Annotated in this window: 48 protein-coding genes and 1 rRNA gene (1 of these 49 running past the window's edge); 31 read left to right on the forward strand and 18 right to left on the reverse strand. The window is 37.6% G+C overall.

Annotated elements, in window-relative coordinates; genetic code table 11:
• Window positions 1–22 precede the first annotated feature (22 nt).
• Window positions 23–1,565 (reverse strand): 16S ribosomal RNA (locus AACV00_RS05735).
• Window positions 1,566–2,059: 494 nt separating this feature from the next.
• Here AACV00_RS05735 and AACV00_RS05740 point away from each other — a divergent pair.
• The gene (locus AACV00_RS05740; RefSeq protein WP_004249867.1) at window positions 2,060–2,746 is read left to right on the forward strand and encodes a FadR/GntR family transcriptional regulator; all 687 of its coding nucleotides are present in this window, start codon (window positions 2,060–2,062) and stop codon (window positions 2,744–2,746) included.
• 80 nt (window positions 2,747–2,826) lie between these two features.
• Entirely contained in the window at window positions 2,827–4,224 is a 1,398-nt protein-coding gene (gene mdtD, locus AACV00_RS05745; RefSeq protein ID WP_012368605.1) for a multidrug transporter subunit MdtD, read from the forward strand.
• 81 nt (window positions 4,225–4,305) lie between these two features.
• Here mdtD and rbsK read toward each other — a convergent pair whose 3' ends face one another.
• Complete coding sequence (gene rbsK, locus AACV00_RS05750; RefSeq protein WP_060555976.1) at window positions 4,306–5,232, reverse strand: ribokinase; 927 nt, start codon at window positions 5,230–5,232, stop codon at window positions 4,306–4,308.
• Window positions 5,233–5,512: 280 nt separating this feature from the next.
• Between rbsK and ravA the strand changes: the two genes are divergently transcribed.
• Both ravA and viaA read left to right on the forward strand, forming a co-directional pair.
• Window positions 5,513–7,012, forward strand: coding sequence for an ATPase RavA (ravA, locus tag AACV00_RS05755; protein ID WP_004249869.1), 1,500 nt, complete (start codon window positions 5,513–5,515; stop codon window positions 7,010–7,012).
• A gap of 7 nt (window positions 7,013–7,019) precedes the next feature.
• Window positions 7,020–8,477, forward strand: a complete 1,458-nt coding sequence (viaA, locus tag AACV00_RS05760) for an ATPase RavA stimulator ViaA (RefSeq protein ID WP_049199595.1) — start codon at window positions 7,020–7,022, stop codon at window positions 8,475–8,477.
• Here the strand turns inward: viaA and asnA are convergent, their stop codons facing one another.
• A complete protein-coding gene (gene asnA / locus AACV00_RS05765; protein WP_004246604.1) occupies window positions 8,478–9,470 on the reverse strand; it encodes an aspartate--ammonia ligase in 993 nt (330 codons plus the stop codon).
• 160 nt (window positions 9,471–9,630) lie between these two features.
• On the opposite strand from asnA, the gene asnC reads away from it, so the two are divergent.
• The 19 genes from asnC to AACV00_RS05860 all read left to right on the forward strand — a co-directional run bounded on the left by asnC (window position 9,631) and on the right by AACV00_RS05860 (window position 30,050).
• Window positions 9,631–10,092, forward strand: coding sequence for a transcriptional regulator AsnC (gene asnC, locus AACV00_RS05770; protein WP_004246603.1), 462 nt, complete (start codon window positions 9,631–9,633; stop codon window positions 10,090–10,092).
• Window positions 10,093–10,192: 100 nt separating this feature from the next.
• Window positions 10,193–10,633 carry an FMN-binding protein MioC gene (gene mioC / locus AACV00_RS05775; protein WP_004249871.1) on the forward strand — a complete coding sequence of 147 codons (441 nt, stop codon included), beginning with the start codon at window positions 10,193–10,195 and terminating at the stop codon, window positions 10,631–10,633.
• A gap of 379 nt (window positions 10,634–11,012) precedes the next feature.
• The gene (gene mnmG, locus AACV00_RS05780) at window positions 11,013–12,911 is read left to right on the forward strand and encodes a tRNA uridine-5-carboxymethylaminomethyl(34) synthesis enzyme MnmG (protein WP_004246600.1); all 1,899 of its coding nucleotides are present in this window, start codon (window positions 11,013–11,015) and stop codon (window positions 12,909–12,911) included.
• Window positions 12,908–13,534, forward strand: coding sequence for a 16S rRNA (guanine(527)-N(7))-methyltransferase RsmG (gene rsmG, locus AACV00_RS05785; RefSeq protein ID WP_036919382.1), 627 nt, complete (start codon window positions 12,908–12,910; stop codon window positions 13,532–13,534). The genes mnmG and rsmG overlap by 4 nt, the downstream gene beginning before the upstream one ends.
• A gap of 614 nt (window positions 13,535–14,148) precedes the next feature.
• On the forward strand, window positions 14,149–14,526 hold the full coding sequence (gene atpI / locus AACV00_RS05790) for a F0F1 ATP synthase subunit I (RefSeq protein ID WP_004249988.1): 378 nt from the start codon (window positions 14,149–14,151) through the stop codon (window positions 14,524–14,526).
• A 31-nt stretch (window positions 14,527–14,557) separates the two neighbouring features.
• Window positions 14,558–15,382, forward strand: a complete 825-nt coding sequence (gene atpB / locus AACV00_RS05795) for a F0F1 ATP synthase subunit A (protein ID WP_004246597.1) — start codon at window positions 14,558–14,560, stop codon at window positions 15,380–15,382.
• 45 nt (window positions 15,383–15,427) lie between these two features.
• Window positions 15,428–15,667, forward strand: coding sequence for a F0F1 ATP synthase subunit C (gene atpE, locus AACV00_RS05800; protein WP_004246596.1), 240 nt, complete (start codon window positions 15,428–15,430; stop codon window positions 15,665–15,667).
• Between the two features lie 61 nt (window positions 15,668–15,728).
• Complete coding sequence (atpF, locus tag AACV00_RS05805) at window positions 15,729–16,199, forward strand: F0F1 ATP synthase subunit B (RefSeq protein ID WP_004246595.1); 471 nt, start codon at window positions 15,729–15,731, stop codon at window positions 16,197–16,199.
• Window positions 16,200–16,211: 12 nt separating this feature from the next.
• Window positions 16,212–16,745: a F0F1 ATP synthase subunit delta gene (gene atpH / locus AACV00_RS05810; protein WP_004246594.1), complete on the forward strand. Its 534-nt coding sequence runs from the start codon at window positions 16,212–16,214 to the stop codon at window positions 16,743–16,745.
• Window positions 16,746–16,759: 14 nt separating this feature from the next.
• Window positions 16,760–18,301, forward strand: a complete 1,542-nt coding sequence (gene atpA / locus AACV00_RS05815; protein ID WP_004246592.1) for a F0F1 ATP synthase subunit alpha — start codon at window positions 16,760–16,762, stop codon at window positions 18,299–18,301.
• Window positions 18,302–18,358: 57 nt separating this feature from the next.
• On the forward strand, window positions 18,359–19,222 hold the full coding sequence (gene atpG / locus AACV00_RS05820) for a F0F1 ATP synthase subunit gamma (protein ID WP_004246591.1): 864 nt from the start codon (window positions 18,359–18,361) through the stop codon (window positions 19,220–19,222).
• Window positions 19,223–19,256: 34 nt separating this feature from the next.
• Window positions 19,257–20,639 carry a F0F1 ATP synthase subunit beta gene (gene atpD, locus AACV00_RS05825; protein ID WP_004246589.1) on the forward strand — a complete coding sequence of 461 codons (1,383 nt, stop codon included), beginning with the start codon at window positions 19,257–19,259 and terminating at the stop codon, window positions 20,637–20,639.
• Between the two features lie 21 nt (window positions 20,640–20,660).
• Entirely contained in the window at window positions 20,661–21,077 is a 417-nt protein-coding gene (locus AACV00_RS05830; RefSeq protein WP_004246588.1) for a F0F1 ATP synthase subunit epsilon, read from the forward strand.
• 150 nt (window positions 21,078–21,227) lie between these two features.
• A complete protein-coding gene (gene glmU, locus AACV00_RS05835; RefSeq protein WP_004246587.1) occupies window positions 21,228–22,601 on the forward strand; it encodes a bifunctional UDP-N-acetylglucosamine diphosphorylase/glucosamine-1-phosphate N-acetyltransferase GlmU in 1,374 nt (457 codons plus the stop codon).
• A gap of 157 nt (window positions 22,602–22,758) precedes the next feature.
• Window positions 22,759–24,585 carry a glutamine--fructose-6-phosphate transaminase (isomerizing) gene (glmS, locus tag AACV00_RS05840; protein WP_004246586.1) on the forward strand — a complete coding sequence of 609 codons (1,827 nt, stop codon included), beginning with the start codon at window positions 22,759–22,761 and terminating at the stop codon, window positions 24,583–24,585.
• A gap of 436 nt (window positions 24,586–25,021) precedes the next feature.
• Window positions 25,022–26,098 (forward strand): putative 2-aminoethylphosphonate ABC transporter ATP-binding protein, encoded by a 1,077-nt coding sequence (locus tag AACV00_RS05845; RefSeq protein ID WP_004249986.1) that lies wholly within the window; start codon window positions 25,022–25,024, stop codon window positions 26,096–26,098.
• A 12-nt stretch (window positions 26,099–26,110) separates the two neighbouring features.
• Window positions 26,111–27,802 (forward strand): putative 2-aminoethylphosphonate ABC transporter permease subunit, encoded by a 1,692-nt coding sequence (locus tag AACV00_RS05850; RefSeq protein WP_004246582.1) that lies wholly within the window; start codon window positions 26,111–26,113, stop codon window positions 27,800–27,802.
• 45 nt (window positions 27,803–27,847) lie between these two features.
• The gene (locus AACV00_RS05855; protein ID WP_199771204.1) at window positions 27,848–28,858 is read left to right on the forward strand and encodes a putative 2-aminoethylphosphonate ABC transporter substrate-binding protein; all 1,011 of its coding nucleotides are present in this window, start codon (window positions 27,848–27,850) and stop codon (window positions 28,856–28,858) included.
• Between the two features lie 64 nt (window positions 28,859–28,922).
• Complete coding sequence (locus tag AACV00_RS05860) at window positions 28,923–30,050, forward strand: TIGR03364 family FAD-dependent oxidoreductase (RefSeq protein ID WP_004249984.1); 1,128 nt, start codon at window positions 28,923–28,925, stop codon at window positions 30,048–30,050.
• Window positions 30,051–30,124: 74 nt separating this feature from the next.
• Here the strand turns inward: AACV00_RS05860 and AACV00_RS05865 are convergent, their stop codons facing one another.
• The 3 genes from AACV00_RS05865 to phnX form a co-directional block, all read right to left on the reverse strand.
• A complete protein-coding gene (locus AACV00_RS05865) occupies window positions 30,125–30,529 on the reverse strand; it encodes a DUF1240 domain-containing protein (RefSeq protein WP_161680108.1) in 405 nt (134 codons plus the stop codon).
• Window positions 30,530–30,584: 55 nt separating this feature from the next.
• Entirely contained in the window at window positions 30,585–30,872 is a 288-nt protein-coding gene (locus AACV00_RS05870) for a DUF2645 family protein (protein WP_017826967.1), read from the reverse strand.
• An 88-nt stretch (window positions 30,873–30,960) separates the two neighbouring features.
• The gene (gene phnX / locus AACV00_RS05875) at window positions 30,961–31,773 is read right to left on the reverse strand and encodes a phosphonoacetaldehyde hydrolase (protein ID WP_004249806.1); all 813 of its coding nucleotides are present in this window, start codon (window positions 31,771–31,773) and stop codon (window positions 30,961–30,963) included.
• A gap of 874 nt (window positions 31,774–32,647) precedes the next feature.
• Here phnX and AACV00_RS05880 point away from each other — a divergent pair.
• Both AACV00_RS05880 and AACV00_RS05885 read left to right on the forward strand, forming a co-directional pair.
• The gene (locus tag AACV00_RS05880) at window positions 32,648–33,781 is read left to right on the forward strand and encodes a M20 family metallopeptidase (protein WP_063215384.1); all 1,134 of its coding nucleotides are present in this window, start codon (window positions 32,648–32,650) and stop codon (window positions 33,779–33,781) included.
• Window positions 33,782–33,790: 9 nt separating this feature from the next.
• On the forward strand, window positions 33,791–35,197 hold the full coding sequence (locus tag AACV00_RS05885) for a YfcC family protein (protein WP_004246570.1): 1,407 nt from the start codon (window positions 33,791–33,793) through the stop codon (window positions 35,195–35,197).
• Window positions 35,198–35,289: 92 nt separating this feature from the next.
• On the opposite strand, the gene AACV00_RS05890 is transcribed toward AACV00_RS05885, so the two are convergent.
• The gene (locus AACV00_RS05890) at window positions 35,290–35,928 is read right to left on the reverse strand and encodes a TetR/AcrR family transcriptional regulator C-terminal domain-containing protein (RefSeq protein ID WP_012368614.1); all 639 of its coding nucleotides are present in this window, start codon (window positions 35,926–35,928) and stop codon (window positions 35,290–35,292) included.
• 121 nt (window positions 35,929–36,049) lie between these two features.
• Here AACV00_RS05890 and AACV00_RS05895 point away from each other — a divergent pair, with 121 nt between their 5' ends.
• Both AACV00_RS05895 and AACV00_RS05900 read left to right on the forward strand, forming a co-directional pair.
• Window positions 36,050–37,150 carry an HlyD family secretion protein gene (locus AACV00_RS05895; protein WP_088206955.1) on the forward strand — a complete coding sequence of 367 codons (1,101 nt, stop codon included), beginning with the start codon at window positions 36,050–36,052 and terminating at the stop codon, window positions 37,148–37,150.
• Window positions 37,143–38,663 carry an MFS transporter gene (locus AACV00_RS05900; protein WP_161680110.1) on the forward strand — a complete coding sequence of 507 codons (1,521 nt, stop codon included), beginning with the start codon at window positions 37,143–37,145 and terminating at the stop codon, window positions 38,661–38,663. Before AACV00_RS05895 ends, AACV00_RS05900 begins: the two co-directional genes overlap by 8 nt.
• A gap of 94 nt (window positions 38,664–38,757) precedes the next feature.
• On the opposite strand, the gene AACV00_RS05905 is transcribed toward AACV00_RS05900, so the two are convergent.
• The 11 genes from AACV00_RS05905 to nagK form a co-directional block, all read right to left on the reverse strand.
• Window positions 38,758–39,207, reverse strand: a complete 450-nt coding sequence (locus AACV00_RS05905) for a DUF411 domain-containing protein (RefSeq protein WP_004249975.1) — start codon at window positions 39,205–39,207, stop codon at window positions 38,758–38,760.
• Window positions 39,208–39,391: 184 nt separating this feature from the next.
• Complete coding sequence (locus AACV00_RS05910) at window positions 39,392–40,066, reverse strand: fimbria/pilus chaperone family protein (protein ID WP_004246565.1); 675 nt, start codon at window positions 40,064–40,066, stop codon at window positions 39,392–39,394.
• A gap of 21 nt (window positions 40,067–40,087) precedes the next feature.
• Window positions 40,088–42,001, reverse strand: a complete 1,914-nt coding sequence (locus AACV00_RS05915) for a fimbria/pilus outer membrane usher protein (RefSeq protein WP_004249974.1) — start codon at window positions 41,999–42,001, stop codon at window positions 40,088–40,090.
• Window positions 42,002–42,174: 173 nt separating this feature from the next.
• Window positions 42,175–42,477, reverse strand: a complete 303-nt coding sequence (locus AACV00_RS05920; protein ID WP_223232002.1) for a hypothetical protein — start codon at window positions 42,475–42,477, stop codon at window positions 42,175–42,177.
• A gap of 36 nt (window positions 42,478–42,513) precedes the next feature.
• Window positions 42,514–43,152 (reverse strand): hypothetical protein, encoded by a 639-nt coding sequence (locus tag AACV00_RS05925; protein ID WP_004246562.1) that lies wholly within the window; start codon window positions 43,150–43,152, stop codon window positions 42,514–42,516.
• Window positions 43,153–43,436: 284 nt separating this feature from the next.
• Entirely contained in the window at window positions 43,437–44,099 is a 663-nt protein-coding gene (locus AACV00_RS05930) for a hypothetical protein (protein WP_004246561.1), read from the reverse strand.
• Between the two features lie 413 nt (window positions 44,100–44,512).
• The gene (locus AACV00_RS05935; RefSeq protein ID WP_004246560.1) at window positions 44,513–45,169 is read right to left on the reverse strand and encodes a fimbrial protein; all 657 of its coding nucleotides are present in this window, start codon (window positions 45,167–45,169) and stop codon (window positions 44,513–44,515) included.
• A 396-nt stretch (window positions 45,170–45,565) separates the two neighbouring features.
• Window positions 45,566–46,231, reverse strand: a complete 666-nt coding sequence (locus AACV00_RS05940) for a fimbrial protein (RefSeq protein ID WP_004249973.1) — start codon at window positions 46,229–46,231, stop codon at window positions 45,566–45,568.
• 296 nt (window positions 46,232–46,527) lie between these two features.
• Window positions 46,528–46,932 (reverse strand): YgiW/YdeI family stress tolerance OB fold protein, encoded by a 405-nt coding sequence (locus tag AACV00_RS05945; RefSeq protein WP_004249797.1) that lies wholly within the window; start codon window positions 46,930–46,932, stop codon window positions 46,528–46,530.
• A 148-nt stretch (window positions 46,933–47,080) separates the two neighbouring features.
• On the reverse strand, window positions 47,081–47,665 hold the full coding sequence (locus AACV00_RS05950) for a rhomboid family intramembrane serine protease (RefSeq protein WP_017628739.1): 585 nt from the start codon (window positions 47,663–47,665) through the stop codon (window positions 47,081–47,083).
• A 94-nt stretch (window positions 47,666–47,759) separates the two neighbouring features.
• Complete coding sequence (gene nagK, locus AACV00_RS05955) at window positions 47,760–48,671, reverse strand: N-acetylglucosamine kinase (protein ID WP_004246555.1); 912 nt, start codon at window positions 48,669–48,671, stop codon at window positions 47,760–47,762.
• Window positions 48,672–50,113: 1,442 nt separating this feature from the next.
• Here nagK and AACV00_RS05960 point away from each other — a divergent pair.
• The 4 genes from AACV00_RS05960 to AACV00_RS05975 all read left to right on the forward strand — a co-directional run.
• Window positions 50,114–50,509, forward strand: a complete 396-nt coding sequence (locus AACV00_RS05960; protein ID WP_017628737.1) for a hypothetical protein — start codon at window positions 50,114–50,116, stop codon at window positions 50,507–50,509.
• Window positions 50,510–50,655: 146 nt separating this feature from the next.
• Window positions 50,656–52,770 (forward strand): UDP-forming cellulose synthase catalytic subunit, encoded by a 2,115-nt coding sequence (gene bcsA / locus AACV00_RS05965; protein WP_104459538.1) that lies wholly within the window; start codon window positions 50,656–50,658, stop codon window positions 52,768–52,770.
• Window positions 52,771–52,772: 2 nt separating this feature from the next.
• Window positions 52,773–55,121, forward strand: a complete 2,349-nt coding sequence (bcsB, locus tag AACV00_RS05970) for a cellulose biosynthesis cyclic di-GMP-binding regulatory protein BcsB (RefSeq protein ID WP_104459537.1) — start codon at window positions 52,773–52,775, stop codon at window positions 55,119–55,121.
• Between the two features lie 10 nt (window positions 55,122–55,131).
• Window positions 55,132–57,671, forward strand: partial view of a cellulose biosynthesis protein BcsC gene (locus AACV00_RS05975; RefSeq protein ID WP_104459536.1) — the 5' portion only. 1,147 nt of this gene lie beyond the right edge of the window; only the first 2,540 of its 3,687 coding nucleotides appear in the window; the start codon lies at window positions 55,132–55,134; its stop codon lies beyond the right edge, outside the window.

Below are 57,671 nucleotides of genomic sequence, written 5' to 3' on the forward strand. Positions count from 1 at the left end.
CACATAACACGTATCTCTTAGGTAAGGAGGTGATCCAACCGCAGGTTCCCCTACGGTTACCTTGTTACGACTTCACCCCAGTCATGAATCACAAAGTGGTAAGCGCCCTCCCGAAGGTTAAGCTACCTACTTCTTTTGCAACCCACTCCCATGGTGTGACGGGCGGTGTGTACAAGGCCCGGGAACGTATTCACCGTAGCATTCTGATCTACGATTACTAGCGATTCCGACTTCATGGAGTCGAGTTGCAGACTCCAATCCGGACTACGACAGACTTTATGAGTTCCGCTTGCTCTCGCGAGGTCGCTTCTCTTTGTATCTGCCATTGTAGCACGTGTGTAGCCCTACTCGTAAGGGCCATGATGACTTGACGTCATCCCCACCTTCCTCCGGTTTATCACCGGCAGTCTCCTTTGAGTTCCCACCATTACGTGCTGGCAACAAAGGATAAGGGTTGCGCTCGTTGCGGGACTTAACCCAACATTTCACAACACGAGCTGACGACAGCCATGCAGCACCTGTCTCAGCGTTCCCGAAGGCACTCCTCTATCTCTAAAGGATTCGCTGGATGTCAAGAGTAGGTAAGGTTCTTCGCGTTGCATCGAATTAAACCACATGCTCCACCGCTTGTGCGGGCCCCCGTCAATTCATTTGAGTTTTAACCTTGCGGCCGTACTCCCCAGGCGGTCGATTTAACGCGTTAGCTCCAGAAGCCACGGTTCAAGACCACAACCTCTAAATCGACATCGTTTACAGCGTGGACTACCAGGGTATCTAATCCTGTTTGCTCCCCACGCTTTCGCACCTGAGCGTCAGTCTTTGTCCAGGGGGCCGCCTTCGCCACCGGTATTCCTCCACATCTCTACGCATTTCACCGCTACACATGGAATTCTACCCCCCTCTACAAGACTCTAGCCAACCAGTTTCAGATGCAATTCCCAAGTTAAGCTCGGGGCTTTCACATCTGACTTAATTGACCGCCTGCGTGCGCTTTACGCCCAGTAATTCCGATTAACGCTTGCACCCTCCGTATTACCGCGGCTGCTGGCACGGAGTTAGCCGGTGCTTCTTCTGCGGGTAACGTCAATTGATAAGGGTATTAACCTTATCACCTTCCTCCCCGCTGAAAGTACTTTACAACCCTAAGGCCTTCTTCATACACGCGGCATGGCTGCATCAGGCTTGCGCCCATTGTGCAATATTCCCCACTGCTGCCTCCCGTAGGAGTCTGGGCCGTGTCTCAGTCCCAGTGTGGCTGATCATCCTCTCAGACCAGCTAGAGATCGTCGCCTAGGTGAGCCTTTACCCCACCTACTAGCTAATCCCATATGGGTTCATCCGATAGTGCAAGGTCCGAAGAGCCCCTGCTTTGGTCCGTAGACATTATGCGGTATTAGCCACCGTTTCCAGTAGTTATCCCCCTCTATCGGGCAGATCCCCATACATTACTCACCCGTCCGCCGCTCGTCAGCAAGAAAGCAAGCTTTCTCCTGTTACCGCTCGACTTGCATGTGTTAGGCCTGCCGCCAGCGTTCAATCTGAGCCATGATCAAACTCTTCAATTAAAAGTGTTTGATGCTCAAAGAAATCGAAAACTTAGCTTATTCATTATATGAATTAACTTGTTAGTCACTCTTCAAGACTTGATACATCTAATTTTTTAGAAGATATCGTCTCTGCGAGTGCCCACACAGATTGTCTGATAATTTGTTAAAGAGCAGTGCAACTGTCGCTGCCGTTTCCGGTCTTCTGCGTTGTTGCGAGGAGGCGTATATTACGCTATTCCTCTGAAGAGTCAAGAGTTTTTTCAAACTTTTTTCTTTTCTCTTCCCTTTCCGTCGTTGCTGTTGTCAGCTCATCGTCGGTCAGTGGGTGCGCATTATAGGGGCTTCTCAGATTAGCGCAAGTATTTATTTCATTTTTTTTTCTGTTCGCTCTATTTTTCAACAAAACGAATGAAAATGCTCTAATTTTACACTGATAGATTAAAATCCAAACAGCTTTATTGCTATTACTCACGTAATATAGAAAGCAAATTATGGTAAAGGTAACTATTATTATGCAACTAAGCGAACAACGCTCAGCATCCCAAAAAAATCTTTCTTATATTGTTGCTGAAAAACTAGGTAAACAAATACTTTCTGGATACTACGAACCTGAATCTTTATTACCTGGTGAAATAGAACTCGCTGAACTACTTTCAGTCAGTCGAACTGTTATTCGTGAAGCAATAAAAATGCTAGCTGGAAAAGGTATGTTACTACCTCGCCCAAGAATAGGTACTCGAGTTACTCCAATGCAAAATTGGAATCTATTAGATAATGATTTACTTAATTGGTGGATAGATAGCGGTGAATTTAATAAGGTGAGTCATTATTTCCATCATGTTCGTTTAGCAATAGAACCTCAAGCCTGTTATTTAGCTGCATTACATGCTTCAGAGACACAAAAAGAGTCGCTATTATTTCTAGCAACAGAAATGCAGCTACTCAAAGATAACTTTAACCGTCAGCATTGGTTAGATATTGATACACAATTTCACTATCTAATCTATCAAGCCAGTGGCAATCCATTTTTTGCCTCTTTTGGTTCTCTTTTTCTATCTGCCTACAAAAAATATTTTGATTTAATTGTTGGCAATGAAACAGTACAGCCTGAAACTCATAATCAAATTGTACAAGCGATTATAGAAGGAGATGGAAATAGAGCGCGTGATCTTTGTTTAATACTATTAATAAATGACTGAGTATTTTTAATACGATTTTATTGTCTTTTTGTTTATACTGGCTAATAAGCTAAATATAAAAGAAAGACGGTATCTGTTACATGTTAAAATCCGCCAAAAATATGTCAGGGTTGCCCTGGATCGCTGCAATGGCTTTTTTTATGCAGTCATTAGATGCGACTATATTAAATACGGCACTCCCTGATATAGCTAAAAGTCTTAATCACTCCCCTCTCGCCATGCAATCAGCCGTAATTAGCTATACTTTAACGGTAGCTTTATTAATTCCTGTAAGTGGATGGCTAGCTGATAGATTTGGGACTCGCAAGATTTTCATTATCGCCGTTTCACTCTTTTCTGGCGGTTCATTATTATGCGCACTTTCTCCTAACCTTGCTTTTTTGGTAATTTCGCGGGTTATACAAGGAATAGGTGGTGCAATGATGATGCCGGTTGCTCGTCTTGCTTTATTAAGAGCTTATCCTCGTAGCGAACTCCTTCCCATTCTTAACTTTGTCACCATGCCGGGGCTTGTGGGGCCAATTGCGGGTCCATTATTGGGAGGGATCCTTGTCACCTATGCTTCTTGGCATTGGATATTTATTATTAATATTCCTATTGGCTTACTTGGTATTTTTTACGCCATAAAACATATGCCTAATTTTACGATGCCAAAACGTAAATTTGACTTACTCGGCTTTATTTTCTTTGGTTTTGGTTTAGTCATGTTATCCGTCAGCCTCGATCTTTTTGGCGATAAAAACATCTCTCGATATATCCCTCTTGCGGTGATTTTAGGTGGCTTCTTTTTACTCGGTCTCTATATCAATCACGCTAAACGCCACCAGCAACCCTTAATACCATTAAATATATTCAAAACACGGACTTTCTCTGTCGGTATTGCGGGTAATATCGCAACGCGCTTAGGAACAGGATGCATTCCTTTCTTAATGCCACTGATGTTACAAGTAGGTTTTGGCTATCCTGCTATTATCTCAGGTATGATGATGGCACCAATGGCTTTGGGCTCTATACTCGCCAAATCCTTTGTGACAAAAGTCTTAGTGACATTTAGCTATCGCCGGACACTATTTGGAATAACCATTATTATAGGTCTGATGATTGCACAGTTTTCCTTACAATCACCTGATATGTCTATTTATTACCTAGTATTACCACTCTTTTTATTAGGTGTTGTCATGTCAATTCAGTTTACTTCGATGAATACTATTTCACTCGCTGACTTAACTGACAATAATGCCAGTTCAGGCAATAGTGTTTTAGCCGTCACTCAACAACTAGCGATTAGTTTTGGTATTGCAGTAAGTGCTTCTATCTTAAATTATTTTGATGCAGAAAATGCCGGCTCTACGGTAGATAACTTCCATTATACTTTTATTACTGTCGGCGCTATTACACTACTCTCTTCATTTGTCTTCTTATTACTTAATAAGCATGATGGTGATAACCTTACTAATAAGAAGAAAAATGAAAACTAATTAGTTGAGATATAAAAATAAAAGAGAGCCTATAGCTCTCTTTTATACGCCACTCTAAATAGCGATAATCTTATTTTTACGCTAGTCATGCTGCGACAAAAAAGCTTCAATTTCATGGCGCCAAGGTACTGACGGTTGTGCTCCTGCACGAGTAACAGCGATAGCGGCGGCTGCGTGCGCAAATTTAATCGCCTTCATCATTGGTAAACCTTCTAATAAAGCCGTTATAAAAGCGCCATTAAATGTATCTCCTGCAGCAATAGTATCTATTGCGGTCACTTTAAATGCCGGAACCATCGTTCCTTGATTGTTTTGACTAACCCAAACACCACGGCTACCCAAAGTAATTAAAACGGTTTCTATCCCTTTATCATGTAATATATTAGATGCACGTTGAGCACTTTCATCATCAATAACTTTTACCCCCGTGAGGTATTCAGTTTCTGTTTCATTAGGTGTAATGATATCAACGAGAGATAATAATTCATCTGGTAAAGCCTGTGCTGGTGCAGGGTTTAATATAACTTGCACACTTTCTTGTTTAGCGACTTGAGCCGCTTTTAATACAGAATCTAGAGGTGATTCTAATTGCATAAGTAAAGCATCTGCTTTTTTAATCACCGAGTTATAACGTTCAACATATTCTCTGTTTAACCTTCCATTGGCTCCAGCGTGTATACCAATAACGTTTTCACCTTGCTGATTAACAAAAATCAACGCAACACCCGTGGCTTCATCATCAATTAATTCAATACAATCTGTATCTATTTTATCTGTGATCAGCTGAGTTTTAGCACTTTGACCAATATCGTCATTTCCAAGACAAGCTAAAAAGGTAATATTAGCACCACAACGCCCTGCAGCGACGGCTTGATTTGCACCTTTACCCCCAAAAACCATCTGATACTGATTACCGGAAATAGTTTCACCAGGATGCGGAAAATGAGCAACATTAAGAATATGATCGACATTAACACTACCTAAAATCACTAATTTCTTCGCTTCCATGATATTTCCTTACTATCAAGTGATAATGTTTTAATGCCATTAATTGATGACATGTCGTATTTTAAATCGATCATCTCAGCAACATTAATGAAAAAACGTGATCACCATCGAAACGTTTCGCCAGCAAAACAAAAAAGAACCAAAAGAAGCAGTAGGAAGCTGAATCGATTTTTGTTATAAACGAATTGTGTACTAATTGAATAATTGACTATATGTCATTACTCATTTTTTGATAGTTTCATCTCTATAACGAAAATAAGTACCCTAATTAGGAGCCTTTATGCAACTTGCAGAACGGATCTCACAACTTAGCCAATACCTTGAAACTGGGCTTTATGAACGTCAATCAGCGATACGGCTTTGCTTACTCGCGGCTTTAAGTGGAGAGAGCGTTTTTTTGCTAGGTCCTCCAGGTATTGCTAAAAGCTTAATTGCGAGAAGAATGAAAGAGGCATTTAAACACGCTAAAGCGTTTGAATATTTAATGACCCGTTTTTCAACACCTGAAGAAATTTTTGGTCCACTATCCATTCAAGCATTAAAAGATGAAGGAAAATACCAACGTTTAACCGAAGGTTATTTACCTGACGCCGAAATTGTTTTTCTTGATGAAATATGGAAAGCCGGTCCCGCTATTTTGAATACCTTATTAACGGCAATTAATGAACGTAAATTTCGCAATGGCGAAAACGAAGTAAGTATTCCCATGCGTTTGTTAGTTTCGGCTTCTAATGAACTACCTGATTCAGACAGCAGTCTTGAAGCGCTTTATGATCGAATGCTGATTAGAATTTGGTTATCAAAAGTACAAGATAAAAAAAACTTCCGGGCGTTATTAGTTAATAAAGAGGTCAGCGCTTTTCGTATTCCTGAACAACTACAAATTACAACAGACGAATTTTTACTTTGGCAAACAGAGTTAGAAAAAATTACTTTGAATGACCACTTATTCGAATTAATTTATCAACTTCGCGACTCACTCGATAAAAGTGATGCAGCACCTTATGTTTCAGACAGACGTTGGAAAAAAGCGGTTCGTCTATTACAGGCCAGTGCTTTTTTTAATGGTCGTAGTGCTATATCACCTTTAGATCTTATTCTGTTAAAAGATTGCCTTTGGCATGATCAAGCTTCTTTTGCGCTGCTAAATGACTTATTAAAAACACTATTAACAGAACAAGCATACCACCAGCTAACACTTTTACAGAAAATAGAAAATCTGTGGGCTGAATGGATGCAATCGACAAGAAGCAAACAAGATCAACAAGCATTTCGCTTTGAAAAACAAAGTAGTATGTTTGGTAGAAATATACATTTCAAATTATCAGAAAAAATGCAGTCTGATAAATTTACGCTGTTTTTACATATTCCACTGCATATACATAGTATTCAAGTTAACTTTATAACTGTTGAGAAAAAAGCATTAGAAACTTTCTTAGATAAAGGTGATGAACTCTCTGCCAGATTAAATGGTATTGGTTTCCCACAATCTATTAATGCACAAATTCGTCAAGATGGTGTCTTAGAGGTGTTGGATGTTAGTCGCCGAACAACGTCGTTATACCAACAGTCAGAAAGCATCAAAACAGAGCCTATTGAAGATAATCAACAATGGTTAGATAAATTAAAAGATCTCACCCAAGAGATTTATTCTGAACAAGAAAATTTTAATCATCATCAACCCAATATCTTTATTGATAATGATTGGCTCATTTCTATAGAACAAAGCTTTTTGCAATTAAATGAAAAATTATCTCAATTAAGAAGTCAAATAAAGTGACCATGCCATGCTAACACTTTCTACCATCGATATGCTTTTAGCGATAAACGAAGGACAGCTTATAGAAGAAGTGATTATCACTTTATTAGCTTCTCCTCAATTAGCTGTTTTTTTTGAAAAACATCCAAGATTAAAAAAAGCATTACTAAAAGACATTTATCAATGGAAAAAAAGCTTACAAGAAAAAGTGAAAGAAACACTGGTGCCGACCATCATCGCAGATGAATTTGCACTTTATCAGCAAACGCAATCATTATGTAATGCTGTTTTTAATCAGCAAGTGGACAATATTCTTACAGAACTAAATCAGCTTGATTCTTCATTTGTTATAGAAGCAACACAACTAATAAAAACAAATAAACCTTTTTCCCCAGCTCAACAAGCTCTATTTATTCAACGCTGGCGCATTAGTTTAATATTTCAAGTCACGACATTACATAAAGCACTGTTTGAACAAGAGCAAGAGCAGTTACTTGCAGAATTACAAGAACGCTTAGCATTAAGTGGCAGTTTAAGTAATACATTTTCTGAAAATGAACGGGCTGCAGGCCGTTTATGGGATATGAGCAAAGGCGTTATTACCAAAACCCCCTATGATGAGAAAATTATTCAACGTTATAGTGACTTTCTAAATCAACAACCTGAATTACATAAATTGGCCAGCTTACTGGGGCGAAGTAAAACGGCGAAATCGCTTCCTGAAGAGAGTGTTATTTTTGAATCAATAACAATCGTTGAAAAAGCACCGGATACCACGCCAGAGCAAGTAAATGGTATAGGCTTAAGTGATGATATTTTACGTTTATTACCTGCTGAACTAGCTTTATTAGGCATAAATGAAGTTGAGTATGAGTTTTATCGTAAACTCATTGAAAAACAGCTCAATACTTATCGTTTACAAGGTGATAGTTGGCAGGAACGCACAGTATTACGCCCAGTCACTCATCACCTTGATGAAGAACGGCCAAGAGGCCCTTTTATCATTTGTATCGACACTTCTGGCTCTATGGGGGGATTTAATGAGCAATGTGCTAAAGCCTTTGGTTTAGCACTAATGAAAATAGCACTAGCGGATAACCGTGCCTGTCATGTCATGCTGTTTTCAACAGAAATGATCCATTACCAATTATCTTCTTCTGATGGATTACAAGAACTTGTTAAATTTTTGAATCAAACATTTAGAGGTGGAACTGATTTAGCATCTTGTTTAAATAAGGTAGCAGATAAGCTTAATACCCCCACATGGAAAGACGCTGATGCTGTTGTTATTTCTGACTTTGTTGCCCAAAGGTTACCCGAAAACCTAATCAATAAAATCAAAAAAGTCCAACAGCAACAGCATAATCGCTTCCATGCGGTTACCCTATCCAATTATGGTAAACCCAGTATTATGAAAATTTTCGACCACATATGGCGTTTTGACACTGGGTTAAAAAGTCGATTACTACGACGTTGGCGTCAATAATTACAGCATATCCGCAAAAGCTAAACGGGTATCTTGTTGCCAAACGCCACATTGTACTTGTCCAATATGCTCTTTTTGCAAAAGTAGCATGACTAAACGTGATTGACCTATACCGCCACCAATTGTTTGTGGCATATCGCCATGCATTAATGCTTTGTGCCAATCTAACTCAAGACGTTGAGTATCATCAGTTAAAGTTAGCTGACGCATTAATGTCTCTGGATCAACGCGGATACCCATTGATGACACTTCAAAAGCATCTTGCAATACTGGGTTCCAAACTAAAATATCGCCGTTCAACCCAGCAAAGCCATCTTCGTTAGGTGTTGTCCAGTCATCATAATCTGGCGCTCTTACATCATGAGCTTCGCCACTTGATAGTTTTCCACCAATACCGATTAAGAAAACAGCACCATATTCTTTAGCTATCGCTTTTTCACGACCTTTAGCATCAAGATCAGGGTAGCGACGTAACAGTTCTTCAGTGTGAATAAATTGAATTTGATCTGGCAGGAACGGTGTCAGACCAAATTCATCGCTGACGGCTTTTTCAGTTTCTTTTATAGCCTGATAGATTTTACCCACTGTCTGCTTAAGGTAAGGTAGTGTACGCTCCTCACCTTCCATCACTTTTTCCCAATCCCACTGATCAACATAGACAGAATGGATTGGCGTTAAGCGATCTTCATCTGGTCTCAAGGCTTTCATATGTGTATAAAGACCTTGACCAGAACTAAATCCAAAACGACCTAATGTTTTACGTTTCCATTTTGCTAATGAATGGACAACTTCAAAGGTAGAATCAGGTAAAGATTTCACTTTAACCTGTACGGCCTTCTCATGACCAGATAAGTTATCTTGAGTTCCATCACCAAGGCGACTTAAGATCGGTCCTTGAACTTCAATCAGGCCTAATTCTTTTTCTAATAAACGTGAAAAATATGATTTAACAAAGCTAATTTGTTGTTGAGTCTGAATGAATGATTTTTCCATTTTTTATATCCCTAGTGGCGATGTTGTGTTTTGCTGAGATAGATTAAGCAACAAAAGTGGGGGTAAATTCAATATACTTCATTAAAAATAGCCTTGCCTATTTAAAATCGTTAAAAAAAACACTATAAAAATGAATTATCATTAAAAACAGGGGGGTTTTATGGACAATATTTATCAGATCGATAATCTCGATCGTGACATACTTCACGCTTTAATGGCGAATGCTCGAACACCTTATGCTGAATTAGCTAAAAAATTTGCAGTAAGTCCGGGCACAATTCATGTTCGTGTTGAAAAAATGAAGCAAGCAGGAATTATTACGGGGACACGCGTAGATATAAGTGAAAAACAACTAGGGTTTGATGTTTGCTGCTTTATTGGCATCATTTTAAAAAGTGCCAAAGACTACCATACCGCATTAGATAAGCTAGATAAGTTAGATGAAGTGGTTGAGGTTTATTATACAACAGGTCAATACAGTATCTTTATTAAGGTAATGTGTAAAAGCATCGAAGCGCTTCAAGACGTACTTATCAACAAAATTCAGACTATTGATGAAATCCAATCGACAGAAACCTTGATCTCTTTGCAAAACCCGATAACAAGGACAATCAAGCCATAACGAAAAAAAACTATTTTTTTTTATAACCACATTATCCACAGGTAGATCCCAAGTGATTCACAGCGTACAATAGCGCGTCTTGAACATAAGGAGATCATGAATGAAAAAAGTCACGCTAATTAGTGGCAGCACCATGGGTAGTGCTGAATATGTCGCCGAACACCTCGAAGAGATCTTATCTAAAGAGGGATTTGAGACAGATCTACACCATGGGCCTTCTCTTAATGATCTTCCGCAAGAAGGGATCTGGTTGGTGATCACTTCCACACACGGTGCAGGTGAGATCCCAGATAACCTCCAGCCATTTGCTGACGAAATCTCAGCAGACGGCATTGATCTAAGTAAAGTTTCTTTCGGTGCTGTAGGTATAGGAAGTAGTGAATATGACACTTTCTGTGGTGCGATCAGAACATTAGATCAAAAACTAATAGAAAAAGGGGCTGTTCGATTAGGTGATCGCCTAGAAATAGATATACAAGAACACGACATTCCGGAAGATCCAGCAGAGGAATGGCTTACAACTTGGAAAAATTTACTTTAAATCGAACAAAAAAACAGCAGTCAGATGTGGATAACTATGCTTAAAAGCAGGGGTTAACCCGTAGTTATCCATTGTATAAGCCTATATCCAGAAATGACCTGTGTATAACTCGCTGTTTTGATCCCAGCTTATCAGCATCTAGATCACGGATCATTCACAGTATATGATCCTTTACACTTTTATGATCTTTAAATAGAAAATCCACTTATCCACAGAGGATCGCTTCCTTAATAAAAGATCTAATAAAGAGATCTTTAAATAAAAAGATCTTTAAATAATTACCTGCGGATCATGCTCACTTGTATCTGTCAAAAAGTTGAGTAGAATTCGTTTTCCCAATGCAACACATTCAGCATTTCGTAACATTTAAGGTTCACACATGTTTTATCCAGAACATTTTGACGTCATTGTCATCGGTGGTGGTCACGCCGGTACAGAAGCCGCTATGGCTGCAGCTCGTATGGGGCGTCAAACCCTATTACTGACCCACAATATTGATACTTTGGGCCAAATGTCTTGTAACCCAGCTATTGGTGGGATTGGTAAAGGGCATCTGGTAAAAGAGATCGATGCCATGGGTGGATTAATGGCCACAGCCATCGACCATGCTGGTATTCAATTTAGAACCCTTAATGCAAGTAAAGGGCCAGCAGTAAGAGCAACAAGAGCACAAGCCGATCGCGTACTGTATCGCCAAGCTATTCGTACAACACTTGAAAATCAGCCTAATTTAATGATCTTCCAACAACCCGTTGAAGATCTCATTGTTGAAAATGACCAAGTAACGGGTGCAGTCACTCGTATGGGATTAAAATTCCGTGCTAAAGCGGTAGTTTTAACCGTAGGAACTTTCCTTGATGGAAAAATCCACATTGGTTTAGAAAATTACAGTGGTGGCCGAGCAGGTGATCCACCATCAGTCTCTTTATCACATCGATTAAGAGAATTACCTTTACGTGTAGGTCGCTTAAAAACAGGTACACCACCTCGTATTGATGCAAGAACTATCGATTTTAGTCAATTAGCGCCACAGTTAGGTGATAATCCAATGCCTGTTTTCTCATTTTTAGGTAATGTGGATCAACATCCTGAACAGATGCCTTGCCATATTACTCATACTAATGAGCAAACACATGAAATAATTCGTAACAACCTCGATCGCAGTCCTATGTATGCCGGGGTTATTGAAGGTATCGGCCCTCGTTATTGTCCATCAATTGAAGATAAAGTGATGCGATTTGCTGATCGCAATTCACACCAAATCTTTTTAGAGCCTGAAGGCTTAACAAGCAATGAAATTTACCCTAATGGTATTTCAACAAGCTTACCTTTTGATGTTCAAATGCAAATAGTAAATTCCATGAAAGGTATGGAAAATGCCAAGATCATCCGACCTGGTTATGCGATAGAGTATGACTTTTTTGATCCACGTGATCTTAAACAAACACTCGAAAGTAAGTTTATCAACGGATTATTCTTTGCTGGCCAAATTAATGGCACTACCGGTTATGAAGAAGCAGCAGCGCAAGGTCTATTAGCAGGTCTTAATGCGGCACGTTATGCTTTTGATCAAGAAGGTTGGTTCCCTCGTCGTGATCAAGCCTACATTGGTGTATTAGTTGATGATCTTTGTACCTTAGGTACGAAAGAGCCATACCGAATGTTTACTTCACGTGCTGAATATCGCTTGATGTTACGTGAAGACAATGCAGATTTACGTTTAACTGAAATTGGTCGTGAACTTGGTATGGTTGATGACAACCGTTGGGCGCAATTTAGTGAAAAAGTCGAATTAGTTGAAAAAGAGCGTCAACGTTTAAGAGATATTTGGGTTCATCCAAAAGCGGATAACCTAGAAGAAATCAATCAATTACTTAAAACGCCACTGTCTAAAGAGGCGAATGGGGAAGACTTATTACGTCGTCCTGAAATGACCTATGAGATTTTGAAAAAGATCCCTCGTTTTGCTCCTGGTATTGATGATTCGAGACCACAAGCGGCAGAGCAAGTTGAGATCCAAGTAAAATACGAAGGTTATATCAATCGTCAACAAGAAGAGATTGAAAAACAACTGCGTAATGAAAGTGCTGCATTGCCTATTGATATCGACTACAAACAGGTGAGTGGATTATCAAATGAAGTTATTGCCAAACTAAACGATCACAAGCCAACTTCAATAGGTCAGGCATCGCGGATCTCCGGTGTGACACCTGCAGCTATCTCAATTTTACTTGTTTGGTTAAAAAAACAAGGTTTATTACGCCGGAGTGCATCATGAGTGACTTACTTAATCGGTTAAAAAAGCTGGCAAAGCAAGCCAATATTGAGTTAACTGATGTTCAAGCTCAAAAATTAACCGCTTATGTTGCTATGCTCGATAAATGGAATAAAGCATATAATTTGACCTCTGTCAGAGATCCTCAACAGATGCTTATTCGTCATATCTTAGACAGCATAGTTGTGAGTCAATACCTTGAAGGAAACAACTTTATAGATGTTGGTACCGGGCCAGGATTGCCCGGTATTCCTTTAGCAATAATGCGTCCCGATCACCACTTTGTGTTACTTGATAGCTTAGGTAAACGCGTTCGTTTTATGAAACAAGTTCAGCATGAATTAGCTCTGCATAATATCGAACCTGTGCAATATCGAGTTGAAGAGTATCAAGTAGAAAAACCATTTGATGGTGTGATTAGTCGTGCTTTTGCCTCGATGAAAGATATGCTTTCTTGGTGTTCACATTTAGTCACTGAAGAACACGGGCATTTTTATGCATTAAAAGGGCAGATTCATCAAGAAGAACTTGATGAGCTTTCTGAAAATGGTTTAAAGATGCCTGAAAAGGTGATTAATTTAGCGATCCCCGAATTGAATGAACAGCGTCATCTGGTTATTTTTTAAACTGTAGACGGCTATTCATCGGCTTCTTTTTTCATTTTTTGTGCTTTAGCGATAACATTTACAATGTTATCGCTATTTACTTTAAGGGATAAAATAGCGTCATTCCATATTTACCCATATTTTACAATTAAGTAACAAATAATTATCTTTTTATTTAATTGCCTGTATTCCCCTCATTTTTTTATTTTTCTTTCTAAAATAAATTAATAAATTTATGCATTCTCAAAAATATTTAATTTATTTAATTGAAAAATCATTAATTATTTTTCTTTTTGGCTGTTTTTGTTCAGAAAAAGGCAGTTATTTGTTAACTCTATTATAATTTTTATGAAATAAAATTTATTTATATACTATTTTATGTGTTCTAGATCACATTATTTTTTCTGTTTATGCTGATTATTTTTGCGCTTTTTGTTGCTAATCATTTTCCATAAATGGAACCTTCATAAAAAATTTAAATTATTCTTCACTTTTTCGCTACTTATTGATTGAATTCATTGCCACGCCCCGTATAATTTGCTCGTTTTTGTCACTTGACACTTTATAGCAAAGACAGTTTGATACATTATTCAGTAATACCTTTTACGATAGCGAGTCTGGAGAATACAAACGTCATGTCTGTCTCCCTCTACAGCGGGAAAGTTGCACTGAAACTGTTATTTTTGCAGTTTATGACTTTTGTTATTCTCAGTGCGGGTTTCTACTTTAAGAGTACAGACTGGAGCTTTTCTGCTTTTTTAGGCGGAATTGCATGTTGGTTACCCAATATTGCATTTTTATTATTACTACGCTTACAAAAAGTAGATGAAAATGAAGCTTCAGTTCGCATAAACTGGCTTTTTGCTTTCAGTGAAGGGTTGAAGGTTATATTATCAATAACCTTGCTGATAGTTGCTTTAGGAGTGTTTAAAGCGGCATTTGCACCACTGGTCATGACCTACTTAGCGGTGCTTGTTATGCAGGTCGTTGCACCAGCCGTCATAAACGGTTAGCGTTTTTAACAACAAAAGGGTAATTGGCATCATGTCTGCATCAGGAGAAGCATTAACCACTAGAGACTACATAGGTGGACATCTGAATAACCTTCAGTTGGACCTACGTACTTTCGAGTTGGTCAATCCCCATGCTGAAAATACGCCATCATTCTGGGTGTTAAATATTGACTCACTTTTCTTCTCTGTACTCATGGGGCTTTTGTTCCTATGGATATTTAGAAAAGTAGCAGTAAAAGCAACCAGTGGCGTACCGGGAAAATTCCAGACTGCAGTAGAAATGGTCATTGGTTTCGTTGATAGCAGCGTTCGTGATATGTATCACGGGAAGAGCAAAGTCATTGCACCTTTGGCATTGACTGTGTTCGTTTGGGTGCTGTTAATGAATGCCCTGGATTTATTACCAATTGATTTTATCCCATATATCGGTGAACACATCTTAGGGTTACCAGCGTTACGCATCGTTCCGACTGCTGACGTGAGTATCACTCTTTCGATGGCAATTGGTGTATTTATCCTGATTCTCTTCTACAGCATTAAGATGAAGGGCGTAAAAGGGTTTACTAAAGAGCTGACGTTACAGCCTTTTAATCACCCTGTATTTATTCCAATCAACTTAATTCTGGAAGGGGTAAGCCTGCTATCAAAACCTGTTTCACTCGGTCTTCGACTGTTTGGTAACATGTATGCGGGTGAACTGATCTTTATTCTTATTGCTGGTCTGTTACCGTGGTGGTCACAGTGGTTATTAAGCCTACCTTGGGCGATATTCCACATACTGATTATTACGTTACAAGCCTTTATTTTCATGGTTCTAACGATTGTTTATCTGTCGATGGCATCTGAAGAACATTAATTATTAACTCTTTAAAGAAATAACTGAAACAAACTGGAGACTGTCATGGAAAACCTGAGTATGGATCTGCTGTACATGGCTGCCGCTATTATGATGGGTTTAGCTGCAATCGGTGCTGCAATCGGTATCGGAATCCTCGGAGGCAAATTTTTAGAAGGTGCTGCTCGTCAGCCTGATCTGATCCCTCTTCTGCGTACACAGTTCTTTATCGTTATGGGTCTGGTTGACGCCATCCCAATGATTGCTGTGGGTCTGGGCCTTTACGTGATGTTTGCTGTCGCCTAATGATGGTGATGAGCAGTAAAAACATCAAGTTAGTTAATAACCAAGAAAGAGGTATTGTGCTGTGAATTTAAATGCAACAATCCTCGGCCAGGCCATCGCATTTGTCCTGTTTGTTTTGTTCTGCATGAAATATGTATGGCCACCAATTATGGCGGCCATTGAAAAACGTCAAAAAGAAATTGCTGACGGTTTATCTTCTGCAGAACGTGCGAAAAAGGACTTAGATTTAGCGAAAGCCGATGCAGGCGAACAGTTAGCGAAAGCAAAAGCTGAAGCACAAGCAATCATTGAGTCTGCGAATAAACAACGCACTCAAATGATTGAAGAAGCTAAAGCTGAAGCAGAGCAAGAACGTAGTAAGATCGTTGCACAAGCTCAATCCGAATTGGAAGCAGAGCGTAAACGTGCTCGTGAAGAACTTCGTAAACAAGTCGCTATGCTGGCTATCGCTGGTGCCGAGAAAATTATTGAACGTTCCGTGGATGAAGCTGCTAATAGCGACATCGTTGATAAACTGGTCGCTGAACTGTAAGGAGGGAGGGGCATGTCTGAAATAGCAACGGTAGCTCGCCCCTACGCCAAAGCAGCTTTTGACTTTGCTGTGGAAAACCAGGCTGTCGATAAATGGCAGGTTATGCTGGCATTCACCGCTGAAGTTGCACGCAATGAGCAGGTAACCGAATTACTTTCTGGTTCTTTAGCATCAGAAAAACTGGCTGACATCTTTATCGACCTTTGTGGCGATCAAATTGATGAACATGCTCAGAACTTAATTCGTGTTATGGCTGAGAATGACCGTTTATCAACATTGCCGGAAGTATTGAGCCAATTTATTCAATTGCGCGCAGTACTCGAGTCAACGGTTGATGTTGAAGTCACTTCTGCCATTGAGCTAACTAAACAGCAGCTAGCTAACATTTCTGCAGCGATGGAAAAACGTCTATCACGCAAAGTGAAGCTGAATTGCAAAATTGATAAGTCCGTTATCGCAGGCATGATTATACGCGCCGGTGACCTTGTCATCGACGGTAGTGTTCGTGGCCGTTTAGAGCGATTAACTGACGTCTTGCAGTCTTAAGGGGACTGGAGCATATGCAACTGAATTCCACTGAAATCAGCGAACTGATCAAGCAGCGCATTGCTCAGTTCAATGTAGTGAGTGAAGCTCACAATGAAGGTACGATTGTTTCCGTTAGTGACGGTATCATTCGTATCCACGGTTTAGCCGAAGTTATGCAGGGTGAAATGATCGCACTGCCGGGTAACCGTTTCGCTATCGCATTAAACTTAGAGCGCGACTCTGTTGGTGCGGTTGTGATGGGTCCTTATGCTGACTTAGCAGAAGGCATGAAAGTTAAATGTACAGGTCGTATTCTGGAAGTTCCAGTTGGCCGTGGTCTACTTGGTCGTGTAGTTAACACACTGGGTGAACCTATTGATGGTAAAGGTGCTGTAGAGCATGATGGCTTCTCACCTGTTGAGATGATTGCTCCAGGTGTTATCGACCGTCAATCAGTCGACCAACCTGTACAGACGGGTTATAAATCCGTTGACGCCATGATCCCAATTGGTCGTGGTCAGCGTGAATTGATCATCGGTGACCGCCAAACAGGTAAAACTGCTCTGGCTGTCGATGCGATTATTAATCAGCGTGACTCTGGCATTAAATGTATTTATGTCGCTATCGGTCAGAAAGCATCGACTATTTCGAACGTTGTTCGTAAATTAGAAGAGCATGGCGCGTTAGAAAACACCATTGTTGTTGTTGCTTCTGCATCAGAATCAGCAGCGTTGCAATACCTTGCTCCTTATGCGGGTTGTGCAATGGGTGAATACTTCCGTGACCGTGGTGAAGATGCTCTGATTATTTATGATGACCTGTCTAAACAGGCTGTCGCATACCGTCAAATTTCACTGTTACTTCGTCGTCCACCTGGACGTGAAGCTTACCCTGGTGACGTTTTCTATCTGCACTCCCGTTTATTGGAGCGCGCAGCGCGCGTTAGCGCTGAGTATGTAGAAAACTTTACTAACGGTGAAGTTAAAGGTAAAACCGGCTCACTGACTGCGTTACCTATTATCGAAACGCAAGCAGGGGACGTTTCTGCATTCGTTCCTACGAACGTAATCTCTATTACCGATGGTCAGATCTTCTTAGAATCTAACCTGTTTAACGCAGGTATCCGTCCAGCTGTTAACCCAGGGATCTCCGTATCTCGTGTAGGTGGTGCAGCTCAGACTAAGATTATGAAGAAACTTTCTGGTGGTATCCGTACTGCACTTGCGCAGTATCGTGAGCTGGCAGCATTCTCTCAGTTCGCTTCAGATCTGGATGATGCTACCCGTAAACAATTGAACCACGGTCAGAAAGTGACTGAATTGCTGAAACAGAAACAGTACGAACCAATGTCTGTCGCACAACAGTCTTTATCTCTGTTTGCTGCAGAACGTGGTTATCTGGAAGATGTTGAAATTTCAAAAGTTGTGCCATTTGAAGCGGCTTTATTAGCTTATGCTTCTCGTGAACATGCTGATTTACTGAAAGAAATCAACCAGACCGGTACTTATAACGAAGAAATCGAAGCGAAGCTGAAAGGCGTGCTAGACAACTTCAAAGCGACTCAGTCCTGGTAATAACTATTCGGCCTAATAATGATCATTAGGCCGTCTGGTTCATGAGGAGAAGCAGAAATGGCCGGCGCAAAAGAGATACGTTCGAAGATCGCCAGTGTGCAAAACACACAGAAGATCACTAAAGCGATGGAGATGGTCGCCGCGTCGAAAATGCGTAAAACGCAGGAACGCATGGCAGCCAGCCGTCCTTATGCAGAAACCATGCGCAGTGTGATTGGTCACCTTGCGTTAGGGAATCTGGAATATAAACATCCATACCTCGAAGAGCGTGAAGTTAAACGTGTCGGGTACCTGGTTGTTTCGACCGACCGTGGTTTGTGTGGTGGTTTGAACATTAACTTGTTCAAAAAACTGCTGGCAGACATGAAAGAGTGGTCTGATAAAGGTGTAGAAGTAGATTTAGCCCTTGTTGGTTCTAAAGCCGTTTCATTCTTTGCCTCTGTAGGTGGGAATGTTGTCGGTCAAGTAACAGGTATGGGTGATGATCCGCAACTATCTGACCTTATCGGCCCAGTCAATATCATGTTGCAGGCTTATGACGAAGGTCGTTTAGATAAACTGTATGTGGTGGCAAATAAGTTCATCAATACCATGGCCCAAGAGCCTAAAATTCTGCAAGTTTTACCATTACCACCAGGTGATGATGAAGAACTGAAAGAAAAATCTTGGGATTATCTGTACGAACCTGATCCTAAGACGTTACTGGATACTTTACTGCGTCGTTATATTGAATCGCAGGTTTATCAGAGCGTCGTAGAGAACTTAGCGAGTGAGCAGGCAGCACGAATGGTCGCGATGAAAGCCGCTACAGATAACGGTGGTAATCTGATTAAAGAACTGCAATTGGTGTACAACAAAGCACGCCAAGCAAGCATTACTCAGGAACTGACAGAAATTGTATCTGGTGCAGCCGCGGTATAACAGCTAGGTTTACGAATTACGTAGAGGATTCAAGATGGCTACTGGAAAGATTGTCCAGGTAATCGGCGCCGTAGTGGACGCCGAGTTCCCTCAGGATAGCGTCCCTAAAGTATACGACGCTCTTGAGGTTATGAATGGTAAAGAAAAACTGGTGCTGGAAGTTCAGCAACAGTTAGGCGGTGGTATCGTTCGTTGTATCGCAATGGGTACATCAGACGGTTTAAGCCGTGGCTTAAAGGTTGAAGATTTAGGCCACCCAATTGAAGTACCAGTAGGTAAAGCGACTTTAGGACGTATCATGAACGTTCTGGGTACACCTATTGATATGAAAGGTGAGATTGAAACCGAAGAGCGTTGGTCAATCCACCGTGAAGCACCAACTTACGAAGAGTTATCAAACTCTCAAGAACTGCTTGAAACCGGTATCAAAGTTATGGACTTAATTTGTCCATTTGCTAAAGGTGGTAAAGTCGGTCTGTTCGGTGGTGCGGGTGTTGGTAAAACAGTTAACATGATGGAATTGATCCGTAATATCGCGATCGAGCACTCAGGTTACTCTGTATTTGCTGGTGTTGGTGAGCGTACTCGTGAGGGTAATGACTTCTATCATGAAATGACAGACTCTAACGTTCTTGACAAAGTATCGTTAGTTTACGGTCAGATGAATGAGCCACCAGGAAACCGTCTGCGTGTTGCACTGACTGGTCTGACTATGGCTGAGAAATTCCGTGATGAAGGCCGTGACGTACTGTTATTCGTCGATAACATCTATCGTTACACCTTAGCCGGTACAGAAGTATCAGCACTGTTAGGTCGTATGCCATCAGCGGTAGGTTACCAACCAACATTGGCTGAAGAGATGGGTGTTCTGCAAGAGCGTATCACTTCAACCAAAACAGGTTCTATCACCTCTGTTCAGGCGGTATACGTACCTGCGGATGACTTAACTGACCCATCCCCAGCAACCACCTTTGCTCACTTAGATGCGACAGTGGTACTGAGCCGTCAAATTGCTTCGTTAGGTATCTACCCTGCGGTTGACCCACTGGATTCAACCAGTCGTCAGTTAGACCCACTGGTAGTTGGCCAAGAGCACTATGATGTTGCTCGTGGTGTTCAGTCTATCCTGCAACGTTATCAGGAACTGAAAGACATCATCGCTATCTTAGGTATGGATGAACTGTCAGAAGAAGATAAACTGGTTGTTGCGCGTGCGCGTAAGATCCAGCGCTTCCTATCTCAGCCATTCTTCGTTGCTGAAGTATTTACCGGTTCACCAGGTAAGTTCGTTTCCCTAAAAGACACAATCCGTGGCTTTAAAGGTATTCTGAACGGTGATTATGACCACCTGCCAGAGCAGGCGTTCTACATGGTTGGTACTATCGAAGAAGCAGTAGAAAAAGCTAAGAAGCTTTAATACGGCTGACGGGAGGTTGATATGGCCGATACATCGTTCCACCTGAAAGTTGTCAGCGCTGAAAAGCATTTATATGACGGCGAAGTCAAACATATTCAGGTAACTGGTAGCGAAGGTGAGCTCGGTATTTATCCGCAGCATACCCCGTTATTAACTGCCATAAAACCGGGCATGGTACGTGTCGTAAAAACATCGGGTGAAGAAGAGTTTATCTACCTTTCAGGTGGTATTCTCGAAGTTCAGCCTACAGGCGTCATTGTACTGGCAGATACAGCTATCCGTGGTCGTGATTTGGATGAAGCGAAAGCGTTGGAATCTAAGCGTAAAGCTGAAGAACACATTCAATCCTCTCATGGTGATGTTGATTATGCTCAAGCATCAGCAGAATTAGCCAAAGCGATTGCAAAACTACGTGTAATCGAATTGACTAGACGCTAATGTAAATAGGCAGTCCATGAATAAAAAGCCAGTTAGTTATAGCTAACTGGCTTTTTTGCTTTCAGAAATATTTTGTGTAACGAAATATGTAGTATTATTTGGCATAAACAGGTTTACTTGCCATTCTTTACGGGAGTTATCAGGTTAATTATGTCTAATTCAGCTAAAAGTGTTGTTATTCTTGCTGCGGGAAAAGGTACCCGTATGTATTCACAGTTACCTAAGGTTCTTCATAAACTTGCGGGCAAATCCATGGTGCAACATGTCATTGATACCGCAAAATCCCTTGGTGCTCAACAAACCCACCTTGTTTATGGGCACGGTGGTGAACTTATGAAAGAAACATTAGGTTCACAACCTGTCAATTGGGTGCTACAAGCTGAGCAATTAGGTACCGGTCATGCTATGCAACAAGCCGCACCTTTCTTTGCTGATGATGAAGATATCCTAATGCTTTATGGTGATGTACCGCTTATCACTAAAGAAACCTTAGAGCGTTTAATTGCGGTAAAACCTGCTGGTGGCATTGGTTTATTAACCGTTATTTTAGATAACCCTATGGGGTATGGCCGTATTGTTCGCGAAAATGGCGATGTTGTTGGTATCGTAGAGCAAAAAGACGCCTCTGAAGAACAATTAAAAATTAAAGAGATCAATACTGGTATATTGGTTGCTAATGGGGGCGATTTAAAACGCTGGTTAGCGAAGCTTGATAATAACAATGCTCAGAAAGAGTACTATATTACTGATATTATTGCGCTTGCACACCAAGAAGGTCGTAAAATCGAAACCGCTCACCCTACTCGTCATAGCGAAATGGAAGGGGTTAATAACCGCTTACAACTTGCCGCATTAGAGCGTATTTATCAAACAGAACAAGCTGAACGCTTATTACTTGAAGGGGTAATGTTACTTGATCCGGCTCGTTTTGATTTACGTGGTACGCTAACTCACGGAAAAGACGTGGTGATTGATACTAACGTTATTATTGAAGGTGAAGTCACTTTAGGTAATAACGTTGAAATTGGTACGGGTTGTGTACTGAAAAACTGTGTGATCGGTGATGGTTCGATTATCAGCCCTTATACGGTGATCGAGGATGCAAATTTAGCGCAAGAGTGTACTGTTGGGCCTTTTGCTCGTCTTCGCCCCGGCGCACAGCTGGCAGACAAAGCTCATGTTGGTAACTTTGTTGAGATGAAAAAAGCCAGTCTAGGCGTTGGCTCTAAAGCGGGTCATCTTACTTATTTAGGTGATACTGAAGTGGGTGCTAATGTGAATATTGGCGCTGGCACTATCACTTGTAACTATGACGGTGCAAATAAATTTAAAACTATCATTGGTGATGATGTGTTTATCGGCTCTGATACTCAACTTGTTGCCCCCGTTTGCGTGGCCAATGGCGCAACAATTGGTGCGGGTACAACATTGACAAAAGATGTCAACGAAAACGAATTAGTCATTAGCCGAGTTAAGCAAACACATATCTCTGGCTGGAAACGTCCGGTGAAGAAAAAACAATAATTTTAAGATAAGGGCGTATATTTCATTATCGCCCTTTTCTTGTACGCTATTATTCTAAAAACAAAAATATCCCCGTTTTCTACCATGGCTTGGGGAACAAAATAATCAGGTATAAAGACATCAAGTGCGAAAAACGCACAGTTTTAGGAATAACACAATGTGTGGAATAGTAGGTGCAGTTGCACAACGCGATATCGCAGAAATCTTAATTGAAGGTTTACGTCGTTTAGAATACCGCGGTTATGATTCAGCGGGATTAGCTGTTGTAGATAATGATTGTCATATGACACGTCTGCGTGAAGTTGGCAAAGTACAGATGCTGGCAGAAGAAGCAGAAAAAACACAAGTTATTGGTGGTACAGGTATTGCTCATACCCGTTGGGCAACCCATGGTGAACCTTGTCAAGATAATGCTCATCCTCATGTCTCAGGCACTATTGCCGTGGTACATAATGGTATTATTGAAAACTACCAAGAGCTAAAAGCTGAGTTAATTAACCGGGGCTATCAGTTTGCCTCTCAAACTGATACTGAAGTTATTGCTCACTTAGTCAATTGGGAACAGCGCCAAGGTGGCACATTACGTGAAGTCGTACAGCGTGTGATCCCTCAATTACGTGGTGCTTACGGTACTGTCATTATGGATAGTCGTACACCAGAGCTATTAGTGGCAGCACGCTCAGGAAGCCCTCTGGTCGTAGGTCTTGGTGTTGGGGAAAACTTCCTTGCTTCTGATCAACTGGCTTTATTGCCTGTTACTCGCCGCTTTATCTACCTTGAAGAAGGCGATATTGTCGAAATTACTCGTCGTCATGTGCATATTTATGATGTTAATGGCGAAGAAGTTAATCGTGATATTATTGAATCGAATGTGCAATATGATGCGGGTGACAAAGGTATTTATCGTCACTATATGCAAAAAGAGATCTACGAACAGCCTTTAGCCATTAAAAACACCCTTGAAGGGCGTTTAAAAGCAGAAAGTATTGATCTTAGTGAGTTAGGCTCTAAAGCACCAGAGATCTTATCTCAAGTGGAACATATTCAAATTGTTGCCTGCGGTACATCTTATAACGCAGGTATGGTATCGCGTTATTGGTTTGAATCTTTAGCGGGGATCCCCTGTGATGTGGAAATTGCATCAGAATATCGCTATCGCAAACCAGCGACTCGTCGCAATAGTTTACTGATAACCTTATCTCAATCAGGTGAAACGGCAGATACTCTAGCAGCATTACGCTTATCAAAAGAGTTAGGTTATTTATCATCGCTGGCAATTTGTAATGTGGCTGGCTCTTCTTTAGTTCGCGAATCTGAATTTGTGTTAATGACTAAAGCAGGGGCTGAAATTGGAGTTGCCTCAACCAAAGCCTTTACAACGCAACTGGCCGTTTTATTAATGCTAGTGGCCTATATGGGACGCATTAAAGGTGTTGAAGCCCTTGAACAACAAGTTGCAATGGCACTTCATGCACTACCTAGCCGTATTGAAAGTATGTTGTCGAAAGATAAAGTGATTGAAGCTTTAGCAGAAGACTTCTCAGAAAAAAGTCATGCACTCTTCTTAGGCCGTGGTGATCAATATCCAATAGCGGTAGAAGGCGCATTAAAGTTAAAAGAGATCTCTTATATTCATGCAGAAGCTTATGCGGCTGGTGAATTAAAACATGGACCTCTTGCTTTAATTGATGCTGATATGCCCGTTATCATCGTAGCGCCAAATAATGAATTATTAGAGAAATTAAAATCTAATATTGAAGAAGTGCGCGCTCGTGGTGGTTTACTGTATGTGTTTGCCGATCAAGATGCTGGCTTTGAAGAAAGTGAAACAATGAAACTGATTTCTCTGCCTCATGTTGAAGAGTTAATTGCGCCAATTTTCTATACTGTACCATTACAGTTACTTTCTTATCATGTGGCGTTAATTAAAGGGACTGATGTCGATCAGCCTCGTAACTTGGCTAAATCAGTGACTGTTGAGTAATATTATTTAATAGTTTATTGCCAATTTTGCCCCGTATCTTAATTTTAGGTGCGGGGCATTTTTAACTTACTATTATTTTTAAGTTCTTTGTTATTAAAAAACATTACAAAGATAAATACGAGTGTAAAAAGTGAATAGATTAAAAATCACGTAAGTTTTTATTTTTTATCAGATAAATATATTATTACTATAAATATATCGATGAAAATTAAAATAAAATCAATAAGGTGTCTTTTTAATGTAACACCTAAAAATAATAGAGATGTTATTAATAATCTTTCTATAATATAAATTTAAAATCTATATTTTATCTTTGTAATAATAGTCTAGTGGCTAGCCATTTAAAAAAATATAAATCAGTTTTAAATTTTCATAAAACTTTAATCATTGTCGCTTAATCTCTAGTCAATCATCATAAATTGGCGTGGTAAGCGATATGTTACAGTTCAATATAAACTCACAAAATGGCTCAATGCCACATATTCGTGTAGAGAATATTCAAAAGAGATTTAATCAATTTATTGCTTTAGATGGTGTTTCTTTAGAGATTAAACAAGGCGAGTTAGTCTGCCTATTAGGGCCTTCTGGATGTGGAAAAACCACATTATTACGTTGTATTGCCGGATTAGAAACACAAGATCACGGTAGTATCTTTAATTACGATAACAACATCTCACACCTTCCCCCTCAAGCCCGTGACTATGGGATCTTATTTCAGTCCTATGCATTATTTCCTAACCTGACGGTACAGCAGAATATTGCGTATGGTTTAGCCGGTCAGCCTCGTAATGTGATTAAAAATCGCGTTAATGAAATGCTGGAGTTAGTTGGTTTACAAGATCGAAAGAAAAAATATCCAGGAGAATTATCTGGCGGTCAACAACAGCGCGTGGCATTGGCTCGTGCTTTGGCTCCGGCCCCTTCTTTACTATTACTGGATGAGCCAATGTCGGCATTAGATGCACAAGTGCGTGAACATTTGTGTGTGGAGCTACGTAATTTACAGCAAAGTTTAAATATCACTACGCTAATGGTCACTCATAATCAAGATGAAGCCATGCTGATGGCCGATAGGATAGCTGTAATGAATAACGGCAAGGTTGAGCAGTACGGCAGTAGTGAAGAGATTTACAACCATCCACAAACACCATTTGTTGCAGAGTTTGTAGGAAAAGGTAACTGGTTACCTTTCAATAGAAATCAGCACGGTGAGGCGATGATTGGCTCACGAGAAGTCCAATTAAAACATACTGCAGTACCTCATAATCAAGGGCGTCTCTTTTGTCGACCTGAATCAATCAAAATTAACCCAATACAAAACAAACATAATCAATACGATGCCAATATACAAAATGTGGTGTTTTTGGGAAGTCGTTGCATTATGAAGTTTGAATTAGACCATTTACCGGGACATTTATTACAAGCCGAGATCTCTGCTGCTGAGCTACATAGTATTCAAAACGGTAAAGTTAAAGTGACTTTACCGGCTAATGAACTACACATATTTGCGTAAGGTAGCGAGATAATGTCAGTGATAGTACCTACCAAATCTATTAATCGTTTAGATAGTTTGTTTGTTGCTGGTGGTAAGTTATTTATTATTTGCTTACTTACTCTTGGGGTTTTATTGCCTTTATTGGCTATTTTCTGGCGAGGTTTTACGCCTGATATATCACAAGGTGGTGGTTTTCAGGCTGCCATTGATTTGTTCACCAGTGCTAATTTTCTGTGGTTGGTGGGTAACAGTATTAGTGTTTCGTTAAGCGTTGCTGTTATTACGGTGCCACTGGCTTACCTGTTTGCTTATGCTCTACATCGCACCTTGATCCCTTTTAAATCCTTGTGGCGTGGAATATCACTATTACCCTTACTCGCTCCTTCTATGCTACCGGGTATTGCATTGGTTTATCTATTTGGTAACCAAGGGCTATTGCGTAGCTTACTCACAGAGAGTATTTATGGTTATTGGGGATTAGTGCTTGGTGAGGTGATCTACACTTTTCCTCATGCGCTAATGATTTTACTCTCCGCATTATCTATGTCTGATGCTCGTTTATTTGATGCTGCATCTAGCTTAGGGGCGTCTTCTTGGCGCACTTTTCGTAGTGTCACTTGGTCATCGAGCCGACATGGGATTTTCGCAGCATTGTGCTTGGTATTTACGTTAACTATTACTGACTTTGGTATTCCGGTTGTCGTCGGCGGAGATTATCAAGTACTGGCGTTAGAAGCCTATAAAGCCGTGCTTGGTCAGCAACAATTTGGCCGCGGTGCTTTAATCGGTATGTTGTTATTGCTACCTGCATTGTTGACCTTCGGTGTCGATGTTTGGTTACGTAAACGTCAACGTGATGCAATGAGCTCGCGTGCCCAATTCTATTTGCCAAAAGCTAATTTTCAGCGTGACACGCTTTATCTAATATTTGTGATGCTTATTTGCGCGCTATTTTTATTGGTATTCGGTACGGCCGTTTACTCCTCTTTTATTCAGTTCTGGCCTTATAACTTATCGTTTTCGTTACGTCATTATAATTTTGAAGGATTGCCTGGGGGATGGCTCGCCTATACCAACAGTATTATTTTGGCATTTTACACTGCCACTATCGGCTGCTTTCTGATCTTTATGGGCGCTTACTTAATAGAGAAAACGGCTTCTCACTCTTGGCTTAACAATCTGCTACGTATGTTAAGTTTTGTACCGATGGCCGTTCCGGGGTTAGTGTTGGGATTAGGGTATGTATTTTTCTTTAACTTACCGAATAATCCACTGAACTTTTTATACGGCAGTATGGTGTTATTAGTGCTGTGCTCCATTGCACACTTTTTCACTACTGCCTATATGACTGCGAGCACGGCACTGCGCCAGTTAGATAAAGAATTCGAGGCAGCTTCATTATCCTTAAAAGCGCCTTTATATCGTCACTTTTGGCGTATCACTATTCCTCTTTGTTTGCCGGCATTATTAGATATTTATCGTTATCTATTTGTTTCTGCTATGACAACGGTTTCCGCGGCGATCTTCCTTTATAGCCCAGACACTATTTTAGCCGCGGTTGCGGTATTGAATATGGATGATGCTGGCAATATTGGTGGCGCGGCGGCTATGTCGACATTGATTTTAACCACCTCGGCAGGAGTTTCGATATTGTTATCTATTGCTTCGCAAGGTGTTCTTCGCCGTACACAAGCGTGGCATCAGCGTGAAGCTAAACAATAAATTTAAAGGTTTAATTCTCTCACATAGCAATACTAGGAAAATCGCATGATGTTAAAAAAACTGATACTTGCCACCAGCTTATTATTCTCTGCGGGAACGGTCTTTGCAGCGACTGAAATTACGGTATACACCGCAATAGAAAGTGAACAATTACAAGCTTATAAACAAGCATTTGAGGCTAAATATCCTGATATAAAAATAAAATGGGTAAGAGATTCAACGGGGATTATCACCGCTAAATTATTAGCAGAAAAAGATCGTCCTCAAGCCGATGTTGTGTGGGGATTAGCTGCATCAAGTTTAGCAATATTAAAAGCGCAAAATATGCTTGAGCCTTATGCTCCGGCGCAGTTAGATGATATTGATGTGAAATTTCGTGATAGCAACAACCCGCCAACTTGGGTTGGTATGGATGTCTGGGCGGCAACGATTTGCTACAACACGATAGAAGCACAAAAATTGGGGTTATCTAAACCCACTTCTTGGCAAGATCTCACTAAGCCTGAATACAAAGGCAAAATCGTTATGCCAAATCCGGCATCATCAGGCACTGGGTTTTTAGATGTAAGTGCTTGGTTACAAATATTTGGTGAACAAGAGGGTTGGGCATATATGGACAAGTTGCATCAGAATATTGGTCAATATGTTCATTCTGGCTCCAAACCCTGCAAAATGGCTGCATCGGGGGAATACCCGATAGGCATATCCTTTGAATATCCGGCGATCCAATTGAAACGACAAGGGGCACCACTAGACATCATATTACCGCAAGAAGGATTGGGTTGGGATATTGAAGCAACGGCGATAATCAAAGGAACTAATAAGCGAGATGCCGCGCAAAAATTAGCTGATTTTTCCGCCTCAAAGGAAGCGATGAAGCTTTATAGTGTTAATTTTGCTGTATTAGCCAATACCAGTGTACCCGTAAGCCAAACAGAATTACCTCGCGATTATGCTCAACGTTTAATTAAAAATGATTTTATTTGGGCAGCTGAAAAGCGCGACACCATTTTAACTGAATGGCGTAAGCGCTATGACGGTAAGAGTGCAAAATAATTATTTTTTACTTTATTAATTAATAGATAGGGTGCGATGCACTCTATCTGGTTTAGGGTGTCATATGAAATTTGATATTGCGGTTATTGGTGCGGGCATTATTGGTTTATCTCATGCATATGCAGCGGCTCAGCGAGGTTTACGTGTTGCTATTTTTGAGCGCAGTTACACGCCTGTGGGCGCTTCTGTACGTAATTTTGGTCACGGATTAATTTTGGGTCAAGCGCCGGGAAAAATGCTAGATTTAGCAAAAAATAGTCGTGAAATTTGGGCAACTATGGCCAAACAGGCTAAATTTTTAACGCGTCAAAAAGGGACTTATCTGTTAGCACGTACACAATCTGAGCACGCTGTTCTTGAAGCCTTTGTCGATGGTCGAGCTAAAACCTATGGTTATGATTGTGAATTACTTTCTAAAACACAATTAGCCATGGTTTATGGTGGTCAATTGCAACACCATAGAGCGGCATTGCATGGCAAAGAAGATCAGGTGCTATTTTCGCGAGAAGCGATCCCACAGTTAGCGGCTTATCTAGGCAGCTTAGCTAATGTAACGAGTTATTTTTCCACATTGGTACGGGATATTGATGTAGATACGGGGGCATTGATCACCAGCAATGGAACATTTAGTGCAGAAAAGATCATTGTCTGCTCAGGGCACGATTATCAAACATTACTGGCTGACGAAATAAAAAAGCTTGATCCTATAGTTTGCCGCTTACAGATGTTGCGAGTGACAGCAGAGCAAAATATTGGATTGGCGCATGCGCTAATGACGGGATTAAGTTGTACTCACTATGGTGCATTTGCTGATTTACCTGAGGCACAGGCTTTAGCGAAAGAAATTAAAATGCAATCGCCGTTGATTGAGCAGTATGGTATTCATTTATTAATTACCCCGACTCCTTATGGCGATCTTATTATTGGTGATTCTCATGAATATAGCTTAGATGCACAGCCTTTTAACAGCGAAGAGGTTGATAACCTCCTGATAGAGTTAGCTGAGCACACATTAGGTTGTTCGGTTCAAGTAAAAGAGCGTTGGCAAGGAGTTTATGGGGCAAAAGGAAAGGAGCCGATTTCAATTTTAACGCCGAGTGAAAAAGTCACTGCAGTATTGATGCGAACGGGTTTAGGAATGAGTGTTGGGCCTGGTTTAGGTGAACAAAATATTCGTCAACTATTTGATTAATCTTGCATTAGGGATGTGAAGTTATTTTTTAATTATAATGTACAGGTTACGAAGAGAGAATAAAAAAGAGATGTCTATTTTTTACACATCTCTTTTGCAATAACATATTCATTTGGTGAAAAAGCAGATGATTTATAACAACTATAATAGCCTTTAGAGGTTAAGTCGAGACCGACATAAATTGAAAAGAAAAAGCTAAAAACGATACCAATTATTGCTATTCCTGCGCATATACCAGCTACTTTATTATTCATTTTTTGTAACTTTTTTTGGTATCCTAAAATAAAACTATAATATGAGAAATAGAGTATTAGAGGCGTTGCAAAAACTAAGAGCCCTGTTTGAAATGAGAATAGAATTCTATCTTCCATTAGAAAATAGGTTATGTAGTAACTTGTTGATATATAAATTGAAAAAATAGCTATAAATAGAATTGCAATAGAAGATAATATCAATTTTACTGGTTCTATTTTTATCAAAACTAAATTTCTCCCATTGAGAAAGATGGCGTTGGGGGATAGGGAAGGTCAGTTTTCAGCAAAAATTAAAACGTAAATAAAATGACCATATGATATATATAACAGTAATTGTAACATAACCCCATCTTAGTTTTTTATTTTTTTCTAAAAAAAGTAATGTAATACAAGGTATTAATATCAATATAGGCTCAATAACATATCTACCATTGAGTGGCAGTTGACAAAGATTATCAATATCACCTTCACCAATCATCCATTCATAGTCAGATATGGAAAGAATATTAATCAATATTAATAAAAAAATAAAATATAGAAATATAAAAGTGCGGAGTATTATTTTCATATTAAAGAATACCTAGATATATCTTTATATTCTCTATTTACCAATTACGCCCATTACTGCTTTATTGGGCGTTGGTATTGGATAATAGTTACGGCTTTTGATTATTAGCGATCCTCTGATTAATATCTTCTATCACCGCAGGTAAATTGGCAAGGGTATCAATAATATAATGAGCACCAGCGGTACGTAGTTTATTTTCAGCAATGCGCTTACGGTTTTCTATTTCTGCCTGTTCCATTGTTTGATATTGTTCAAAGGTGGCACCAAACTCATTGCCTGAAACAGATAACCCGACAGTCCACATACCGGCATTTAACCCTTCGGCAATACCTGTTACTGCATCATCGACTTTAACACAGTGTGCTACACTCATTACACCCAGTTCAATCACATTCTTTAACGCCATCCAAGGGCCTGGGCGAGAGCCGGCGGCAATTTCATCACTAGCAACCACGCAATCAGGCTGATAACCATATTCAGCGGCTTTCGGTACTAATACATCCATGACGGCTTTAGGATAACCTGAGCAAGAGCCGATTTTAATTCCTTGTGCTCTTATGGTCGTGATAGCCTCAAGTGCTCCTTCAATCGGTTTAGCAAAATGTACCACTTGTGCAATTTGTAACGGCATAAAGGTGCGATAAATGTGTTGTACCTCTTCTTCACTTGGTGGGTGACCAAATTGGGCTGTCCAGCGAGTGCGAATATTAGGCTCGTTAAGTAAAGCACGAATATGATCGATTTTACCCATCCCCATCGGCCCTCGTGCTTCTGATAAACTTATTTTAAAGTTAAAGGCTTGAGCAAAGGCATCGACAAAAATTTGTGTGGGGGCGAAAGAGCCAAAATCGACTACTGTACCAGCCCAATCTAAAATTACTGCTTCAACCGATTTATTCATATGTTTAGACCTACTATGTGAAATCATTATTAACGGCGAATGGGAAGAATGTAGAACATCCTACCATTAAAAAAATGGGTTATTGTGATGTCAATTTTAAGGGGGATTTATGACATAGGTATGTCATCACAATAAATTCCACCGCAAAAGTAGCTTGGCTCTCAACATTAGATACTAAAAAAAGTAAATAAAACTAATATAAAACACGATTTTAAGATCATCATTTAACGCATAAAAAAAAGAGTGGTTTTATTTATTAATAAATAAATTTTATTAGATAAGATAAAATACCTTTTATTATCATACATATTTTATATTGTATGATAAATTTATTACCGAGTTTTATTGTATTGTTCTTTTATCAAATAAAATTGAAAATAAATGTTTTTATTTTAATAATAGAGCGATTTTTCTTAATCCAGTGTGTTAAAAAATTATTTTATTGGTTTTATTGTTTGTTTGATAAAAAATAATTTGGTTTTATTTTGTTTTTTTAGGTTTTATCAAAAAATAAAATAAATCTATTTAAAATAATGCTCTCTAAAAACAAGATAAAATAGTAAAAAGTATTTTATCTTAAACCTCTTTTCTATTTTTCAATGTTCTTATTAGCTTTAGATTATTTTATCTATTTCTATCATGTGATTTCTAGCAGATCTTATTCTATTTAATTAATTGTTATTATGGTTTTAAAAAATAGATGCAATCATATTAAATATATGTAAAGTTTAATGTGATATTATTGATAAATAAATCCACATTTTATTTTAAGGCTAATGCTTTTTATCAAGCATTTTATTGCAGTTGATAAAGGCCATCTTGATTTAAATATCTAGCTAAAAAAGACAAATTATAATTACAAGAGGTAAATAAAATGCAACACACAATTAATTCACAATATGATGAAATGGTTGATTTTCTAAAGGAGTTAGTGAATATCGATAGCGGCTCTTATGATAAACAAGGGGTTGATACAGTCGCTGATCTTTTAATTCAACGCTACCAAAAATTAGGTTTTGTTGTTGAAGTATTTGAAAATGAACAACTAGGGAATAACTACCGTTTAGTTCATAAAGATGCCACAAACCCACAAATTTTTATTGCTGCACATTTAGATACCGTATTTCCTAAAGGAACAGTAGCAGAGCGTCCATTTAGTATCGATGGCTCCCGTGCCTATGGCCCCGGTGTTATTGATATGAAAGCTAGCCATGTTTTAACTTACTATGCGATTAATGCACTCAAACAAAGTGGCGATCTCTCTTATCAAAATGTTGAAATATTGCTTAACTGTGATGAAGAAATAGGGTCAAAAACATCGCGTCATTTAATTGAAAAATATGCCAAAAGTAAAGCTTATGCATTAATTATGGAACCTGCTCGTGCGAATGGTGCCATTGTTAGCGCTCGTCGAGGTGTTGGAACTTATGAGCTGTTGATTGAAGGTAAAGCATCTCACTCAGGTATTGCACCAGAAGCAGGAATTAGTGCTATTCAAGAGCTCTCATACAAAATTCAGGCTTTACATGCGCTTTCTCGCCATGATGAAGGTCTTTCCGTTAATGTAGGACTGATTTCTGGTGGTACATCTGTCAATACGGTTGCACCCCATGCACGAGCTGAAATCGATGTGCGTATTTCAACGGATGAGCAGGGTATTGAAATTGATAAGCAAGTCAGAGAAGTTTGTAGTCAACCTGTGTTAGCGGGGGTTAAATTAACGCTAAAAGGTGGCATTAATCGCCCTCCAATGGTGAAAACACCTGAAAGTGCCAATTTAATAGAAATCATTAAACAGCAAGCGGATTTAATTGGCTTAGCTATTGAAGATATTTCAACCGGGGGAGGATCTGATGCCTCATTTACTGCCGGTGTGGGTACACCAAGTGTTGATGGTTTAGGCCCTATTGGTGGCTATCAACATAGTGATAAAGAATATCTCGATTTACCGTCATTGACCGAAAGGACAGTGCTATTTGCAAATGTTATTAAGCGTCTGTCTCAATAAGGTGAATGTATGGAAAAGAGTAAAAAAATAAAATGGGCTATGCCTGATGCCTTTATTATTATTTTTGGCATCGTTATTTTAGCGGCCATCGCCACCTATTTGATCCCCGCGGGAAGTTATCAGCGGGAAACCGTTAATGGATTAAACCGCGTTGTCCCTAATAGCTTTAATTATGTTGCACAAAATCCAGCTTCATTGATGGATGTGTTTTATGCAATCCCTGTAGGGTTAAAACAATCTGCCAGTATTATTTTCTTGATCTTTATGATTGGTGGCGCGATTGCCATTTATGATCGCACCCGTGCTATTGATTCAGGTATTAATGCGCTTATTGTTAAAACCAAAGGTAATTATCAAGCTCTTATTATTACGGTTGCTTTTATTTTTGGTATGTTGTCATCCCTTGGGCTTGCGGCCAATGCCGTTATTGCGTTTATCCCTATAGGAATAGCCCTTTCGCGATCAATGAAACTTGATGCTATTACGGGGGTTGCAGTTGTTTATTTAGGCTATTATGCAGGTAATGCGGTTGGTGTATTAGATCCAACTATTTTAGGTACTGCACAAACATTAGCTGAAGTTCCTCTTTTTTCTGGTGTTATTTTTCGAGTTGTATTATTCGCTATCTTAATTGTTGTCACTATTGCTTATATTGTCTGGTATGCCAGACGTATTGCGAATGATCCAACGACCAGTTATATGTATGGAATAGCTAAAGATGATCCTGATTATGAACAGCCACACACTCAATCATTAGATAGCACCTTCTCATTGAGGCAAAAATTGAGTTTGGTGGTATTTATAGCGTTTATTGGATTGTTTTTATATGGCGCTTTTGAATATAAATGGGGGATTGAACATCTATCAGCCATTTTTATTATGATGAGCATTGTTGTGGCGGCTATGTTTAAAATTGCCCCTAATGACTATATCAAAACCTTTATGAAAGGTGCTCAATCTTTAGTGTATGGGGCATTGGTGGTGGGGATCGCCAGAGCGGTTATTGTTATTTTAGATGAAGGACGAGTGCTTGATTCTATTGTACAAGCCACATTAGTGCCATTACAGCAAACCTCTCACTTTTGGGGCGCTCAATTACTTTATTTCTTTAATTTACTGTTTAACTTGCTAGTCACATCAGGAACGGGACAAGCATCGATTGTTATGCCTATTATGGTGCCTATTCTCGATATTCTTGATCTTACACGTCAAACCGGTGTCCTTATTTTAAAACTCGGTGATGGCTTTACCAATATTATTACCCCAACATCAGGTGTACTTATGGCGGTACTGGCGGTAGGTAAAGTGCCGTGGACGCGTTGGGTTAAATTTGTATTCCCTATTTTAATGATTTGGGTCGTGATAGGTATGGCTGCAATTGGTATTGCTACCGCAATAAGTTATGGACCAGTGTAGCTTTGTACTAACGGATTATTAACGATAAATAGGTTATTAAGTATAAATAAAGTGCCGTTTGTTTAGTTACAAACGGCCTTTTTAAACCAACCTCATGGTGTCTTCAGTTGGTGTTCAAACCCTGTGACTAGTTGCTCTAAGCCAAAATTAAAACGCATGGCAAAATCATCAGCAAAAAGAATTTCTCTTACTTGCCAAGTTTGAGGGTATTTATCACGTACAATTTGTTCAAAAGCGAGTCGTTTTTGCATTAAAATTTCACTATCAATAAGCGTGATAGCTTGCTGTTCAATGCAACACCCTAAAATAAAATAGAGTAAGGTCATCGACATATTGCTCGCTAACTCAGCAGATGCACCAGACTGCATAATTAAAGTAATAAGCGTATTGTTTATACGTAACACATTTTCAGAAATCACATAGGTTCCGGCAAAAACTCTAGCACCATCACGATGTTGTAAAAAAGCTTCTCTTAGTTCTGTTGCTAGACGTTTTAGATCCGCTTTCCAATCTTGGCTATAGTGAAAATCAACAGCGACTTCACTGACTATACGATCTGCCATTCCCTCAATAAGCGTTTGTTTATTATCAAAATGCCAGTAGAGAGAGGCGGCTTTTATATGTAATGCATCTGCCAGTTTTCGCATTGTTAAGCCTTCAATCCCTTCTTTTTCCAGCAAAGAAAGCGCCGTATCCAACACATTTAATCGATCAATTTTAGGGCTTTTCATAAATAATTCTCATTTTCCTCTTTTCTATCTAACAATGTTAGTTTAACATATTTATCAAACCTAACAATGTTAGATTAAAGCAAAAGTTAAATATCACTAAGCTTCGCTTAGGAGTAGAAAGATGGAAAATATTCAATCAAAAAAAGAAAAAATCATGCAGTTAGTGATGGTTTATACACCTTGGATCACTGTGATATGTGTTGTTGCGTTTATTGGTATAGCGACTGCAGATTGGGATCGCTGGTGGAGTGATGCTCGTTATCAAACAACAGATAACGCTTACATAAAAGCGGACTCAACGATATTGAAATCACGAATGACTGGGTTTATTTCTCAGATTAATAAAGAGGATTACCAAGTAGTAAAACGTGGTGAGGTCATTGCTGAAATTAATAAGAAAGAACAAATATTAAATCGGCAAGCGGCATTAGCAGAGTATCAAAAAGCCCAATTAGCTTTAGATAATCTCACTGAAGAAATTAAAGAATATCAATTAAATATTGAGAAATTAGCTAATCGTTATCAAGCATCAGTTATTGATGTTACCCAAGCTAAGCGCAGTCCAATGTTGCGTAAAGATTTAATTAATAGTGGGGCAATCACACAACAAAATTATTTAGATGCTCAATCTGATTTGCAACGTTTAATGAAATTACAAAGTGCTGCGAAAAATGAGTGGGATCAGGCTAAACAAGCATTGGTATTACTAAAATCTCAAGAAAAAATACGTCTGGCACAAAAAGATATCGCTCAAACACAGTATCAGCAGGCTGAAACGGAGCTTTCATACGCGACTATTAAGGCTCCTTTCGATGCGCAATTAAATAAAATAAAAGTCAATATCGGTAGCCTTGTGACTGCGGGTAGCGAAATTGTGACTTTAACACCGATTAACGATGTATACATTATTGCCAATTTAAAAGAGACACAAATAAAAAAAGTACAGCCAGAACAATCTGTTGCTATCAAAGTTGATGCTTTTCCTACCGATGTTTTTTCAGGAAAAGTGAGATATATCGGCGCACAAAGTAGTGGTGAATCAGCACTTATTCCTGCTGATAATGCCAGTGGTAATTTTACTAAAGTAGTACAACGTATTCCGGTTTATATCACGCTCAATAGTGATAACCGACACTTAGCTAAATTAAGAGCGGGTATGTCTGTGCAAGTGAAAATTGACACAGAAAGCCTTCCTATAGAGGAGGGGGAGCGCAGTGATTAAATTATTATCAGCAACACAAAATCATCGTCCTATTTTTGTTGTTATGGCTGTTTTTACCGGGGCTATTTTATCAACACTCTTTGTACGTATGTTTTCTATCTCGTTAGCGGATTTAAGAGGCGTGTTTGGTTTAGATGTTGCACAAGGATCTTGGTTGAATGTGGCTCTTAATATAGCTCAATTGATCAGTATGACTCTTGTACCTTGGTTTATGGTGGTTTATGGCGCAGAAAAAATATTAATCAGTGCGAGTTTTATCCTTTTTTGTTGTGGATTAGCGGTTCCCATAATAGGACAACAGATTGGTTTTGGCGGACTTTTTATTGCTCATTTTATGATTGGATTTTGTATCGGAGTCTATTTGCCGATGACGATTTCATTAGCCTTAAAAAGTTTAAATCCCAGTGTTTGGCTAATCGTTATGGCGGCTTATAGCTTACGTGTTTCTGTAGGAATGGATGCGGGAGTGGGGATCTCAGGAGAATTTGTTGACATATTGAATTGGCGTTGGATTTATTGGTTATCCGCTATTTTCACCTTAGTCATCCTATTTTTTACCTGGTGGGGAATGCCACTCTCACCTATTAATAAATCATTGCTCGCTCAAAGTGATTGGGGAGGAATGGCGCTTAAATGCTTAGGATTAACGCTATTATATATTGGTGTCGTTCAAGGTGAATTGTTAGGTTGGTGGGATTCTGGGCTGGTCGTGTCTTGCTTAATCGGTAGCGCTATACTGATGGGGACATTTATTATTAGAGCTTATATTTATAAACAAAGCTTTGGCCACTTAAATTGGATCAAAGATAGTAATTTACGGCTCTGCTTTATTATTGCCTGTTTATATGGCTTTTTGATGTTACCTAATTCGTTATTTATACCTTCATTTTTGAGTGTTGTTGGTGGGTTGAAACCACTACAAATAGGTCAAGTTACCAATCTTGCCTTCTTTATCTATCTATTATGTAGTCCAATAGCTATTTTTCTTGCACGGCGTTTAGAGCCACGATTAATGATGTTAATAGGTATTATGATTATTGGAGGTGCATGTTTAATCGGTCATCAAATTGATTATCAGTGGCGAGCTAATGATTTCTTTATTGTCATATCTATGCAAGCAATGGGGGAATGTTTGCTACTTATCGGATTAATTGCCTCATTTGTTACTAATATCAAGCCACAAGAAGCGTTACATTTAGGGGCATATATTTCGATAGCGAGAGTATTAATGCCAGCCCTTGCAGGAGCTATTATCAATACTTATTTGAGGATCTCATATGATACTCATTATGATTTGTTAAGAGGATACATACAAACTGGTGAGCAAAAATTAGCAGGGAATATTACTGAACATTATCAAACAACGATGGCATTAGTAATAAGAGAAGCACATGTTGCCTCTTTTATTGATGGTTTTGATTTGATTATGCTCTTGGTTATTTTAGGTGCTCTTTGTATGTCATTTTTAAAATCGTCACCAGAAAATTCGGTAGTCCCAAGGCTAGTAAAATAAAAAACTGCCTGTTTTAGTACAGGCAGAAAATAAAATAAGAATAATATAATAGGAGAGAAATATTCTTGTTACATCAATATGATGAGCGTAAAAATTAATTGTATGATTTAAATAGTGATTGATTACCTGCTTTATCAAAAGCAATGACTTGATAAGGTTCTTTATAGTCCCCTGCATACATACCTAAGCTACCCGCTGGCATACCTGCAACAGCAATGCCTGTTTGCTTTTTATCCATTAAGTCTATATTTTTTAAGCTATCGATAGGAATATGTCCGACTAAGTCTTTGCCTTGGTATGTTGCATAGTGACAGCTTAATAAATTATCAGGGACTGCTGCTTGCTGATATTTTTGCATTAATTCTGTTTCAGAGACAATATTGACATTAACATCAAAGCCCGCTTCTTTTACACCATCAGCCCACAAATTACAGCAACCACAATTTTCGGTTTTATAAACTTCAACTACAGCATGATTTGCCGCTTGTACAGTACCACTAACCGTTGACAATACTAAGAGAGAGGGAAAAAGTAATTTTTTCATCATGTATTCCTTATAGATACGAATACAGAGAACAATAATCTTTCCCCCTACAGGAAGGTCAATTCAAATAAAGTATAAGCGTGTAGATTTTTGTAAAAATAAATATGTAGGGTTAATAATATAAATGTCTACATAAATAAAAAAGCCTTGATATAACATATCAAGACTTTATATATTAATTATTTTAATTATTAACTTTCATTTTAATATCACCTGCTAATTTAAATCCATAACGACTTAAAGGTGATATTTTTATTTCTGTTAACTTTTCTTTTACATCAACTTTAATTTCTTCTTGAGGACGAATATAAAATTGACCAATACTATAACCGTTATTGCTTGGTAAAGAGCTAAAAGCGGGAGCCATACGAATAACTTGTTTACCATTATTCTTTAATATTAATTGATTATTGACTTGTTTTACTTCTAGATTTTTCCAAGGTTCACGCTCTATGGTTAACCCTTTTGGAATAATTAACATCGCAATATCTTGTCTGATAGGCATTTTTGTTGAATTGACCTTTGCAACACCAATACCTTGGAAAGAGGCTTTTAAAATTTGTTCATCATCAAATTCAATACCGTCTTTTAAAATAAAATTAATATTCTGACTTTGATCTGGCTCTATTCTTGTAATAGGTGGAGTTATAATAATATTTTTTGCTATTTCGTGTTGTTTATCTAAATCGCTGACTTTTGTTGATAATAAAATAGGTTCACTACCCGTATTTTTAACATTAAAAATCTTTCTTGGCTCTTCTGAATCTAAAATAACAGTCATGGTTTCCAATTGAAAACTAGCATGAGAAAAATGACTTATTAATAGAATGAGAAAAATCATTCCTTTTAGTATTTTCATAATTAGACTATCCTCTTTGTATTACTTACAAATTGCATCAACTTTTTCATATAAAAAGTCTGGATTAAATTCTTCTGGAACTGAATAATCAACAGAACAGATGTCACCATTATCTGATTTTACTTTTAGTGGCTTACCGATTTGCTCATTACTTATTATAACATTACCGTCCCCCATAATAACACCTATTAGATTTCCCTTATCATCAATAACACTATTTGCTGTATTAACAGGTTTACCATCTGGTTTTTTTATTTCTAATAAAACTTGCTTCATTGTATTGACAGGGATCTCACGAGAAAAAACAGTACCTTTTGCCAATGCAATATCAAAGGATGTTGTGCCTAACATAACATTGAGTGGTAAATTTTTAGTATTTAATAGAACAGTTGTTTTTTTATTTACAGGTAAGTTAGGAATAACGGCGGTACCAAAGTGATTAGTTATTGTCGTACCACCACCCATAGAGTTAACTAAAATACCAGATTGTCCTGGAACACGTAAAATACCGAAAGTATCTCCTAACTCCACAGGAGAAGTAGCAAATAATCCATCACTATAAGCAATAGCACCAGATGCTGTCAGCATCGCCGATTTTTGATTACTATTACTAAAGGAGCCTGTCGCACTAATTTGGCTGTAAGCGGTTGTTGCATTGATATTACCGCTAATATTCTTATCTTTACTGTCTTTATCAGCAGTTGCCCCGATAGAATATCTAAATAAATCATTATGATAATTACTATAATTTGTTGTTAAAGATGATGTTTTATAATGTTGGTATTGAGTACTAAATGATGATGAATTATTAATAGGTACGTTGATGTTTACAAATGTACGATCTTCAAAATTACTACTTTTTTGATAGCTAATATTAAAAGACATAAATGGAAATCTTTTTCCATAAGAAATGGTATTTGAATAATTGTCTTTTTTATCACCATAATATTGGCTATAGCTAAGGCTATAACTCAGTGATCCATAACGTTGATTTCCTAAGCTTAGAGATAATGAGCTTGATGTTTTTGTCTGATTATTAGCAAGATTATCATCTAATGGGTTTTCTATATTATCTATTTGTAGAGATTCATAGAGTGTCGAATAGTTACGTGAACGATATATTGTTGATAAGCCTAGTGAGAATACTGATACAGGTAAACTTAAATTAGCATTTGCTTGGAAGCCATCACCTTTATTAGAAGAAGATGCATATTTAATACCAAAGCCAGTAGATAAAGGACGATGTTCACCAAAAACGCTATTTACGCTACCTACAATGGACTTATATTTTGATGATATTTCCATACCCCCTAGAAAATTATGATTTAAATAATTAATGCCACCTTCAAAACCGGTAATAAAAGGAGTATGTATGCGTTCATCACTTGAGTTTTTTCTATATTTCCCCATAAAAAAGTTAAAGCTGGTACTACTCTGTGGATTTTTTAAGTCTTTATTTGATGTAATAACATCAAATTCTTGAATAGTACCATCATCTTGAATAACTTTGACATGTAATGGTTGACTTGATGATACACCACTAATGTTATTTAATTGGAAAGGGCCTGCAGGTATTATCGTTCTATATAACAATCGATTATTTTGTGTGACTTCAACGGTAGCCGGTTTTTCAGACATCCCAGTAATAGGAACTGTCAACTTACTGTTTTGATAGCTACTATCTGAATATAATTGAAAACCATTCACATCAGCACTATCTAATAACTCACTATTAGATGTAATTTGGCCTAATTGTAAAATGGCTTTGATGCGTTCTATTGTACGTGAAAGCGTTGTTTCATTAAATCTATAGTAAGTTTTCCCATCACCTGAAGAAAAGCTACTGTTATTACGTAAAATCCAATTATAAAAATTTATACCTGTTTTAAAATCACCTTGATAAAAATTCCTATTATTAGAGCCATTTAACTTCATACCATAGATTCTATAGTTGTTGAATACCCCTAAGCCACCATAGGTTAATTCATTACCATAGGCACTTTGATCGAAGTAATCATCATTAATAGTGATATCAATAGAGTTGTTATTTGGGTGATAGGTAATATCTGATTTAGGATATATCTCTAAAAAATCAGCACAATCTGAATTTATCTCTTTTTTTTTAATTTCAGCTTATCTATTAATTGATTATTTAAGCAAAGATTACCTGATTCATTAATAAGAATATTATCAGAATAGTTAAGGCTACTATTTACTATAATTGTTACATCATGATAACCAGGAAGAAAATGACTTCCTTCTTTAAAATAATCAGCGATTTCACTGCCATAACCAAGAGATTTAAGTGAGTCAATATCAAACTCGATATTTTTATTATCAGCTAATGCTAAATTATTGTTAATTAGATAAGCTAATAATAAAAATATCATTTTACGATATCGAAAATGCATAATGAACCCCATAGTAAAACGTCGCGTTTTTAAATTTTAAGATCCAAATGAAAAATCGAATAATAGAGAGCCTGAAAGTTCTCCACCATCGACAAGAGGGCCATTTGTTTCTTTTAAACTATAAATTGTTGGTGAAATTTTTAACTTTAATTGATAGTTATTCCCTTTCGAAGGTGTTACACCATCTTGACTAAATCCGTTTAGAGTGCCTATTTTTAATTGTGGGCTTGTTTTTATTATTCCAATATTATTTTCGTTATCTGTTTCATAAATATTAACATCAATGCCATCTACTGTTGCTTTTTCAATAGATACCTGGAAAAAACCAATCTTACCTGTTGTATTTATAGTGCCAAGGCCAAAATGAGTTTGATCATTATCTGTGGTTGTTCCCATTTTTTCATCTGCTTTTATTGAAAATAGTACAGGTGAAACAGGTGAAGGACAGCTTATATTTATTAATGTATAACGATCATCTAACTTATTATTTTCATTAGATTTAAACATATAAGCTTTAAGATTATGATACTCTATGGTTATATCTTTTTGTGACACAAAACAATCATCATTAAATGATGGTGCTAGATCGTTATAAATATCTGCAAAAGCAGATGTTGATACTAATGAAATACTTAAAAATGGTAAGGTAAAATAAAAAGATTTTATAATATTCATAATAACCTAAAGCCAGCTAGTGTAGTTTCTTTTTCTGATGTATTTAACTAATTCGACCTTTATAATAATTTTTAATTAATTATACGCTTATAGAAAATAAAAAACAGTCTTGTAATTTAATTGGTGATTTTAAAATGGGTTTTTATATTCTATATCAAATCGGCTACTCTAAAATATATAGTCTATATAAGATAATTAATAAAAGACTTTCTATATCTGATAATTTATAGAAATATTTAAATAAAAACGTAAGAAACCCAAATGATTTCTTACGTTTTTTTTAATTAAATTCCGAATTGGAATGTTAATGTGGCTAAACCATCTAACTTAGCATCACCATCACTATTTTTTAGTGCGCTATTGATGGTTGGTGTGACTTCAAAATCTGCCGCAAATACTTGACCGTCAGCATAATCATTAGCATTACTACGAGCCCAACCTAATGAATCATTTTTTACTAGTGTCTTAGAAGTAGATCTGCCATATCTAGAATCCATTACATAGACTTTCTTTTCTTCACTAGTCAAATCTTCTTTTACTGTGGCATTTTTCATTGAAACTGTGTAGTAACCTACTTTAGTATCAACAGCCTCTTTTCCATCGACTGCCATCTTATAACTGCCTAAACCAAAATAAGAATCACCTTCTTTTTTTTCTGTCCCAGCTCTATTATCAGTAGGAGTAAAAGCTAGATAGGTTTTTGCATCACAAGTTACGACAATATTTTTTGATTGAGGCTCTAATGTTAAATCACCTTTTGCAGGGAAAAGGCCAGGAGTTACAGCAAAAGTATATTCAACAGTAGTTTCACTTGTTTCGCCATTGATGGTACAAGTTGGTGGTTGGATATCTCCACTTACTTTTAATTTAGCGGTTGGTGTCGCAGCGAAAGCGATACTACTTGATAAAGTAAGTAAAGAAATAGCTAATAAGCTTTTTTTGAACATATATCCTCCATGAGCGATATAAAACTATCTTAAAAAGATTATTTATAACCTCTCATATCGTTTGATTTTAAATAATAAAAATCTCAAGTTTTTAGAGTGACTCAAAGTATATAAAAATCATCTAAATAAGATTGCATTTATATATTATACTCGTATATATAAATATTAACACCCTTGGTTAAATTTTTCGCATTAATAATTTAACAAAAGATTAAATATAATATAATTTATCAGAAAATGATTTTCTTTATTTGATGGAGTTTCTATATTTTATACCTAAAATATAGGTTTTTTTCTTGATGGTTTTTTTTTGATATTATCGAGAAGGTTGTTTTTGTGGAAAATAAGAATGTAAGAAATTAGTTTAATTTCTTACATTCTATTTTAAATTAATTTAGATTAATTTAATTAAATTAGATACCAAATTGGAAAGCAAGAGTTGCTAAACCATCTAATTTAGGTTCACCTCCGCTATTTTTTAGTTCACTATTGATAGTTGGTTTGATTTCGAAATCAGCTGCAAATACTTCACCGGCAGAGAAATCGCTAGAGCTTTTAGCCCACGCAAACACTTTTTCTTTTTGAAGACTTTGAGAACTGTTTACAGCACCATTGTAGAATACAGAAACTTTAGCTTCTTCTGCATCAGCAGTTGGTTTTACTGTCGCATTTTTCATGGTAATACCATAGAAACCTACTTTAGTATCTACAGCTTCACCCTCTTTGTTTGTTTCGTGGTGTGTACCTAAACCAAAGTTAGCCGCATTTGCTTCTAATTCTGAACCTGCTCTATCATCTGTAGGAACAAAAGCTAAATAGGTTCTAGCATCACAAGTAACAGTAATGTTGTGTGAAATTGGTTCTAATGTTAGATTACCTTTTGCTGGGAAAAGGCCTGGGCTAACATCGAATTTATATTCAACAGTAGTCTCACTTGTTTCCCCATTAACTGTACAAGTAGGGGCTTGAATAGTACCGATAACTTTTAGTTTAGCAGTAGGTGTAGCAGCAAAGGCAACACTACTTGTTAGAGCAAGTAAAGAAACAGCTAATAAACTTTTTTTAAACATACATCCTCCAGTGGAAGTATATATATATCTTAATTCGATACATATATACCTTTTTAATGCACTTTATTTTTTCAAAAATAATAAAATGCTCTCAACTTTTTAAGTTGCTTATTTATATTATTATCTTAATAAGAATACCTTACAAATAATTATACGCTGATAAAAAATAAAAAATAGTATTTATAATTAAATAAACTTTAAATGCATAAAAAAGATAAGAATTAAATATTTTAATCTTAATAAGATAGTCATTAAATGTTGTTTAAATCAAAATAAGATAATTAATAAATTACTTTCTTTGTTTGAGTATTTAAATACGAGTCTTATTATAATGAATGAAAAAACATATAATAAAAAGTGTAAGGTAATTGTTAAATACCTTACACTTTATTAATATTAAATACCAAATTGAAATGTCAAAGTGGCTAAGCCATCTAATTCAGCTTCGCCTTCGATTTTTTTCATTTGGCTATTAATGACGGGTTTGACTTCAAAGTCAGCAGCAAAAGATTTTCCTGCAACAGATGTCTTACCAGGCAAAGCCCAACCATACTCACTTTGTTTATGAATTAATGTATTAGGAACTGATGTCGTGGCGTTGTTAGATTTGATATAAGCTTTTTCAAACTTACTACCATCTTCTTTTTTGACAGTGGCATTGCTGATATTGATGGTGTAATAGCCTACTTTTGTTTCTGCATTTTTTCCATCATCTTTATTTTTAAATTGATAGTGACCTAAACCAAAGAAGGCTTCACTTTCTTGGCTCTGTGTTCCTAATCTATTATCTGTTGCAACAAAAGCTAAATAAGTACTTGAATCACAAGAAATAACAATGTTTTTTGTTTGACCTGCTAACTTTAAGTCACCCTTTTCAGGGAAAAGACCTGGAGTGATATCAAAGTTGTAGATGATTGTGGCTTCTTGCTCTTCATTATTGATAGTACAAGTCGGAGGCTTGATCCTTCCTGTGACTTTTAATTTAGCAATAGGGTTAGCTGCTAAAGTAGTACCGCTGGATAATGCTAATAAAGAAATTGCTAATAAATATTTTTTAAACATACATCCTCCTATGGCGGTATAGTAATTTATCAAATTATAGCCGTCATTTTTTGATGTGTTTTGTTTTTTTATAAAAAATATTTAATAATTACGTAATTTAAGTATTTTTTCTTACTTAAAATAAAAACAATCAAAAAAGCTTTTGTGACAAAGCTAACAATAAAACGGTGGCGCTATATTGTTCATAATCCGATGATAATTGATGGAGGAAGTATCAATGGATAAGGATAAAAGAAGGGAATAAATAAAAAGACACATAATGTTTTAATCTTTATGTGTCTTTTTAAAGAGTATAGTTATTTAACAATGCTCAGTTGTTTTACATCGATTTCAGTACTTGTCCACTCTTTATCGATCTTACCTTCAATTTTTACGGTATTCTCAGGCGTAACGGTTTGACCACGCCATCTTTTTTGGTCTATTTCAACATTAATAGCACCTGTTGTGTCTTCAAAAACATAAAGCTCATCACCAATTTTTTTGGTGATTTTGCCTGTTAAGATAACCCAAGTATCATCTGAAAGTGTTTTTGCTTTAGCAACGGTGGTTTCGCTAATTGAAGGGCCTTTAAATCCACCTTGCTCTGTGGTGGTGATAGCGCTTTGTGGGGCAACAAAACCACCACTATTTTGTTGGTTTGAATTGGCTTGAGATGCAAAAGCCAATGTACTACCAATTAATAAAACTAGTATTTTTTTCATAATAGGCTCGCTTATTGGTTTAAACATTCACTTAGAGATAGATTAATTCTAGTTCAATTCTTCCTATAAAAATGCATATTAAAGTAAATATTGGTATTAATATATCAATTTTATCAACTTGTTATTGATAAATGATGGTGTAATTATTTCATTTTATTATTTCTACTACACGGCTTTTCCGACGAATGATTTTTCTTGCACACCAAGCATAAAGCAACCCAGAGATAACGCCTGCGATATGTGATTCTGTAGAAACTCCTAATTGCCCGGGGATTAATCCATAAGCCATAGAGCCGTAATAAAACAGCACAAATAAGGCGATGACGATATCGATAATTTTATGGCGAGTAAAAGCATGGGCAATTAGCAGTGACCATAATCCAAAGATCCACCCACTTGCACCGACATGAATAGCGTTACGCCCAAACAACCAAACTAATAACCCACTGATGATAATGATAAAAATACTTGAATAGCAATATTCTCGTAATGACTGTGTCATCAATAAAAAGCTAAGTATAAGAAAAGGTAATAAATTACTAAAAAGGTGAGACCATGAGCCATGAATAAAAGGTGAAATAAAGATACCGAATAAACCTTCGCTGCTTCTTGGAATAATACCATATTGAAGAAGATGGACAGGGAAGAGGCTCCCTATAATTTGTAATAAGAAAAGAAGGATAGTTAAACCACCGAGAATATAAATTCTTCTTTTTAGCCAGAGACGATCCATAACGATAAGCCTTTATTGTAGGTGATAACCTTTATTTCTGAATCTACTGTAAAGAGAAGAGCCTTTCTGTTAGATGGCTCTTCTTCTATTATATTCAGTCTAATAAATTTAAGCAGGCAGCACCTCTTGCTCCACCCGCATCACCATAACGTGCTTTTTCTATTGTTGGAATTTGCGTATTACCGTATACGCAATGTGAGAGATAATCGGGTAATAGGGTATACAGTGCGTCAAATTGCGATAAACCGCCACCAATGACAATTAAATGTGGGTCAAGTACAGTCAGAATATTGCTAAGGTAAATGGCTAATACTTTCATATAGCGGTCAACATGCTGTTGGGTCTGTTCATCACCTTGATAATATTGTGCAACGATATCTACCGCTCTTTGTGGTGAGCCATTAAAGGCTTTATACATACGTTCAAAACCACGACCAGATAAATAAGTCTCAAAGCAGGCTTTTCTACCACAACCGCATAATATTTTTGGCATGGTCTCACCAATCACATTATCAGCATCTACATTAAGATTCATGTGACCTATTTCACCGGCAATACCATTTTTACCAGAGAGTACTTTGCCATCAATGACAAAACCACCGCCAACACCCGTACCTAATATTAAACCCAGTACTGAAGGATAATGACGAAATTCAGGATCCCATGCTTCTGATAAGGCAAAACAGTTAGCATCATTCTCAACTTTGACGGGGCGTTCAAGAATATTAGCCAGATCGTGGATCATCGGTTTATATTTGGCAGCAGGCACGTTGGTGGTAAATACAGTTCCTTCTTTTGCGTTGACGATGCCAGGAACACCGATACCTATTTTTCCTTTACAGCCTAAATCATTATCAGCTTCTAAAGTGAGTGTTTTAAAAACATTTAATAGAGCTTGATAATCATTCTTTGGCGTTGGTACACGTTTTTGCCATACTTGAGTCAGATCTTTATCAAAAACGGCGAGCTCGATTTTTGTGCCGCCCATATCAAAACCATAATACATATCAGTCTCTTAGTTATCCTGTAAATGTAATCCGTAGCTTAATTAAATAGAGAAGAAGCTATGGTGCTTAATGGTCATCACTTCAGTTAACGCGTTTTTTCTCTGTCTATTACTTCCACAGATTATAAGATTTATCACTATTTATTAAAGATAGCATAGAAACAATCGTAGATAAGCGCATTTTGTGATCTTGTCAGGAGGTGAAACGTTTTTTCTAACCCCATTTTTAATAGAAAAAACCATCATAAAATGACTGGTTTTTAGATTTTAATAAAGAAAATATGGATTAATATGATAGGAATACTCTTAAAAGGAGTGGTTTTAAAAATGTTATCGTTAACATCATATCTAAAATAGATGGTTGTTATTTGATGTATTTTTATTAGTATAAAAACGTAGTTAAGTGCTATTTAATGATATAAAAAAACAAAAATATACGTATTAATACGTGTATATAGTAATAGTATCTACAAGGCGTGCATTATTTATTATAAATCAGTTGGTTAAAAATTTATTGTTATTATAGTGTTAAAGTTAATTAATGTATTCGTATCTAGTATATTTATTCTTTTTATTAAGTATTATTAACAATATTATTTAATACGTAAAATATAATCTTGGTTAATTATCCTGATTTTATGGTTAATGATAGTTGTTTTTCCTATTAATAAACAATAAAGAATATTGTTATTAAATCATCTCTTTTAAGTTATTTTTTTTAGATTATCTTAATGGGTCTGAATAAATAAAGTTATTTTCTTTTTATAGCATGACAATGTGTTAGCTACTCTATGAAAAAAATACACTTTTCGCTTATAAAAATGTGTCTTTTTTTGATGATGATCAACACAAAAAAACAACATCGCATTTTGCTTTGTGAGCCATATTTTACATTTAAAAAAGATCAGTAGCTGAAAATTTTCATATTACTTTTCTCAATGTTTTTTATTCTTAGAATAAATTATATTACAAGGTAATAATTACGGGATTTTATTTTTATAAAATTTATACAATTTGTTATTAGTTTTATTACGTTATTAGATGGGGAATTAACCTTCTTTTTTACGTTAAAAAGAGACTTTTTTTTGTGTTTTTCATTAACATTGTATTAAGTAAAAATACACAGTTAGATAAAATAAAATACAAGCTGAGCGAAAAATAGCTATTTTGAAGGCGTTGTATTTCCTATTAAAATAATTATACAATTCAAATTAAATAATCATTACTTACAATTAGACAGTGTCTTTTTTATTAGATGAAATATTTTACAAGTAAAATTACTCTGCATGATTTAGGTTTGTATAAATAAATGAAAGTTGTCCTGCAACTCTTAGGTGTTAGCTTTTAAATAAGCTTATTTTAATTGTTTTTGTATCCTTATCTTGGTGAGGTTTTTAACTGTTTGACAAGGTATTAGGTGCGATTATTTAAGGGTTCATATTATGTATGATGATATAGATAATTTAAAAAATAAGTTTCAGGAAGAGGGGTTTACTTTTCAAGATTTCTCTTCTCAAACGACAGGTAATATAGCCTGTAATATTGGCAATAGTGTTATAAATCAACAGGATAATAAAGGCTCTCTATCAGGGGATAATGAAGAGTTCTTGAATATATCTAAAGTTAAAAAGAGACAAAAACAAACAGCTAATATAGCGACTTCTCTTTCTTATTCACAAGATTTAGCCTCGGAAGTAAAAGAAAAAAATAGAGTTAATAAGCAAAGTAAGTGTTTGCTAGATAATCAGTTATTTGAAAAAAAAACCACAGATAAGTGCCAAGTAAATGAAAAGCTCTCATTGCAAAAGATATTTTCATTTATTGCATCAGCTAATTAAACAAGCTCTTATATATAAATGATATTGACTTGTGTCAATTTATAGCTATTGGTATTTTCTTTTTTTAAAAAATTTTATTGGTCTATCGTACCAAGAATGAATTTTTCTTAAAAAATAAAATAATAGCAATGGCAAGGTACGGGGTTATGCATAAATTATTTAAACTATTAATAACAGCTTTTTTATTAATAACAATGTTTTCGCTTATTGTTATGCCAATGAGTGCTAAACAACAATATATATTTGGTATAATTAATATTCTGCTGTTATTTATTATTGGCTCTAAAAAATCAAAAAAACGATTATTAACAATGATTTTTTTATCATTGTTAATGTCTACACGTTATCTGTATTGGCGAGCAACCCACACACTTAATTTTAATACCTCTATTGAAGGGATATTGGGTACAGGATTATTTTTGGCTGAGATCTACTCTTGGATTATTTTAGTTTTAGGTTATTTCCAAACAGCTTGGCCATTAAATAGAAAAATAGCGCCATTACCAAAAGATATCTCGTTATGGCCAACAGTGGATATTTATGTACCCACATATAACGAAAGTTTAGATGTGGTACGTGATACGGTTTTAGCTGCACAAAGTATTGATTATCCAAAAGATAAAATGAAAGTTTATCTTTTGGATGATGGTAGCCGTGACGAGTTTAAGCAATTCGCCAATGATGTTGGTGTGACTTATATTGAGCGTGAAGAGCACGATCACGCTAAGGCAGGTAATCTAAATCACGCAATGGCATTAACTGATGGTGAGCTTATTTGTGTCTTTGACTGTGACCATATCTCTACCCGTATATTTTTACAGGCAACGGTGGGCTGTTTCCTTGAAGATCCAAAATTAGCTTTGGTGCAAACACCACACTATTTCTATTCACCCGATCCTTTTGAACGTAATTTAAGTGCCGCCAAAAACGGCCCTCACGAAGGTGCACTTTTTTATGGCCCTGTTCAACGAGGTAATGATAATTGGAATGCAACCTTCTTCTGTGGTTCATGTGCGGTAATGCGTCGTAGCGCCCTAGAAGAAATAGGTGGTATTGCGGTTGAGACAGTCACAGAAGATGCCCATACGGCATTAAAATTACAACGTTTAGGTTGGAATTCGGCATTTATTGATATTCCTTTAGCTGCAGGTCTAGCAACAGAGCGTTTAGCATTACATGTTAATCAACGTATTCGTTGGGCTAGAGGAATGACACAAATCTTTCGTGTTGATAACCCTATGTTAGGCCGTGGCTTAACGTTTCCTCAGCGGTTATGTTATCTCAATGCGATGATGCATTTTCAGTATGGGTTGCCTCGGATTATCTTTTTAACCGCACCTTTACTGTTTATGTTATTCAACCTCAATATTATCGCCTCTTCTGCCAGTATGATTTTTGCCTTTGCATTACCACATTTAATTATGTCGGTGTATGTAAACTCACGAAATATTGGTAAATATCGCTATTCTTTCTGGGGAGAAATCTATGAAACAGTGATGGCATTTAGTTTAGTACTGCCTACATTGCTCAGTTTAGTCTCGCCTAAATTAGGTAAATTTAATGTCACTGATAAAGGCGATTTGCTTGATAAAAGCTATATGGATTATCTAACTGTACGCCCTTTGATTATTACTGCACTGCTTCTAGTTATGGGTATTTCATGGGTCATCATTCGTTATTTATTAAATGATTTTCAAGGCATCGACCCTTTAGTCATTGTATTGAATTTGGTTTGGGCAACTTATAGTTTATTTATTGTGTTGGCATCGATCGCAGTAGGTAAAGAAACACGCCAAATTCGTAAAAATACCCGCATTAAGGCATCACTTCCTATCACTTTACATTTTGATGATGGCGCTGAATTACAAACTACCACCGAAGATATTTCTATGGGGGGAGTGCGTATTGCGATTAATAAAATAGCTGAATTACGCCAGCGTACTGTTAATAGCATTACGTTAATGGTGCAACGTGATGTTGTTACGCTTCCTGTGGAAATGGTCAGTTTAGAAAATAGCCAGTTACGTCTCGCTTTTTTACCAATGGATTTAAATCTACGCCGTAAGTTAGTACGGGTGATCTTTGGTCGAGCAGATGCTTGGGTTCATCAAACACAATATCAAGACAAACCATTAAAAGAGTTAGGTGCTATCACTGGCTGTATTTTTGAGTTGTTCTTTGGTCGTCGTCAAAAAGTAAAAGCACCGGTAAAAAGAACAAAAACCTCTCTCTCTGTGCAATCTATTAATGGGGATGACTAGGTATGAAAAAGAAACTGACATCAATACTAAGTCTGACGGTTATTGCCATGGCGAGTATTCATTTTTGCTATGCGACAACAGGAATGCTAGAGCTAGATGGTGAAGTATTACCAGAGCCAACATCTTATACTCATCCGCCACTACAACCCACAGTAAGTACGCAACTATTTGATAATGTTGCACTCTCCGAGGCGCGTAATATTGAAGAGCAGTTAACATTAGCTCAAATGGGGAGTCCATCACCAATAGTATTATCCGGTCGACGTTTATTATCCGGCGTGACATTTCGTATGGCAAATGATCTGTTTATCGATAGTGCGACACTCACCATGAAAGTGAAAGCTTCATCGGGATTAGTGCAAGCCGATCAAACGTTACATTTGATGCTAAATGGTCAACCTATGGGATTTTTGCCTTTAGAAGAAGGTGAGCAAGAACATGAGTATATGTTAGAGATCCCTGAAATGATGTTGACCAATATAAACAACTTGAGTTTTCGCCTTGCCAGTCGCGATGCTTTAGATGAAAAGCAGTGTATGCCTCCTTTAGCTGATGAGCTAAGTTTGGTGATTTCGCCCGATTCATCATTAAATTATCGAGGTCGTTGGATTAATGGCGGGTATAGCTTGGAACGACTGCCCCTACCGTTCTTTGATCCTGACAGAATGACAGCGACCTCGTTACCTATTGTTTTAGCCGATAAACCAGATAATGGGCAGGTAACAGCTGCCGCTATTGCTGCTTCTTGGTTTGGTAGTTTTAGTCATGATATTAAACAAATAGATTTACCTGTATTAATGAATCAACTACCTGATAGCGATGGTGTTTTAATTGGTTATGCCGGACAGACTATTGCAGGTATTACCTTACCATCAGGAAAAAATGGGCAGCTCACAATAGTCGATAACCCTGTTGATCCCGTATTTAAATTATTACTGATTAGCGGTGATGATGAAAAAACATTACGTCAAGCTGCATGGGCATTAAATAATGGCAAATTACCACCAAATGACCAATTAACGGTTGCTGCTCAACATATTCCGGTACGTCAGGATTATGATGCCCCACGTTGGTTAAATACCAATCATCCCGTAACATTGGGTGAGATAGCTCATGGTCGTGATGATTTTACTCGCCAAGGAATAAATCATGCTCCTAATCAATTTTCGTTTCGTGTCTCACCCGATCTCTTTTGGTGGGATGGAGATGCGCTACCTTTAGATCTGCAATATGTTTTTCCTCATTCAGATAAAATAAATAGCCGTCGCTCTTCGTTAATTGCCTCTTTAAACCATCAATTTATTGGTGCGTTATATCCTTCTCGTTCAGAGCCATTAGGAATATTAAGACAGTGGTTAGGGATGGAGAGTGCACAGCAAAGTAGTACGCTTTATTTAGATCCACGACAAATCTACAGTCAAAATCAATTAGAATTCTATTTTGATTTACATGAGTATGATGATGCCCCCTGTATTTTAACGGATGGCCAAGGATTGATTAGTCGTATTGATCCGCAATCAACCTTACAATTTAAAAATACGTGGCACTATTCCAGAATGCCTAATTTAGCCTATTTTTCAGGTGCATCGTTCCCATATAGTCGCCGGGCAGATTTTTCTCAAACCACATTATTATTGCCAGAAAATCCCACAACTGAAGAGCTATATACGTTAGTTAATTTAATGGCGAGATCGGGCTATTCAACCGGTACACCTGTTTCTTATATTTCTGTTTTTCTTGGTGCGCAAGCCTTAGAAAAAAATCAGTTAGCACAAAAAGATATCTTGGCGATTGGAGAGTTAGGTAGTAACGGCTTTTTGCCAAGTGCTTTTTCACAAAAAACCTTCTCTTTTATAAATAACCAACTTGAGATCCAATCTCCCTCATTGATAGATAAAGCTAAAAGTTGGTTAGCCGGTGATCCATTATCACCAAGTAGTGATGCGGCAAATTATCTTGCTCTGTTAAATGATTGGCGGGGAATGATGAGTTTTATCTCTCCTTGGGCTAAAGATCGTGTGGTCGTTTTAGTGACTGCAAAAGGTAATGACTCAATTAAAAACATCATTGGTGATTTGAACCATGCAAATGTCAATGCCGCTATTAAAGGGGATCTGACTTTAATTAGTGGTCAAGATACGGTGATGAGCTTCCATTTAGGAGAACATTTTTCACAGGGAGACCTGCCTCTATTACAGCAATTTCTTTGGTATTGCACCAGACATGTCTATTTGCTTGGCATGTTGGCAGTCGGTTTTTGTGCGCTAACAGGGAGCGTGGTTTATTGCTGGTTACAACGTCGCTCAACGCGTCGCCTGAGTGAAATATCAAAGCGCCATGTTGATAAATAGGGGGAATAAAATGAAAAAACAGACACTTAATATGATTGTTAAAGTGATTTATGCCAGTTGCTTATTAGGCGTTACCCATTCCACGCTTGCTAATGCAACAGATGCGAATATTGTCAGCTCGTTAATAGAGCAAGCAAATTACTGGCATGGAAAAGCGCATGATGAACGAGCCATTGAAGCGCTACAAAAAGTGCTGATCATGGAAAATAATAATCAAGATGCGCTGTATTTAATGGCTTTTTTTACTGCGCAACAAGGAAATGAAAAACAAGCCAGCTATTGGCGTGAAAAACTGGCACGGATTGCACCTCAAGATCCGCGTATTGCGGGATTAAAAAATATTCGCTCATCTCAATTTAGTGAACAGCAATTGGGTTACGCGAGAGAATTAGCCCAAAAAGGGCAACATGAAGAGGCAATAAAAGCCTATCAGCGCTTATTTGTCACACATGAACCACCTGATACGCTATCACTTGAATATTATCAAACTATGGCTGGAATACCGGCAATGTTGCCACAAGCGATTGCTGGGTTAAAACAACGTGCTCAGCGGATGCCAGATAATAAAGAAACACAAAAAGCATTAGGATTAACATTAACTTATAACGAAGAAACTCGTCGTGAAGGGATTGCTATTTTAAGTAAAATTTCTGGTGATGAAACGGCGAAAAATGGATTAAGACAAGCCTTACTATGGCTTAATGTACGTCCTGATGATGAAGGGCTGTATCAATCTTATCTACAAACTAATCCTAACGATAAAGCCATTGCACAGCATTACCAAGGAGCAATACAAGGTAATGCCCGACAAGCAGGTTATGAAGCGCTAAACACAGGCAACCTAAAGCAAGCAACAACTTACTTTAAACAAGCATTAACGGTCGATAGTCAAGATGCTCAAGCGTTAGCAGGATTAGGTTATGTGGCTCTACGTTCAGGTGATTTGGCAACCGGACAAAAGTTATTAAACCAAGCCTCTCAGTCAGGGGGGGAACAAGGGCAAAAATGGAAACAACAAGCAGAGGATGCGGGTTTTTATTCTCAATTACGAGAAGTGCAACGACAAGCTAAGCAAGGTAATACTCAGCAAGCACTGGATAAATTATTACCTTTAACTCACTCATCGGGTGAAAAAGGATTATCAGCACATTTATTGCAAGCGGATTTATTGCGCAAACAAGGTAATTTACCTGCTGCTTATCAGCTATTATCTGAACTATATCAACAGCATAGTCAAAATGAAAAAGTTATTTCCGCATATTACTACTTGCTTATTCAACAAGGAAAAAACAGCCAAGCTGAGCAGTTAGTAGCAAAACAACCCGCATCTTTACGACAAAAATTAACGGCAAATACTGATCCATCAGAAAGATTACGTCGTGATGCGCAAAAGGCGTTAGAAAATGGTCATCGCACTCAGGCAAGACAATTATTAACTCAGGCACAACGTAAAAACCCGCAAAATAATTGGGTATACCTTGATTTAGCCCGTTTAATGATAGCCGAAGGTGATAAAACGCAAGCGGATCAGCTCATTTTACAACTTGAACGTCGTCAAACACGTGATGCCAATTATATTGCAGCTCTCTTTTATGTTGAACAAAAACAGTGGGATAAAGTTTTTAGCCTACTGAACAGTCAACCTCAACAAAATGAGGCGGAAAAAGCGTTATTAGAGAGAGCGCGTTTTTATCGTCAACTGACACAAGCTGAGCGTTACTATAAAACGGGCAATCTCGTTGCGATGCGCAATACGCTACGTCCTTTAATCAACCAAGTGGCTGATTATCCAAATGATGTAGGGGAATTAGCTGAAAAACTGGTAAATAGTGGTGCACAAGATGAAGCACTGCAATTGATTGAAAATGATCTGGCTAAAGGGACTAAAGGCTCCGTGGGAAATTATGCAGGGCATATCAATGTGTTTAATGCGTTAGGACGTTATGCACAAGCCTCGAGCTTGATTAATGATCCAGCATTACAGCAACAAACGCCAGCAGCCGAGAAACAACGTTTAGCTATACTGACAAATGTTGCGCAAGCGGATAGTTTACGGGAAAAAGGTGAAATCAAAGCCGCTTATCAAACTCTCGTCACCTCATTAAAGGTAAGTCCTGATGATCCAGACTTATTAATGGCTTTAAGTCGTGTGTATTTAGCGCAATCTATGCCAGAGCAGTCAAATAAAATTCTCTCTTACCTTGAAAAACAGCAAGGGAGAGATAGCAAATTACTTCAAGCACAAATTGAAGTTGCTCTGGTGCAAAAAGACGGTCGTAAAGCCAAAACACTGTTACAACAAATACCGACATCTTCACAGCCTGCTTATCTATTACAAGCAGCGCAAGTAGCGCAATTAAACGGTGAAAATCGTCAGGCATTGGCGTTATTGCGTAGCGCGCAATGGCAAACGACAAATAACACAACAGGTACGGTGAATACCGCAGCAGGGCAGTTAATGGCACTAGAGAGTGAAAATAGTGTGATGACTGGCTCTATAAATGAAGATAAACAGATGGTTGCTGTTCAACGTTCCATTCGCCAATTAGA

This window comes from Proteus sp. G3927 (genome assembly GCF_963894685.1).
GTDB lineage: Bacteria > Pseudomonadota > Gammaproteobacteria > Enterobacterales > Enterobacteriaceae > Proteus > Proteus mirabilis.

Bases quoted from the DNA above. Each gene is read 5' to 3' on its own strand.
- atpE (WP_004246596.1), top strand. From the start codon at position 15,428: ATGGAAAACCTGAGTATGGATCTGCTGTACATGGCTGCCGCTATTATG.
- AACV00_RS05945 (WP_004249797.1), bottom strand. From the start codon at position 46,932: ATGAAAAAAATACTAGTTTTATTAATTGGTAGTACATTGGCTTTTGCA.
- nagK (WP_004246555.1), bottom strand. From the start codon at position 48,671: ATGTATTATGGTTTTGATATGGGCGGCACAAAAATCGAGCTCGCCGTT.
- atpG (WP_004246591.1), top strand. From the start codon at position 18,359: ATGGCCGGCGCAAAAGAGATACGTTCGAAGATCGCCAGTGTGCAAAAC.
- phnX (WP_004249806.1), bottom strand. From the start codon at position 31,773: ATGAATAAATCGGTTGAAGCAGTAATTTTAGATTGGGCTGGTACAGTA.
- AACV00_RS05950 (WP_017628739.1), bottom strand. From the start codon at position 47,665: ATGGATCGTCTCTGGCTAAAAAGAAGAATTTATATTCTCGGTGGTTTA.
- glmS (WP_004246586.1), top strand. From the start codon at position 22,759: ATGTGTGGAATAGTAGGTGCAGTTGCACAACGCGATATCGCAGAAATC.
- AACV00_RS05925 (WP_004246562.1), bottom strand. From the start codon at position 43,152: ATGAATATTATAAAATCTTTTTATTTTACCTTACCATTTTTAAGTATT.
- rbsK (WP_060555976.1), bottom strand. From the start codon at position 5,232: ATGGAAGCGAAGAAATTAGTGATTTTAGGTAGTGTTAATGTCGATCAT.
- asnC (WP_004246603.1), top strand. From the start codon at position 9,631: ATGGACAATATTTATCAGATCGATAATCTCGATCGTGACATACTTCAC.
- mdtD (WP_012368605.1), top strand. From the start codon at position 2,827: ATGTTAAAATCCGCCAAAAATATGTCAGGGTTGCCCTGGATCGCTGCA.
- AACV00_RS05935 (WP_004246560.1), bottom strand. From the start codon at position 45,169: ATGTTTAAAAAAAGTTTATTAGCTGTTTCTTTACTTGCTCTAACAAGT.
- AACV00_RS05920 (WP_223232002.1), bottom strand. From the start codon at position 42,477: ATGCATTTTCGATATCGTAAAATGATATTTTTATTATTAGCTTATCTA.
- AACV00_RS05845 (WP_004249986.1), top strand. From the start codon at position 25,022: ATGTTACAGTTCAATATAAACTCACAAAATGGCTCAATGCCACATATT.
- AACV00_RS05895 (WP_088206955.1), top strand. From the start codon at position 36,050: ATGGAAAATATTCAATCAAAAAAAGAAAAAATCATGCAGTTAGTGATG.
- bcsB (WP_104459537.1), top strand. From the start codon at position 52,773: ATGAAAAAGAAACTGACATCAATACTAAGTCTGACGGTTATTGCCATG.
- glmU (WP_004246587.1), top strand. From the start codon at position 21,228: ATGTCTAATTCAGCTAAAAGTGTTGTTATTCTTGCTGCGGGAAAAGGT.
- mnmG (WP_004246600.1), top strand. From the start codon at position 11,013: ATGTTTTATCCAGAACATTTTGACGTCATTGTCATCGGTGGTGGTCAC.
- atpB (WP_004246597.1), top strand. From the start codon at position 14,558: ATGTCTGCATCAGGAGAAGCATTAACCACTAGAGACTACATAGGTGGA.
- AACV00_RS05940 (WP_004249973.1), bottom strand. From the start codon at position 46,231: ATGTTTAAAAAATATTTATTAGCAATTTCTTTATTAGCATTATCCAGC.
- AACV00_RS05915 (WP_004249974.1), bottom strand. From the start codon at position 42,001: ATGAAGTTAAATGGCTCTAATAATAGGAATTTTTATCAAGGTGATTTT.
- AACV00_RS05850 (WP_004246582.1), top strand. From the start codon at position 26,111: ATGTCAGTGATAGTACCTACCAAATCTATTAATCGTTTAGATAGTTTG.
- mioC (WP_004249871.1), top strand. From the start codon at position 10,193: ATGAAAAAAGTCACGCTAATTAGTGGCAGCACCATGGGTAGTGCTGAA.
- AACV00_RS05830 (WP_004246588.1), top strand. From the start codon at position 20,661: ATGGCCGATACATCGTTCCACCTGAAAGTTGTCAGCGCTGAAAAGCAT.
- AACV00_RS05860 (WP_004249984.1), top strand. From the start codon at position 28,923: ATGAAATTTGATATTGCGGTTATTGGTGCGGGCATTATTGGTTTATCT.
- atpD (WP_004246589.1), top strand. From the start codon at position 19,257: ATGGCTACTGGAAAGATTGTCCAGGTAATCGGCGCCGTAGTGGACGCC.
- AACV00_RS05870 (WP_017826967.1), bottom strand. From the start codon at position 30,872: ATGAAAATAATACTCCGCACTTTTATATTTCTATATTTTATTTTTTTA.
- AACV00_RS05930 (WP_004246561.1), bottom strand. From the start codon at position 44,099: ATGTTCAAAAAAAGCTTATTAGCTATTTCTTTACTTACTTTATCAAGT.
- atpA (WP_004246592.1), top strand. From the start codon at position 16,760: ATGCAACTGAATTCCACTGAAATCAGCGAACTGATCAAGCAGCGCATT.
- AACV00_RS05905 (WP_004249975.1), bottom strand. From the start codon at position 39,207: ATGAAAAAATTACTTTTTCCCTCTCTCTTAGTATTGTCAACGGTTAGT.
- AACV00_RS05960 (WP_017628737.1), top strand. From the start codon at position 50,114: ATGTATGATGATATAGATAATTTAAAAAATAAGTTTCAGGAAGAGGGG.
- viaA (WP_049199595.1), top strand. From the start codon at position 7,020: ATGCTAACACTTTCTACCATCGATATGCTTTTAGCGATAAACGAAGGA.
- AACV00_RS05910 (WP_004246565.1), bottom strand. From the start codon at position 40,066: ATGAAAATACTAAAAGGAATGATTTTTCTCATTCTATTAATAAGTCAT.
- atpI (WP_004249988.1), top strand. From the start codon at position 14,149: ATGTCTGTCTCCCTCTACAGCGGGAAAGTTGCACTGAAACTGTTATTT.
- AACV00_RS05855 (WP_199771204.1), top strand. From the start codon at position 27,848: ATGATGTTAAAAAAACTGATACTTGCCACCAGCTTATTATTCTCTGCG.
- AACV00_RS05740 (WP_004249867.1), top strand. From the start codon at position 2,060: ATGCAACTAAGCGAACAACGCTCAGCATCCCAAAAAAATCTTTCTTAT.
- rsmG (WP_036919382.1), top strand. From the start codon at position 12,908: ATGAGTGACTTACTTAATCGGTTAAAAAAGCTGGCAAAGCAAGCCAAT.
- AACV00_RS05880 (WP_063215384.1), top strand. From the start codon at position 32,648: ATGCAACACACAATTAATTCACAATATGATGAAATGGTTGATTTTCTA.
- AACV00_RS05890 (WP_012368614.1), bottom strand. From the start codon at position 35,928: ATGAAAAGCCCTAAAATTGATCGATTAAATGTGTTGGATACGGCGCTT.
- asnA (WP_004246604.1), bottom strand. From the start codon at position 9,470: ATGGAAAAATCATTCATTCAGACTCAACAACAAATTAGCTTTGTTAAA.
- AACV00_RS05885 (WP_004246570.1), top strand. From the start codon at position 33,791: ATGGAAAAGAGTAAAAAAATAAAATGGGCTATGCCTGATGCCTTTATT.
- ravA (WP_004249869.1), top strand. From the start codon at position 5,513: ATGCAACTTGCAGAACGGATCTCACAACTTAGCCAATACCTTGAAACT.
- bcsA (WP_104459538.1), top strand. From the start codon at position 50,656: ATGCATAAATTATTTAAACTATTAATAACAGCTTTTTTATTAATAACA.
- atpH (WP_004246594.1), top strand. From the start codon at position 16,212: ATGTCTGAAATAGCAACGGTAGCTCGCCCCTACGCCAAAGCAGCTTTT.